Below are 40,703 nucleotides of genomic sequence, written 5' to 3'. Positions count from 1 at the left end.
AAGCTGTAAACCAAACCGTAGAATGTGATGGTAATGGTAACATTGCCGATCTTAATGCGTGGTTAGTAGCTAATGGTGGTGCTTCCTCTTCAGATGATTGTTCGTCTGTGACTTGGTCGAACGACTTTACTACGCTTTCAGATCTATGTGGTGCTACTGGTTCAGCTACTGTAACCTTTACCGCTACGGATGATTGTGGTAACGCTAGCTCAACTACAGCTACATTCACCATTCAAGATACTACTGCGCCAACTTTAATTACACAAGCTGTAAACCAAACCGTAGAATGTGATGGTAATGGTAACATTGCCGATCTTAATGCGTGGTTAGTAGCTAATGGTGGTGCTTCCTCTTCAGATGATTGTTCGGCTGTGACTTGGTCTAACGACTTTACTACGCTTTCAGATCTATGTGGTGCTACAGGTTCGGCTACTGTAACCTTTACCGCTACTGATGATTGTGGAAACAGCTCGACTACTTCGGCTACTTTCACTATTCAAGATACTACTAACCCAGTTATCGACACGATGGCAACGGATTTAACCGTAGAATGTGACGGTGCTGGTAACTCAGCTCAATTAAACAATTGGTTAACTTCTAACGGTGGTGCTATTGCTTCTGATGTGTGTGGTGGAGTAACTTGGTCTAATGACTTCTCTAATCTTTCAGGAGACTGTGGAGCTAGTGGAAATGTTACAGTGACTTTCACCGCTACCGATGACTGTGGTAATTTTAGTGTGACTACTGCAACATTATCAATAAATGATAATACACCTCCAACAATCGATACAGCGGCTGTGGATTTAGTAGTAGAATGTAATGGCGCTGGAAACACAGCGGAATTAAATGCTTGGTTAGCAGCTAATGGTAATGCTCTAGCTTCTGATTCCTGTTCGAATGTAACTTGGTCTAACGATTTTACTACACTTTCGGATCTATGTGGTGCTACAGGTTCCGCAACTGTAACCTTTACGGCTACGGATGATTGTGGAAACAGCTCGACTACTTCAGCAACCTTCACTATTCAAGATACAACTAACCCAGTTATCGACACGATGGCTGCGGATTTAACAGTAGAATGTGACGGTGCTGGTAACTCAGCTCAATTAAACAATTGGTTAACTTCTAACGGTGGTGCTATTGCTTCTGATGTTTGTGGTGGAGTAACTTGGTCAAATGACTTTACTACGCTTTCGGATCTATGTGGTGCTACAGGTTCCGCAACTGTAACCTTTACGGCTACGGATGATTGTGGTAATACTAGCTCAACAACGGCTACTTTTACTATTCAAGATACTACTGCGCCAACTATTGATACTTTGGCAACAGATTTAGTAGTAGAATGTGATGGCGCTGGAAACACAGCGGAATTAAATGCTTGGTTGGCGACTAATGGAGGTGCTGTTGCATCGGATATGTGCGGTGGGGTGACATGGACAAATGATTTTACTATGCTTTCTGATGATTGTGGCTCAACTGGTTCAGCTATAGTAACCTTTACGGCTACCGATAATTGTGGTAATATCCGAACAGTACCGGCAACCGTCACCATTCAAGATACTACTCCACCAGCTATTGATACTTTGGCAACAAATTTAGTAGTAGAATGTGATGGGGCTGGAAACACTGCTGAATTAAATGCTTGGTTGGCGGCTAATGGTAACGCTCTAGCTTCTGATACTTGTTCGAACGTAACGTGGTCTAACGATTTTACTGCACTTTCGGATCTATGTGGTGCTACTGGTTCGGCTACTGTAACCTTTACGGCTACTGATGATTGTGGTAATACTAGCTTAACTACGGCTACTTTTACTATTCAAGATACTACTAACCCAGTTGTCGACACGGTGGCTGCAGATCTAACAGTAGAATGTGACGGTGCTGGAAATACAATAGAATTAAATGCTTGGTTGACGGCTAATGGTAATGCTCTAGCTTCTGATACCTGTTCGAATGTAACATGGTCAAATGACTTCACTGCACTTTCGGATCTATGTGGTGCTACTGGTTCGGCAACCGTAACCTTTACGGCGACTGATGATTGTGGTAACACTAGCTCAACTACGGCTACTTTTACTATTCAAGATACTACTCCACCAACTATTGATACTTTGGCAACAAATTTAGTAGTAGAATGTGATGGCGCTGGAAACACAGCGGAATTAAATGCTTGGTTGATGGCTAATGGTAATGCTCTAGCTTCTGATACCTGTTCGAATGTAACATGGTCAAATGACTTTACTATGCTTTCTGATGATTGTGGTCAGACAGGTTCAGCTACTGTAACGTTTACCGCTACTGATGATTGTGGTAATATCCGAACAGTACCGGCAACCTTCACCATTCAAGATACCACTCCACCAACTATTGATACCTTGGCAACAGATTTAGTAGTAGAATGTGATGGCGCTGGAAACACAGCGGAATTAAATGCTTGGTTGGCGACTAATGGTAATGCTCTAGCTTCTGATACCTGTTCGAATGTAACATGGTCAAATGACTTTACTGTGCTTTCTGATGATTGCGGTCTGACAGGTTCAGCTACAGTAACCTTTACGGCTACGGATGATTGTGGCAACACTAGTTCAACTACAGCTACATTCACTATTCAAGATACAACAAGTCCAGTATTTACTTCTATACTTCCTGATAACGAATCAGCTTCTTGTGATGCAATTCCTGCTGCTGCAACACTTACAGGTAGTGACGATTGCTCTACTTCTGTTAGTATTGATATGACAGAAGATATCATTACAACTGGATCAAGCTGTCCTGGTGAATATGAAATTGTTAGAATTTGGACTGTGACTGACGAGTGTGGTAATTTTGATACACATACTCAAATAATAAGTGTTTACGATGATACACCTCCAACATTAGTAACTCCTTTGGATACAGAAATTACTACTGTTTGTTCTGCAATTCCAGAAATACCTGAATTGGTATTCGAAGATAACTGTTCGGGTATAAATGAAGTCGTATATGAAGATGATACTACATTTATATCAATGTACAATTACATTATAACACGCAAATGGACTGTTGATGACAATTGTGGTAATGTTTCAGAATTTACACAAACCATAAATGTTAATGTTGTATCTCCTTTTCAAGCTGCAACATATAGTGCTTGTAAAACAGAAAGTAGAAGTATCAACTTACTAGACATATTAAGAGAGTTAATTGGTGAATTTATTGAAGCAAACGGTGAATGGATTGATGTCAACGGTACAGGAGCTTTATTAGGTGATAACTTTACCATTGCAGATTTAATTAACGGATACTATACTTTACAATATATCATTAACACCGAAAATAATCCATGCCCTAAGAAATATGAAGTCTATGTAAATGTTAATGAACAATGTTTGGTTTTACCAGCATGTTCTGTAGAAGTATATAATGCTGTTTCGCCAAATAACGATGGAGCAAATGATTATTTCTTTATTGACGGTATTGAATGTTATCCAGACAATACTGTTGAAATTTACAATAGATGGGGAATATTAGTATATGAAGCAACCGGTTATGACAACAATGCAATTTCTTTCAAAGGTTATTCTGAAGGAAGAACTACATTGAGTCAAAATGAAACTTTACCGGATGGAACCTATTTTTACGTCTTAAAATATAAAGATGACGAAAATGTGATGCATGATAAATCAGGTTATTTATATTTGGATAAATAATATGATACTGAAACTAATATGATACATTTATAAATTAAAAGAAATAGTCATGAAAAAAATATATATCCTTTTTACATTAATTTTAGCCCATGCACTTTGTATCGCGCAACAAGACTCGCAGTATACCAACTACATGTACAACACTATAAGTGTAAACCCTGCTTATGCAGGTTCTAGAGACGCTTTTAGTATATTTCTATTACACCGTACACAATGGGTGGGCCTAGATGGAGCTCCAGTAACCAATAATGCTTCTTTGAATACTCCTATTGGTGATTCCAACTTCGGTATTGGTTTATCTTTCGTAAATGACAGAATTGGTCCAAGTACAGAAAATACAATTTCTGCAGATTTGGCTTATTTTATTCAAATATCACCAAGTTATAAACTTTCATTAGGTTTAAAAGGAACTGCAAACATTTTCAATCTTGATGTAAACAAATTGAACATTTACAACACGAATGATCCACAATTCCAAAATTTTGATTCAGAATTTAATCCAAATATTGGAGCAGGTGCCTATTTATTCTCTGATAACACTTATGTAGGATTGTCAGTACCGAATATGTTTGAAAGTAAACATTATAATGATAATGATGTTGCAATTACAAAGGAAAAAATGCACTTTTATTTGATAGCTGGTCATGTATTTGAGTTTAGTCCGAACTTCAAATTTAAACCTGCATTTCTAGCTAAAGGTGTTGAAGGCTCTCCCCTACAACTTGATCTTACGGCGAACTTTTTGTTGTATGAAAAGTTAACTTTGGGTGCTGCTTACCGTTGGGATTCAGCAGTGAGTGGTCTTATAGGATTCCAAATTAGCAATTCCATTTTTGCAGGTTATGGATACGATATGGAAACAACCAAGTTATCAAATTATAACTCGGGTTCACACGAAATATTTTTACGATTTGAGATATTTAATAATAACAGAATCAGTACTCCTCGATTCTTTTAAACCGACAGATTATGAAAGCAATATATTCAATTTTATTAACAATAGGTATTTCATGCGTAAGCTTTTCACAATCTTCGAAATTAGCTTCTGCAGATCGCAAATATGACAAATACTCTTATATAGATGCTATTGAAATTTATGAAAAAGTAGCTGAAAAAGGACATAAGTCATCTGAATTATTCAAGAAGCTTGGTAATTCCTATTATTTCAATGGCGAACTTGATAAAGCTGCAAAATGGTATGGCGATTTATTTGCTTTAAATGAAGAAGTTGAGCCAGAATACTATTTTCGATATTCTCAAGCATTAAAAGCTAATAATGTGTATGATAAAGCCAATGAATATCTAGAATTATTTTATAAAAAGTCAAATGATTCTCGTGGTAAAGCTTATGAAGCGAATAAAGATTATCTGAATGATATCGAAGCCCTTTCTTGGAAATATTCTATGGATAAAACAAGTATCAATTCAGAATATTCGGATTATGGTCCTTCGTATTTTGGCAATCAATTGCTGTTTACATCAGCTCGAAAAGAAGGCGCTTTACACAACAAGGTTCATAAGTGGACCATGCAAAACTTTACCGATTTGTATGTTGTAACAATTAATGAAGATAAAACCCTTGGAACACCAACTAATTTTTCGGAAACGATTAATTCAAAGTTTAACGAATCGTCACCTGTTTTTACTAACGATGGTAAAACCATGTACTTCACCAGAAACAATTATCTAGACGGTAAAAAAGGTAAAGATGGAGATAAGAGTACTTTGGTAAAAATTTACAAAGCGAGCTTAGTGGATAACAAATGGGATAATATTGAAGAAGTACCATTTAATAGTGATAATTACAGTACCGCTCACCCTAGTTTGAGCGCTGATAATAAATACATGTATTTTGCATCTGATATGCCAGGTGGATTTGGAAAATCCGATATCTACAAAGTAAGTATCAATAGTGATGGTAGCTTTGGTAGTCCTGAAAATTTAGGAAATACTGTCAATACTGAAGGGCGTGAAACATTTCCATTCATTGCGTATGACAGTACACTTTATTTTGCTTCAGACGGACATTTGGGTTTAGGCGGACTTGATATTTTCGAATCAAAATCAGCATCCAATTCGTTTCAAGAACCTTTGAATTTGGGCAAACCTATTAATAGTTCAATGGATGATTTCGCATTTATAGTACGAAAAGACAAAACAGGATTTTTTACTTCAAACAGAGATGGTGGAAGTGGTTATGACGATATCTATAGCTTGAAAGTTTGTACCCAAAAACTTTTTGGAGTTGTAACCGATATCGATACAAATGAAATTCTTCCATATGCAAGTTTAAAATTATTGGATGAAAACCAAAAAGAACTTGCAGCAGCTACTGCTGATGAATTTGGTAAATATTCATTTGATATCGAATGTAATACTAAATATTACTTAAGAGCTTCTAAAGAAGAATATGAAACCAATGAAAAATCAATTACTTCAAATAAAGAAAGCGGCGAAACAGAACTTAATATGGAGTTAAAACGCAATGTCTTCCCTGTAAGTGAAGGTACTGACCTAGCCAAAATATTTGATATCAGTATTATCTATTTTGACTTAGACAAATGGAACATTAGACCCGATGCGGCAAAAGATTTACAAAAAATTGTTGAAGTCATGAAACAATATCCTAAAATGCAAGTGGATATTCGTTCACATACTGATAGTCGTCAGACACATGCTTATAACGAACGTTTATCGGAAAGAAGAGCAAAATCAACTTTAGAATTCATGGTTAAAAATGGTATTGAAAGAGAACGTTTGACAGCAAAAGGTTATGGTGAAACACAGTTGGTTAACGGCTGTTCGGATGGTGTTTCATGTTCAGAGGCGGAACATCAAAAAAACAGACGTAGTGAGTTTATAGTAATTAAAATGGATTAGTTCTACCTCTACTCTCTAATTCATTTAATGGCCCCTACAAATTGTATTTGTAGGGGTTTTTAAATAAAAAAAGACATCCATTACGATGTCTTTCCTTTCTATATGTACTATCACAACTTGTTTATTTACGAATAAACATATTGGTATAATACTTTCTACCCTCTAAGTCTTTTTTAATAGATACTCCAAAATGAGTATAATCACCATCTAAATTGGCTTTATGCCCTTCACTTTCAGTCCAAGCAGTTAGAGCTGCTTCAGGAGACGAATACCCAAATGCAATGTTTTCTCCAACGCGTACTGCTCCTAAAACTTGTTCTAGATTGTGTCTTCTTTCTTCAAAACCTACATGATTGACCGTATTCGTTTCAATCATAAAATTGTTGTGCTCATTAGCTTTATAGGAAATATGCTCAATTATACTAAGCGTATTCAATCCATGTTCAACCCTGTAGGAATTAATTAAATCCAAAAGTTCGAGCTCCATCGCTGTGTGCACATAGTGTTGTTGGATTTCAGTCAATGTAGGTTCTTCAAACCTCTCGGTTTCAGAAGTACATGAAGTAGCAATAATAGCAATCGAGGCTAAAAATACTATTAAACATTTCTTCATAATTAATGTAATTAATGTTAATTTTTTTACTCAAAAAAAATCGTTAATCAACTTAAAACGTCGATTAAATGGTTAATAGTATATACAAATATACAATTCTATCGATAATACGCAAATATTTTCGATAAAATGTAATTCAAAATTAACATTAAGTTACATTATTTAACGCTATGGAGACAATCGATCAATTGTCCATTCAAAGTTTTCGGAAAGAGTATAACGAAGGCGATCATGTAAGCGATTTGGACGGCCTTGCCAAAATTCAACGGCTACAGGTCGTACTAAGAAACCGCCCCAAAAATCAGGTCTAGCAACCTCTTTACCTTCATATTGCAATTCTAATTCTTTAAGTTTTGATTCTAAGTATTCACGATTTGGAATTACATCACTTTGTGCAGAAACTAAAGCTCCTAATTGGCTTCCTTTTGGACGAGAAGCGAAATAATTATCTGAGTCTATTGTGGAAGTTTTTTCGGCTATTCCTTTAATAATTACTTGACGTTCCATAGAATGCCAAAAAAAGGATAAGCAAATATTCGGGTTTTCAAGTATTGCTTTTCCTTTCTCAGATTGATAATTGGTATAAAAAATAAAACCTTCTTCGTTATACTTTTTTAGAAGCACTACTCTACTCTTAGGAAAGCCATCCAACCCTATTGAAGCAACTGTCATTGCGTTTACTTCATCTACTCCACCAAAATCTTCTACTTCGTGAAACCATCTGTGAAATAGGTTTATGGGATCTTCTGGAACATTGGTTTCTAAAAGTTCGCTTTTCTCGTATGATTTTCTGTAATTACTTAAATCTGACATACTTTAATAGTTTTAAAAAGGTAAAGTTACAAAGTTGAAGTAAAATACGATTTGTTTGGGTACTAAAAAAGACAAGCCTAAAGGTATAAATAAAAAAAGTTCAACTTTTAAAAGTTAAACTCTTTTCCATCATCGGCCAACAGTATATTGGGGAATATTGTTTGACCTTCAGTTTTAAAGTGTTCTATAGAAGCATATCGCGTTGAGTAATGCCCCATAAGTAATTTTTTTACATTCGCTTTAAGTGCAATTGTTGCTGCTTGTTTTGCAGTTGTATGCATGGTTTTTTCAGCTAAATGTTCTTCAGAATCAAGAAAAGTAGTTTCGTGATATAAAACGTCAACACCTTCAATTAAAGGAATAATATTTTCATTATAAACTGTATCACTACAAAAGGCATAGGTTTTCTCTGGTTCTGGATCAAAAGTTAATTCAGCATTTGAAACTACAGTACCATCTTCTAAAGTGATATCTCCACCGTATTTAATTTTTTGGAAATAACACGTTTCAATATTATGACGCTCGACAGCTTCAATGTTTAATTTTCGCTGTTGGTTTTTTTCTTGAAATAAAAAACCGTTGGTATAAATGCGATGTTGTAAAGGAATAGTTTTTACAATTACCTTTTCATCTTCATAAATAGTTTCACTCTCCTTAGCAGTCAATTCATGAAAATATAAATTGTACCCTGTATAAGAACCCGAAGCGCGTAGTTGTAGTAAAATAAGCTCCTTGATTCCTTTAGGACCGTAAACATGTAAATCGTTAACACGATTTAACAACATAAAGGTGGAAATTAAACCGATAAGTCCGTAGAAATGATCCCCGTGTAAATGCGAAATAAAAATATGGTTGATACGCGAAAACTTAATTTTATGCTTACGCAATTGTACTTGCGTCCCTTCACCACAATCTATTAAGAACATGTGGTTCTTAATTTCTAAAACTTGGGAAGTAGGATTCGTTATAGTACGCGGTGTTGCGGCATAACAGCCTAATATTTTTACTTTCATCTTTAGGTATTCTACCTTCTTTCAATCTTTTTTAAAAACCTAAATCACGTTGGATTTCATCCATTTCTATAATATCTTGTGCTTCTAAGACAGAAGGGACAACAATTAAATAATCTGGAGTCTCATTGAAATCAATGTTCTCGGCAACTATAACTAATGATTTTTTTGATTTTTGATGTTGCTTGACCAAATTTTTAAAATTTACCAAATCATTCATACCTACTTTTTCATCATTCGAAACATCCAAAATCAAATTTTGCTTTTCAAAGGTTTTATATTCAGTCGCTATGTTCTCAATAAAAGCTTTTATATCTCCTCTTGTTTCTTTTATTATCGTCGTATGTCCTTTTTTATCTACTTTCATAAAATCATTTTTTAAATTGAACCTTACTCTATTGCTTAATTTTACTCGCTAATAAATAAATTACCGCCATTCTTACTGCTACTCCATTTTCCACTTGATCTAAAATTACAGATTGTTGCGAATCGGCAACATCAGAAGTAATTTCAACTCCCCTGTTGATTGGGCCTGGGTGCATAATTACAACCTCTTTGTCTAATGAATCTAATAATTCTTTAGTAACGCCGTATTGTTGTGCATATTCTCTTGTTGATGGAAAATAATTTACATCCAAACGTTCGTTTTGTACTCGCAACATGTTTGCTACATCTGCCCATTCCAATGCTTTACGTAAATTTGGTTCAACTTTTACTCCAAGAGACTCTACGTATTTTGGCAATAATGTTTTTGGTCCACAAACACGAACTTCAGCCCCTTGTTTCTGAAGAGCAAATATATTTGACAAGGCTACTCGTGAATGCAAGATATCTCCAACGATAACAATTTTCTTTCCTCCTACATCCCCTAATTTTTCTTTTATCGTAAAACTATCCAATAAAGCCTGTGTAGGATGTTCGTGTGCACCATCTCCTGCATTAACAATACTGGCGTTTACATTTTGTGATAAAAAATGAGCCGCTCCAGGAGCACTATGACGCATTACAACCATGTCAACTTTCATGGCTAATATATTGTTGACCGTATCAATTAAAGTCTCTCCTTTTTTAACAGAAGACTGCGCTGCTGAAAAACTCATTACATCTGCTGATAACCTTTTTTGAGCCAGTTCAAACGATAATTTGGTACGCGTACTATTTTCGAAGAAAATATTTGCAATGGTTACATCACGTAATGAAGGAACTTTTTTAATTGGTCTATTGATTACTTCTTTAAAATGATCGGCCGTTTCGAAAATTAAATCGATATCCTGCTTTGTTATATATTTTATTCCAATTAAATGATTTACAGATAACTCTTTCATTTATATCTTATGTTGCGCGTTGTTTATTTCTCGTTTGTTACTAAGTATACAGCATCTTCTTGATCTTGCTCCATCCACTTCACCACTACTTTTTCATTATTAATGGCATCTACTTGACGTCCTCTATAATCAGGCTGTATTGGCAAATGACGACTAAAACGTCTATCAATAAGTGTCAATAATTCTATTTCTGAAGGGCGACCGAAAGACTGAATTGCCGTTAAGGCTGCTCTGATACTTCTACCTGTATACAATACATCATCCACAAAAACTATTTTTTTATCTTCAAGTACTTCATTAATTTCTGTTTTATTGGCTTCTAAAGTTTTTTCCCCTCTTCTAAAATCATCTCTAAAAAAAGTAATATCTAAAAAGCCAAGTTTTACTTCATTGATATTGTATTCTTCTTTTAAAATAGTGATTAAACGCTGTGCTAGGTACTTTCCCCTTGGCTGTATACCAATCAAAACAGTATTGGAAAAATCGAGATGATTTTCAATTAATTGACATGCCAAACGATGCAGAATGATATTAACTTCTTTAGCCGTGAGTAGAACTTTTTGACCCATAAAGTAGTGTATTGTGTTTGGTGGGTAAATTTACAATATTTTTTAAAAAAAGTGACAAGAAAGAAGATAAACTATTTCATAGTAACTTAAACATTTTAACAAAAAAAGTTCCCAATTTAATAGTCCTTTATTACAATTCATCGACTAAATCAAACACCATAACGAAAAAAGTATTACATAATCGACAAATAGTTGCTTAATATATATTTTTAACACATCTATTAACAAATATTTAACCGATTATGAAAAAAATTACACATTTCAAAGAATCAATATTACCTTTAGTAGGTATGTTATTGTTTGTTTTCATTTATTCTTGTGAAACTGAAGATGGTTTTACTGCAAAATCAGCCCCAAATGCAAATGTATCCCCTATAATTATAACTAATGGAGATTATCAAACAGATTGTATTTCTACTGATACTCCATTTTATGTAACTACTCATGAATTTGTTGTCAATTATGGCAATAATACAAAAACGATTAACCTTGAATATTATAATACATTAACCGATTTTGTATTAAGAGTTAAAAGTACTAATTCTTGGAGTAATTTATTGATTGATGGAGTATCAGTGATAAATGGTGGTAATGTACCAGCTGATGAATGGCGTACTCATACTATGCCTTTAGCTTCACAATGGACTGCTGGTGACATGATTAGTTTTTCGTTAGCTATTGCAGGGGGTGGACAACAAGCTACTACAAGTATATCCTATAATTTATTTGGAGCATGTGACGAAAGTTGCTCTACTACATTTGAAGGAGAAGCTCTTGCCTGTGGCACTGATCGTCAAGCAGTGTATACTTTTATTGCTGAGGAAGACACAGAATACATTAAAATTCAAGGGGGTCTAACAAATTTTACTGGTGCAGATGCAGTAGTAACGATTGATGGAGGAGCATTAACACATACACAATGGACGCCAGGAGGCAGTTCGAATAGAGTCATAAAAGTAGAGGGTAGTGTAGCAGCTTGCGAAGTAATTACCATAACTATAGATTGGGATTCAACCAATTCTGGAGGTATTATTACTGGAGATTGGTCTGTGAAAGATGCTAACGGAAACGATTTAGCACCATCAGTACCAGGATTAAGTTGCGAATAAATTACCGCTAATTAACCAAGAAAGGCTATTCAAATTGAATAGCCTTTTTCGTTTAAAACATTTGGTTTATCTTTGGGTAAAACACTTTGTAACACCTTATGCCATTAACACAATTCAAAAAGTATCTAACAGAAAAAGCAGAATTATCAGAATCAACATATCAGGAATTATTACCGCTAGTTGAAACAAAAACAATTGATAAAGGTGACATGTTGCTAACAGCAGGACAAATCTGTAATTATTCTTTTTTTGTTGAATCTGGTTTACTTCGGTCCTATACAATCGATCAGCAAGGTAAATACCATATAATTCAATTTGCTTCTGAAAACTGGATCATTAGTGATAGAAGTAGCATTTATTTTGACGAACCTTCTGATTTTTATATAGATGCTATTGAACCGACAACTGTGGTATTCTTGAACCAAAACTTTATTTCTAAAGCATGTGAATTAAGTGAAAGTTATCGCGTTTTCAATGATAAAGCACTCCAAAACCATATACGACATTTACAAAAGCGCATTAACTTATTATTAGGCGCCAATGCAGAAACACGTTATTTGGATTTCATACAACTTTACCCTGATATGCTATTACGAGTTCCACAATGGATGATTGCTTCTTATTTGGGTATTATGCCCGAAAGTTTGAGTCGGGTACGAAAAGAATTAGCCAAACGTAACTTCAAACCTTAAAATACGTTCCTAACATACATCAATGAAATTGGAATAATTCAATAGTAACTTTGTACTACAATCTTAAAAGATATAATTATGGCAACTAAAAATATTGAATTAATTATCGCTCCTCCAACACCGCATTTTGTTGGAGATGGTTTTAGAGTTCACAACTTTATTCCAAGTGCCTATCATTTGGACATGGAACGTATGAATCCATTCCTAATGTTGGATTACAACTCTAAACATTTTTTTGCCCCATCTGACACTCCTAGAGGTGTTGGCGTTCATCCTCATAGAGGATTTGAAACTATAACCATTGCCTACAAAGGTAAAGTAGCGCATCATGATAGTGCTGGAAATAGTGGTGTCATCGGAGAGGGAGATGTACAATGGATGACAGCAGCTTCGGGTATATTACATAAAGAATATCACGAGAAGGAGTTTAGCAAAAATGGTGGAGATTTTCAAATGGTACAACTTTGGGTTAACTTGCCTGCAAAAGACAAAATGTCACCACCAAAATACCAAGGCATTCGCAATGAAGAAATTAACAAAGTAATTTTACCTAATAATGCCGGAATTGTTGAAGTAATTGCGGGTGAATTTGAGAATACAAAAGGAACTGCTAATACCTTTACCCCTGTACATTTGCAAAATGCCAAATTAAACAAAGGCGGAAAAGTAAACTTTCATTTTCCTGCACACTTTAATACCGGTCTAGTAGTTATAGAAGGCTCTATAAAAATTAATGACGCGGAAATCGCTCCTACAGACCATTTTGTACTTTTTGAAAACAAAGGTGAAGATTTTACAATTGAAGCATTAGAAAATGCTATTGTTTTGATTTTGAGTGGCGCACCTATACTAGAGCCAATAGTAGCACATGGTCCTTTTGTCATGAACACCAGAGAAGAGATTATTCAAGCATTTAACGATGTTAATATGGGAAAATTTGGTTATTTAGAAGATTAAATTATGAAACGTGCTACTTTTATTCAGTCACTTGTATCAATAGGCTTTTTAAGTCCCCTGCTCCCTTTTCTCTCCAATTCAAACAAAATTAAATCCCAATCTAATACCACAAACAATATGAAATCCATTTTACATAAAGCCAATTCACGTGGAAATGCGAATCACGGATGGCTACAATCGTATCATACTTTCAGCTTTGCAAATTATCATAATCCTGACCGAATGAATTTTGGCGTTTTACGTGTATTAAACGATGATACCGTAGCTGCAGGTATGGGTTTTGGAACCCATCCACATAACAACATGGAAATTATTTCCTTACCTTTAAGTGGTGCTTTAAAACACCAAGACAGTATGGGTAATGTTGCTGTCATAAAGGAAGGTGAAATTCAAGTTATGAGTGCAGGAACTGGAGTTTTCCATAGTGAACACAATAACAGTGAACAAAATGAAGTAAAATTTTTACAAATTTGGGTTTTCCCAAACAAACAAAATGTAACACCTCGTTATGACCAAATTTCGTTGAAGGAATTGGAAAAACAGAATGCCTTTTACCAGGTTTTATCACCAAATGCAGATGACGCGGGTGTATGGGTGCATCAAGATGCCTGGTTTAATTTAGGCAAATTCGAAACCGGTAAAACAGACACCTACACCCTACACAACAGCAATAACGGTGTGTATGCCTTTATTTTAGAAGGAGATGTCGAAATTAACGGTCAAAGATTAGAAAAAAGAGACGGATTTGGAGTTTGGGATGTAAAGGAAATTAACCTTACTGCATTAAGTCCGAGTTATGTACTATTAATGGAAGTTCCAATGAACATTTAAAGAATTGTATTATGTCAAATATTGCAGTAATTATAGCAGAACGAGCGGCTAATATTGGAAATTTCCTTGTTGGACGACTACTACCCTTTCGCGAAAAAAGAACTGTCGGTCCTTTTGCTTTTATTGACCATATGGGGCCTGTCGCTTTAAAACAGCATCAAAATTTGGATGTACCACCACACCCACATATCGGCTTGTCTACACTTACTTATTTATTTGAAGGAAGCATGATGCATCGCGATAGTTTGGGTACAGAAATTGAAATTCAGCCAGGTGCGGTAAATTGGATGACGGCTGGAAAAGGTATTGTGCATTCCGAACGTACTCCTGATTACTTGCGAAAAAGCGATAAAACATTGCATGGATTACAAATTTGGGTTGCACTTCCAAAACATTTAGAAGATTGTGAGCCTTCGTTTTCTCATATTGAAAAAAATGACTTACCTGTTTGGAATACGCAAAATGTACATTTCAAACTTATTGCCGGAAGCGCTTTTGGTAAAACTTCACCAGTGCCTGTTCACTCACCATTGTATTTCATAGAAATTAAAAACAAAGAGGCTTGTACACTTAATATTGGAGCTAATTTATATGGAGAAAGTGCCTTGTATATCTTAAATGGAGCTATTAGAAGTAATGGTCATGAATATGGTGAAAAACAAATTTTAATAGCCAAAGACACCAAACTCTGTAGTTTTGAGATGACTGAAAATTCAACGGTTTATATTTTTGGTGGAGAACCCTTTCCAGAGGAACGCTATATTGAATGGAATTTTGTTTCTTCTAATAAAAGTAAGATTGAAAAAGCAAAAGAAGACTGGACCAACCAATTGTTTCCAAAAGTTCCCAACGAAACGGACTTTGTCCCTTTGCCTTCACCTCCAAAAGGTTTTAAATAAAAAATCCCGATTTAAATCGGGATTTTTTTATGATTATGCGTACATTTTTTTACGCAATTCTTTAATCTTATCGTCTTCCAAATATTCATCAAACGTCATATAACGATCGATAACCCCATTCGGGGTAATTTCTAAAATTCTATTGGCAACAGTTTGCGCAAACTCGTGGTCATGCGTTGTAAACAATACAGAACCTTTAAAGTTTTTTAACGAGTTGTTGAATGCAGTAATCGATTCAAGATCCAAGTGGTTTGTTGGCTCATCTAGCATTAAAACATTGGCTCTGATCATCATCATACGCGACAACATACAACGTACTTTTTCTCCTCCAGATAAAACATTACATTTTTTCAAAGCTTCTTCTCCAGAAAAAATCATTTTCCCTAAGAAACCACGAACGTATACTTCATCACGTTCTTCCTCAGTTTTAGCCCATTGACGTAACCAATCCACTAAGTTTAAATCCGATTTAAAGAAATCATGATTATCTGCTGGTAAATACGATTGTGTAGTAGTAACTCCCCAGTCAAATTTACCTGAATCTGGCTCTACGTTTCCATTTAAAATTTCATAAAAAGCAGTAGTCGCACGAGAATCTCTAGAGAATACCACTACTTTATCACCTTTGGCCATGTTTAAATCCACATCCTTAAACAAAACTTCACCATCAATTGAAGCGCTTAAATTCTGTACATTTAAAATTTGATCTCCTGCTTCTCTTTCAGTTTCAAAAATAATCGCTGGGTATCTACGGCTAGAAGGTTTAATTTCATCTAAATTTAATTTGTCAATCATTTTTTTACGCGATGTTGCTTGTTTTGATTTCGCAACGTTGGCACTAAAACGACGGATAAACTCTTCTAATTCAGCTTTTTTCTCTTCTGCTTTTTTGTTTTGTTGTGCACGTTGTTTAGCTGCTAATTGACTTGATTCGTACCAAAATGTATAGTTACCCGAAAAATGATTAATTTTTCCAAAATCAATATCCGAAACGTGAGTACAAACCGCATCTAAGAAGTGACGGTCATGCGATACAACTAATACTGTATTTTCATAATTTGCCAAAAAGTTTTCCAACCACCCGATAGTTTCAAAATCCAAGTCGTTGGTAGGCTCATCCATGATTAATACATCTGGATTACCAAATAAAGCTTGTGCTAATAACACACGTACTTTAAGTTTTCCTTCTAATTCACTCATTAAGGTATAATGATACTCTGAAGAAATCCCTAAGTTTGACAACATTGCTCCTGCATCAGAATCCGCATTCCAACCATTCATTTCATCAAATTGCAATTGCAATTCTCCAATTCTATCCGCATTTTCATCACTATAGTCGGCATATAATGCATCCATTTCCGATTTGACAGCATGCAATACTTTATTTCCCATTAAAACGGTTTCCAAAACGGTATATTCATCAAACATATTATGGTTCTGGTTTAAAACCGACATACGTTTTCCTGGCTCAAGAATAACACGCCCTGAAGTTGGATCGATTTCTCCTGCTAATATTTTTAAGAAAGTAGATTTTCCAGCACCATTAGCTCCAATGATTCCGTAGCAGTTTCCTTGTGTAAAGGTTACATTAACTTCGTCGAATAAAACACGTTTGCCAAATTGTACTGATAAATTTGAAACTGTTAACATTGTTGTATTTTTTTATAAAATTGTTGCAAAAGTAATCATTACTATTCAGTTATTGGTAGTCTAAAATTAGTTTTTTAATTGATTTTCTTTATTCACATTATAAATTGTTTGATTTTTTTGTATTCCGCATAATTATCTTGACTGATTCGGTGTTTTTAAAAGTCAAATTACCTTTAATAGAAGGCTTTATTTTTATAACATATATCCATTTTTTAGTATTACAAAATATCCGTTTATTTGTTTCGACAAAAGTCAGGTTACAGTATGGATTAGGTTTAAAAACTGTTTTATTAAATTTATTTTCTATATATTACGATTTCATTAGTTAAGAATTTAATTAATAAAAAATCAAAATTATATTTTAAAAAACAACACTTTTAAAACTTAACTATCTCATATTAAAAAACTTGTATAATTTACATTTCCTATAAGTTTAATTTAACTGTCTATTAACAAGGTCTTTAATATTTTACTGATATTTTTGTTTATGAAATTAGAATTAAATGATGTTTAAAAATTACCTACTATACTTATTACCCCTATCCATCGCTTCACTATTTTCACTGAATTCCTGTGAAAAAGTTTTTGAACCCGATAATTATGTGGCATATTTTGGAGGAGAGATTATAAATCCACAAGAAAATTATGTGTTGTTTTTAAAAGATGATACCATAATTGACACTTTGTTTCTGGATGAAAATAATCGTTTTTTACACAAGTTTGATTCTTTAACCCCTGGTTTATATACTTTTCGTCACAATCCTGAATACCAGTATGTGTATTTCGACAAAAATGATAGTTTAATGATACGTTTAAATGCGTATGATTTTGATAACTCTTTAGCTTTTTGCGGTCGTGGCGATGAAAAAAACAACTTTTTAATTGACTTGTTTCTAAAAAATGAAGAAAGTAAAGCTCAACTTTACGACATTCTAGAAAAACCGCAAGATCAATTTATCACTTCAATTGATTCAAGTTTTAACAAAGCCAAATCCTTTTATTTAAAGCGAAAAGCGCAGATAGGTTGGTCTGAAGATTTTGATAATGTAGCACAGGCTAGTTTAAACTTTAATTATTACTATAAAAAAGAACTTTACCCTTATGCTCATAAGTACAAAACTGGAGAATGTATCTTAAAAAAATTGCCCGATAATTTTTATTCGTATCGTAACAATATCAATTATAACGATAATAATTTAGCCAACTTTTCTCCATTTGTAAAATATGTAACCGTAATGCTAAACAACATTACTTATAAAAACTGCAAAGGAGAACACTTCGATGAAATGTCATTGGACAATAATATTGCAAAACTGAACATTGTTGATACATTAATTGAAAATCAAAAAATTAAAAATATCGTTTTGAATAACGTTGCTTATATGTACTTATTAGAAGATCAAAATATGTACAACAACAAAAAATTCATAGACCGATATTTAGAACTTTCAACTGATAAAGAACAACAACAAGAAGTAAGTCAAATTTACAATTCGGTTCAAAACTTAAAAATAGGCAATCCATTACCTAAAATTTCACTAATTGACTCTTTATCCAATCCAATAGATATTGCGGATTTAACGCACAACAAACGTACAGTAGTGTTCTTTTGGACTTCACATGCCGATTCACATTTACGCATTTCACATAAAAAAATACAAGCTATTCAATTACAGCATCCCGAGTTAAATTTTGTTGCGGTTAATATTAACGATACAAAAGATACTTGGATGCACGAATTAAAAAAATACAATTTTAAAGGTGTAACTGAATTACACGCAAATGATTTTGAAGAAATTAAAAAACAATGGGTGATTACCAAAATACATCGTACCATTCTCTTAAATCCTGATGGAACAATTGAAAATGCCTTTGCTAATCTATTCGACATCCATTTTGAAAAAAGTTTAAATCAATAGTTTTTATTGGATTACAATAAATAAAAAAGGGAACGTTATTAGCGTTCCCTTTTTTAATATAATCTGGTATTATTTGTTTCCTTTCTCAAAATCGGCTATAAATTGCGCCAATCCACTATCTGTTAATGGATGTTTTAACAAACCTAGAATTGAAGATAAAGGACCTGTCATTACATCAGCACCAATTTTAGCACAATTGACAACGTGCATTGTATGACGCACTGATGCAGCTAAAATTTGTGTTTCAAAAGCATAGTTATCATAAATCAAACGGATTTCGTCAATTAAATTCAAACCATCTGTTGAAATATCATCAAGTCTTCCTAAAAATGGAGAACAATAAGTAGCTCCTGCTTTTGCAGCTAATAAAGCTTGCCCAGCAGAAAAAATTAACGTTACATTGGTTTTAATTCCTCTTTCAGAAAAGTATTTACACGCTTTAATTCCATCTTTTGTCATAGGAATTTTAACTACAATTTGCTCGTGTAATTCCGCTAACTCCTCACCTTCTTTAACCATTCCCTCAAAATCAGTAGCATTTACTTCAGCACTTACATCTCCATCTACCAAATTACAAATGTCTACATAATGCTTTAAAATGTTGTTTTTACCTGTAATACCCTCTTTAGCCATTAAAGAAGGATTTGTTGTCACACCATCTAAAACACCCAAAGCTTGTGCTTCTTTAATTTGCTCTAAATTAGCTGTATCGATAAAAAATTTCATATCGTTTTTATTTAAATATTAATGTGTTGTTTTGCCTTACAAAATTACAAATTTCAATTGCAATAAATGAATTCGTTAACGGTTTTATAACTTATAATGATTCATTAGCATTTTTTCATACATCGTATCAGGTAAAATACGTTTTAATACGATGGAAAACTTTTGCAAAAATGCCCCAACTTTATAATGCACTTTTGGTTTTGAAGATTGAATGATTTTATAAACCGCGTCAGCCATATCCATAGGATTGCTTCCACTGTCTACATGTTCATTCATCATGTCCAATGTCATTCCATACGTTTTCTTGTAAGCTGAATTTTCCAAAACAGGAGCATGATAACGACCCGCTGCAATATTGGTTGCAAAATCACCAGGAGCGACATTTGTAATTGTAATACCAAAAGGTTTAACCTCCATGCGAATAGCTTCTGTAATCAATTCTAAAGCCCCTTTTGAAGCCGAATAGATTCCTCGGAACGGTAATCCCATATAACCTGCAATCGAGGTCACATTTATAATTAAACCTGATTTTTGTTCACGCATATACGGCAATACCGCTTTCATTACCTCAATAGGACCGAAAACATTCGTTTCAAAATTATTTTTAATTTCTTCGGTAGGGATTTCTTCAATTGGACCTGTAATTCCTACTCCCGCATTGTTTAATACAACATCGATTTTACCTGCTTTTTTTATAACATCAGCTACCGCTGTGTGGATACTCTCTACATTGCGCACATCTAAAGCAACTAAAGGGATTTTTGAATTGGGATATCGTTCTGGATTACGACTTGTTCCGTAAACCTCAAAACCTTTGGCTAACAAAAATTCACCAATTGCTTTACCAATGCCTGATGAAGCACCAGTTATAAAAATAACTTTATCCATTAAAATGTAAAATTTAGTGTTGCGAAGGTAAGTAACTTTTGGGTATAAAAAAATCCCCAGAAATGGAGATTAAGAAAAAAATGGCAAGCGACCTACATCGCACCGCTACAACCGCTTACCCTTGCTGCGTTCCCACCCTGGGGGATTCTGCAGGAGCTGGTCGTGTAGGACTTGCCGATGCAAATATACAAACATTTTATATTTTTGCAAGACAATTGCACCTTTAAAAAATCGTTGTATATTGTACTTTCAAAAAAAAACAAGCATGACACAAATTAAGCTACTCGCTTTCATAACATTAGGATTTTTAATTAATGCCTGTGAAGGCGAAAAAAAAATTGAAAAAAATATTTTTTCTATCGATACAAGCAATCTAAAACAGGTTTATCACTTAAATGACACTGTTAATTTGCTATTAAAAAACGACAAAAACAAAACAATCGACTCCATTGTCTATTATGTAAATGATAAAAATGTTGGAACCGTAACCGGCAATTCTAAGTTGTCAGTTGTTTTGGATCAACAAAAATTAGGGTATCAAAAAATTAAAGCACTTGCTTTTTATAACGGAACATCATCTGAAGCGGAGACTAATTTTACTATCGCATCTAGTATTGAACCAAAGCTTTTAACATTCAAAATTGTAAACACTTACCCACATGATATTAAAGCCTACACTCAAGGATTCGAATTTTATCGCGATACTTTGTTTGAAGGAACTGGAAATGGTGCTGGAAACGGAACAGGTACAAGAGGAATGTCTAGTTTACGTAAGAACAATTATAAAACGGGGGAAGTTGCCAAAAAAATTGAATTGGCACCGATGTACTTTGGAGAAGGAATAACTATTCTTAACAATAAAGTCTATCAATTAACCTACAAACACAAAGAGGGTTATGTTTACGATGCCGATACTTTTGAAAAATTAAAAACCTTTAAATATTTTGATGGTATGCAAGAAGGTTGGGGAATGACAAACGATGGAACCAATCTATATGTAAGTGATGGAACTGAAAAAATTTATATTGTAAACCCTGAAACATTCGAACCTATTGATTACATCAATGTATATACACAACATGCTAAAATTGAATCGGTAAATGAATTGGAATGGATTGATGGTAAAATTTGGGCAAACATCTACACTAAAGATGCAATTGCTATTATCAATCCTAAAAACGGTGAAGTGGAAAGTGTATTAAATTGTGCTGCTTTACGCAAGGAAGTAACCAATCATCCCGATTTGGATTTTTTCAACGGTATAGCGTATAATCCAAAAACCAAAACTGTATTTGTTACCGGTAAAAACTGGGATAAAGTTTTTGAAATTACAGTTGAATAACAAAAAAAGCCGAGTTAACTCGGCTTTTTTTATGTATTTTATGCTATTGTAGGTGTACTTTATAAATTTTAGTTAACCACTTATCGGCCAGACTAACTTCGTTACCAATTATAAAATTTATAGCATCCTTTTGAAAAAAAGGAATCGATATTTCAGTGGTTCTCTCTTTTAAAGTAAAATCCAAAAATAAACATTCAATGGCATCACGATCTTGATGTTTTGAGTTTTTATGAAATTCTTTTCTTACTTTACAATTAGAGATATTTTGAATTTCTATGTTAACACTCTCGTTTTCCTTTTTATTCAAAAAAAGAACCTCATTAACTGTTAGAGCAATAATTGATGAATTTGAATTCCAAACTTCATATTCTAAGACTTTTGAACTGTTAGGAAACTCCATTTTTAATTCGTTAATCAAGTTCTCACTTGCTTTATTTGTACTTCTATTTATTAAATATATAGGTAATATGGTTAGCATTATAAATACCAAGCCCATTAAGGCACTAGATAAATCCATGTCTTTTATTATTAAGTTTTTTTATTAATTATTTTATTCGAAAAAACTAAAAAACCTACCAGAACTGGTGAAAAGGGAAGATTATTTTTAATAAATTGGATTCCCCTACTAAGATAAATGAACCCGAGATAATTGTTGATAGAATTTTTAACAACGAATAACTATCAAGATTATTCTGAAAAGAATGAAATGTAAATTTAGAATTATATTTTCCGGAATTCTTTTGAAAAATTAAAGAATCGATAAAACTAAAATGATTTTCAACAGTAAGCAGTATAGCTTTATCGTTCTGTTTTAAACAACTTTTTTGTAAAGTATATACAGACGAATCTTCAACTTTATTTACTGTACTGCTATTACTGTATGAAGTAAGAATTAATACTGCAAAAAAGCCGATTAAAAACGTAAAAAAAGTATTCCTATTTTTTCTAAAGTCTGACATTTCGAAACAAAAGTAAAAAACTGATCGTTTGTTTCTGTTAATTTTATAATAATCTTGAAAAATTACTTTTTCACTATTTTTTCTGTATGTAATGCTCTTTCGAACTGATGTAAAGCACTTTATCCAATTCTGAAAAGACAACATTTTCATTATTGTTTATAAAAAGTTTTTTGGTGTGATTCACTTCATTCTCTACCGCTACCTTATGTTTAATTTCCTCTATTTCTTCGGCAGAGAATTCAAAAACAGCAAAGGCATTTTTATACGCTGGTCTTTTAAATTTGATTTCTGTGGCTTTATCCCAAACTACATAATCTTTGCCTAAAATTTGCATCAACTAAATCATGTAAATAGGGTCTATAGCGGAAAACAAGCTGCCTCCAAACATAGATCCTACATAATTGCGATTTTTATCTGTTAATGGAATTTTAATTTTTACAATATGTATGTCTTCTGAGACAAACGTAATTCTTCCACAACTCCTTCTATACATAGGTAAAAGATTAAACATTACTCTAAACAACGTTGCCTTTGAAATATAGCGACTCCAAAAAGTAAAAAGCCTATCGTACATTTTTTAGTTAATAAATTTTGCCACGATATCTTTAACTGGTAAAATAGCATTTGTATCTTCAATACTTGGTCCCGCTACCCATACTGTTTTATAGGTAACTTGTGTTGCTGCTTTTTCCGTGGCTTTCATTCCAATGTAAAAACGCACCATTTTCACCCACTTTTTAAGCGATTTATTTTTATTTAGTATACGTTCTAGCCATGATTGTCTTGTTCCTACTTTTTGAACATAGGGTGTATTGATTACCGTACATGGTGTTCCTGAAATTCTTTCGGTCATTACAATATCTTTGGCTCCATACTGCACACAAGCTTGCTTGTATTCGTCTGAAACACCTGATTCTATTGATGCAATAAATGGGCTACCTACTGAAACTCCTACAGCTCCATAACCTAACATTTTATCTAAATCTTGCTTATTCCCTACTCCACCCGCTGAAATAACTGGTAAAGATGTTTTCTCGTTTAATTCTTCAATTAATTCTTTAGGGCTTATGTTTCCTCTGTGCCCTCCAGCTTGATTGTTTACAGCAACTAAAGCATCTGCACCAAGACTTTCTACTTTTTTAGCAAAAGACAAATCGGTTACATCACAAAATACCTTAATACCTACTTTATGGGCTTCTTGTATTGTTTCTGCTGGACTTCCTAATGAGGTTAAAATAAAATCTACTTTTTCCTCACATAAAATGCGCAATTGCTCTTTATACTTAACGTTTGATTTGTTTACAATTAAATTGAACCCAAAACTCCCCCCTTCTACTTTCGCCGCTTTTAATTCCTGAATAGCTGCCTTTAATTCTTCTAGAGTTCTATAATTTAATGCTGGTATACAACCCGCAATACCGCATTTCATCCCTTCAATAACCATTTTAGTATTGGAAACCAAAAACATGGGTGCCATGATAATCGGATGTTTTATATATAATAATGATGTAAGACTTTCTTTGCTCATTTTTGTGTGTTTGATTTATTCAAATATATAAAAAAAATAGTATGCATGCATATTAATTTAAACCTAAATGAAATCTAAAATACAAAAAAAGAGGTTGACCAAAGGCCAACCTCTCCAAGTGTTATTGAATATCAAAAATTATTTCACTTCTTCAAAATCTACATCTTGTGTTTGATCACCTGATGCGTCTGCTTGTGGTTGTGCTTCTTGTGCACCACCTTCAGCTTGTGCTTTGTACATTTCTTCTGAAGCATTTTTCCAAGCTTCATTGATTTTGTCTAAAGCTGGTTGAATTGTATCTACATCTCTAGTTTCGTAAGCTGCTTTTAATTCATTTAATGCACCTTCAATAGCTGATTTGTTTCCTTCCGATAATTTTTCACCAAACTCACCTAATTGTTTCTCAGTTTGGAAAATCATAGAATCTGCTTCGTTTAATTTATCCGCAACTTCTTTCGCTTTTTTATCCGCTTCAGCATTCATTTCAGCATCTTTCTTCATTCTTTCGATTTCTTCTGGAGTTAAACCTGAAGAAGCCTCGATACGAATATCATGAGATTTACCGGTTCCTTTATCTGTAGCTGATACTTTGATGATACCATTAGCATCGATGTCGAAAGTTACTTCAATTTGAGGAACTCCTCTTGGTGCTGGTGGAATACCATCTAAGTGGAAACGTCCAATTGTTTTATTATCGCTAGCCATTGGTCTTTCTCCTTGTAATACATGGATTTCTACCGATGGTTGGTTATCTGCTGCTGTAGAGAATACTTGCGATTTTTTAGTTGGGATTGTTGTATTTGCTTCAATCAATTTTGTCATTACACTTCCCATAGTTTCAATACCTAATGAAAGAGGCGTAACGTCTAACAACAATACATCTTTAACATCTCCTGATAATACACCTCCTTGAATAGCTGCTCCGATTGCTACTACTTCATCAGGGTTTACACCTTTTGATGGTTTTTTACCGAAGAATTTCTCTACTTGTTCTTGGATAACTGGGATACGAGTTGAACCTCCTACTAAGATTACTTCATCAATATCAGATGTTGATAATCCAGCATCTTTTAATGCTTTAGCAACTGGCTCCATTGAACGTTTAACTAAACTTTCTGCTAATTGTTCGAATTTAGAACGCGTTAATGTTTGTACCAAGTGTTTTGGTCCTGTAGCCGTAGCGGTTACATATGGTAAGTTAATTTCTGTTTGAGCAGATGCCGACAATTCAATTTTAGCTTTTTCAGCTGCTTCTTTCAAACGTTGTAACGCCATAGGGTCTTTACGTAAGTCAATACCTTCAGCACTGTTGAATTCGTTTGCCAACCAGTCGATGATTACTTGGTCAAAATCGTCACCTCCTAAGTGTGTATCTCCGTTAGTAGACAATACTTCAAAAACGCCATCCCCTAATTCAAGGATAGAAATATCAAATGTACCTCCACCTAAATCGTAAACTGCGATTTTTTGATCTTTACCTTGTTTGTCTAATCCGTAAGCCAAAGCTGCTGCTGTAGGCTCGTTGATGATACGCATAACTTCTAATCCAGCAATTTGACCTGCTTCTTTAGTTGCTTGACGTTGCGCATCGTTAAAATATGCAGGAACTGTAATAACCGCTTGTGTTACAGTTGTTCCTAAATAATCTTCAGCCGTTTTCTTCATTTTTTGAAGTGTCATTGCTGATAATTCTTGTGGCGTATACAAACGACCATCAATATCTACACGAGGAGTATCGTTATCCCCTTTTACTACTTTATATGCTACGTTACCCGCTTCTTTTGCACTTTCAGAGAATTTATTTCCCATGAATCGTTTGATAGAAGCAATCGTTTTTGTAGGGTTTGTTACTGCTTGTCTTTTTGCAGGGTCTCCTACTTTAATTTCACCACCTTCAACAAATGCAATTACTGACGGTGTAGTTCTTTTCCCTTCTGCATTCGCGATTACAACAGGTTCTCCACCTTCCATAACCGAAACACAAGAATTGGTTGTACCTAAATCGATTCCAATAATTTTACTCATAATACTAATCTTAATTTATTTTGTGTTTTTTATTTCGTTTTATCAACTTGCTAACGTTTAAGTCAAGTATTGTGCCAATAGAAAAAAAGATACGAAATGACATAAATCTGTCAATTCCTTACCAAAATCAACTGACAAGATGACATTTTACTTCATTAGTAGTTTGCGTTTCATAACTAACATTAGGTTTCAAATTTGTGAGTTCAATTGAATAATTCTTAAAAATTTTAGTTGATGAAATAAATTTCAATTTCTACCCCTATCTTTGTAACATTAATTTACTTTTTATGGAATGTATTTCTGTTTTTGATATGTTAAAAATTGGTGTTGGACCTTCCAGTTCTCACACTTTGGGGCCTTGGCGTGCCGCAGAAAAGTTTTTAATTGAATTACGTGAACAAAACCTTATTGATTCTATTAACCGTGTTCAAATAGACTTATATGGTTCACTTTCGTTAACTGGAAAAGGGCATGCAACCGATTTAGCCGTTATGTTAGGTTTGAGCGGTGCCGATCCAGAGTACATCCCTGTTGAGAGTATTGATGTTATTATTTCTGCTATCAAAAACAAAAAAGAAATCTTTTTGGGTAACGAAATCATCATTCCATTTAATATTGACACTGATATTGTTTTCAATCGCGAATTTTTACCGTTTCACTCTAATGGTATAAAATTTACTGCCATAACATCAACTAAAACTTATGAATCTGTATTCTATTCCATAGGTGGTGGTTTTGTAGTAAAAGAAAACACAGTAGAAAATACTGAAAATGAAGACATCAAATGTGCTTTTCCCTTTCCTGTTGATAAGGCTGCAGAATTGTTAGCGTATTGTCAGAAAGAAAACAAAAAAGTATGGGAGATTGTGTATGAAAATGAAAAGTCAATGCGCAGTGAAGAAGAAATCCACAATGAATTGCTACGCATTTGGGATACTATGCTCGAATGTATGTATATTGGATGTCATACTGAAGGTACGTTGCCGGGAGGATTAAATGTCCGCAGAAGAGCCTATGACATGCACAAAAACTTAATCGGTGTATTGCCATATGATAATCCTTATTCCTGGATGCAAATTATCCGTCAGACCGAAGTAAAGTTCCGTCAAATATTGAAATGGGTAAGCTGTTTTGCTTTGGCTGTAAATGAGGTCAACGCCTCTTTGGGACGTGTTGTTACTGCACCTACCAATGGAAGTGCTGGTGTAATCCCTGCGGTTTTAATGTACTATTTGGTCATTGAGAACCACGAAGCCAACGAAGAACAAATCAAGCAATTCTTAATGACAGCTGGCGAAATAGGCAGTATCTTCAAAAAAGGTGCTACAATTAGTGCAGCTATGGGCGGTTGTCAGGCTGAAATTGGTGTATCAAGTGCAATGGCAGCAGCGGCTTTATGTGAAGTTATGGGGGGTACTCCAGAACAAGTTATGGTAGCTGCAGAAATTGCAATGGAACACCATTTAGGTTTAACATGTGACCCAATTGGAGGATTGGTGCAAGTGCCATGTATTGAACGTAATACTATGGGAGCTATTAAAGCGATTAATGCAGCTGAATTGGCTTTAGAAACTGATGCTAAAAACGCAAAAGTACCCTTGGATAAAGTAGTCAATACGATGTGGGAAACGGCTAAAGATATGAATACTAAATATAAAGAAACTTCGGAAGGTGGTTTGGCCATTGCTGTTAACCTAGCCGATTGTTAAGATGATTACAAAACAGCGAATTGCTTATTTGACAATTACTTTTGGAGTCATGTTGCTGGGGTTACTTTCCCGTAAAGTTGCAATAGTTCCTTTAGCAGTTGGCGATTTACTTTATGCTGTTTTTATCTATTTTGGTTTCCGATTTTTATTTTACAAACACTATAACACTACCCAAACAGCTTGTTTGGGTTTGTTGTTTTGTTACTTGATTGAATACTCGCAATTATTGGATTTTCCTTTATTACAACAATTGCGTCAGTATGCTATTGTTAGAACTATTATTGGGCAGGGCTTTTTATGGACCGATATCCTTGCTTATACTTTGGGAACGCTTTTGGCTTATTATGCTGACAAGAAGTTAAACTAGTGTACTACTTTTTATTACGCGTATCAATAATATTAATGATTCTCCATCCTTTATCATCTTTAAATAAAGTAAAAGAATTTACACCAGTGTGGCTTAATTTATCATTTACGTAAAACTCATAGGGTGTCCAAACGTGAGCTAATGCTTCATCTACTTGTACATTATAACTAAGAAGTCGTTCTTCGAATTTAACGGTATCTGGTATCGTTGCGATTGCTTTTAAAAAACCTCTATATTCTTCATTTACCAGTTTATCCACTCCTCCCTTTAACTTCATAATAGATTGTAGTGTAATATCTGGGTGACAAATTGTTTTTAAAGCGATAGTATCTTGTTTGTGAAAAGCTTTGAAAAATGTTTCTACTACTGCTTTAGGTTTATCATTTTGGGCAAACACTACAGTTGAACTCATTAAAATGATGCTAAAAAGTAAATTCTTCATGTTTTGTGTTTTTTAATAAGTAGATAAAAACTAATTTTGTTACATAAAATTGAAATCGACATGTCAGTAGCTAAAAAAGATTACAAACGCATTACCACTAAAACGTTAATTGAAATGAAGGAAAATGGAGAGAAGATCTCCATGTTAACAGCTTACGATTATACGATGGCTAAAATTGTTGATGCTTCAGGAGTTGATGTCATTTTAGTGGGCGATTCTGCAAGTAATGTAATGGCTGGACATGAAACTACTTTACCCATCACACTAGACCAAATGATTTACCATGCTTCGTCGGTAGTTCGTGCTGCGCAACGTGCTTTGGTTGTGGTAGATTTACCATTTGGTAGTTATCAATCCGATCCAAAAGAGGCATTACGTTCTTCAATTCGGATTATGAAAGAAAGTGGTGGTCACGCGGTAAAATTAGAAGGTGGTAAAGAAATTAAAGAAAGTATTAAACGCATTTTAAATGCTGGTATACCTGTAATGGGGCATTTGGGTTTAACCCCGCAATCTATTTATAAATTTGGTACTTATACTGTTCGTGCTAAAGAAGATGCTGAGGCGGAAAAATTAATTGAAGATGCTAAAATGTTGGAACGTATAGGGTGTTTTGCCTTAGTATTAGAAAAAATACCTGCTGCGTTAGCCAAAAAGGTAGCAGAGAGCATTTCTATTCCAGTTATTGGCATTGGTGCAGGTAGCGGTGTTGACGGACAAGTATTGGTTTTACACGATATGATAGGAATGACGCATGAGTTTAGTCCGCGTTTTTTACGTCGTTACATGAACTTATACGAAGACATGACGGCAGCTATCGGTCAGTATGTTGATGATGTTAAAACCGTTGATTTTCCAAATGCTGAAGAACAATATTAATTCAAATTTGAAAATTACCTAATTTGAAAATTTGATAATGAAAATACTGTCAAATAAAGAAAATCTACAAGTACTACACGAGGACAACCATATCATTGTGGTGAACAAACGCGTAGGCGATATTGTTCAAGGCGATAAAACAGGTGACGCTCCACTTAGTGATATTGTAAAAGATTATATCAAAGAAAAATATAACAAACCAGGAGCCGTTTTTTTGGGAGTGGTGCACCGTTTGGACCGTCCTACAACGGGTATCGTTGTTTTTGCCAAAACATCTAAAGCACTTACTCGGCTGAACGATTCGTTTAAAAATAGAGAAACTCAAAAAACCTATTGGGCTGTTGTAAAAAATGCACCGCCCAAAACCCACGATGTTTTGGTTCATTTTTTGAAACGCAATTCTAAAAATAATACTTCAAAAGCGCATTTGAAAGAAGTTCCGGATAGTAAAAAAGCGAGTTTGGATTATACCGTAATTAAAAAACTCGATCATTATTTTGCTTTGGAAATCAACCTGCATACCGGTAGACACCATCAAATAAGAGCACAATTGGCTGCGATTGGTTGCCCAATCAAAGGGGATTTGAAATACGGTTTCAATAGAAGCAATCCAGATGGTGGCATTCATTTACATGCCCGAAAATTAGTTTTGGAACACCCTGTAACCAAAGAAATGTTAACCATAGTAGCTCCTACTCCATCTGATGTTATTTGGGATTTAGTATAATTCGAAGTTTTGTTTAAAGCATCCCAACTTCCTTTTTTACTCTAAGTAGTAATTCTTAAATAATAGCGCATTTTACAACAATAGTGTTAAAATAAAATTAGTATATGTAAAGTTGCACGGGATTTTTAAATTCAATATATTAAGCCCATACAAAATTCAAAACAACTAAAATTACTAAAACCATGAAAAACACGCTGTTAACACTATGCTGTTTGGCTACAATATACAGTTTTGGACAAGAACATTTCTCCGGTATTAACATTTCAAAGCGAAACGGACTATTAAATGCAACCGTTAATCCAGCGGAATTAACCAATATGACATCTAAATATGAGATTAATGCTTTTGCATTTAGTGCCAATGTTTCCAATAATAAAATTAGTATAGGCGATGTTTTAAATGGCGATAATGTAGAAGATAAAATCTTTACAGGTTCAGAGCCCGTAAATTTACGCTTGGATGCTATTGTTCAAGGTCCTGGTTTTGGAATGCGCTATAAAAAATGGGGATTTGCAGTAACCTCTGCTGGAAATATCAAAAGTAATGCTATCGATGTTGATGTTAACTTTGGTAATGCATTAACCAATTCCCTAATCAGTTCTTCTCAAATAAATTCCAATTACAACCAACGTATGAATGCCATGACATGGGGCGAAATTGGTTTATCAGCTGCACGCGACATTTTTGAAAACGAGATGCATAAATTCAGTGCAGGGGCTACTTTTAAAATGTTATTTCCAGGTTCGTATATGAACTTAGGGGTTGATCGTTTGAATGGTACCGTTACTAATGTTTTAGGTGATGTGTATTTATCAAATGCGTATGCAAGTGTAAACATTGCTTATTCTGGAAACTTAGCTAATGATTATAGTGATAGTTCTAACTATAGTAAATTATTTGCTGGTGGTTTAAATGGTTATGCCGTAGACTTTGGTGTTAATTATCAATGGAAAGGTGACAGCAATGATGATACTGATTATGCTGCAAACTATAAATTAAATGCTGGTGCTTCGGTACGTAACTTAGGGTCTATGAAGTTTAAAGACGACAATAACAACGATACCGATTATACTTTAGAAATTCAAGGTTTGGAAAGTTTGAACTTGAACCAATTTGAAGATACGAATAGTATTACCGATATAGAACAAACCTTATTGGATAGTGGTTATTTGACTAAAAACACTTCAAATAACGATTTTAAGGTAACATTACCAACTGTTTTGAATGCGTATGTTGATTACAACTTGTACAATAAATGGTATATCTCTGGGTATTTGCAACAAAAAATTTCAGATGATACACAAAATGATTTTTCTACAATTCAAAATATAGTAACCTTAACCCCTCGTTTTGCGGGTAAAAATTATGAAATTTATGTACCCTTCTCGCAAAATGAAGTTTCTGATTTTACTACTGGATTTGGTTTTCGATTAGCAGGTTTCTTCATGGGATCTGGTTCTGCCATAACTGCTTTACTTAACGATTCCAAACAAGCCGACTTTTACATGGGCTACCGTGTTGGCTTCTAAAATTTAAAGTTTGTAGTAATTCAATACCCTAAAGTTTATACAAAGGATACCTCAAAACAGTATCCATTTTTTATTATATTTGGGTAATTCAAAAATCATAAAATATGAAATGGCAAGGAAGAAGACAAAGTGATAACGTAGAAGACCGCAGGGGAAAATCATCTGGTAGTAAGGTAATTGCTGGTGGTGGATTAATTGCTATAGTGTTTTTCTTGGTTAAAATGTTTATTCCCGAAAGTGCTCCTATAGTGGATACTATTCAATCGCAAGTGAATCAAAGTCAAACTACTGAACAAGTAGAAGAAAGACCCTTAACTGCTGAAGAAATTGAATTGGGTGAATTTGCTGCAACTGTTTTGGCAGACACCGAAGACAATTGGCAAAAAATATTTACTGAAAACGGCTTGGGGACTTATAAAAAACCTACAATGGTTTTGTTTACCGATGCAGTGGAAACCGCTTGTGGTGGAGCCAGTTCCGCTTCTGGACCCTTTTACTGTCCGGCTGATCAAAAAGTGTATATGGATTTGACCTTTTTTGAAGAACTGCGTACTCGTTTTGGTGCACAAGGCGGCGACTTTGCTATTGCCTATGTAATTGCTCACGAGGTAGGTCATCACGTGCAAACCCTATTGGGAACTTCTGCTAAAGTGCGCCAAGCCCAGCAAGGGAGAAGTAAGGCCGAAGCCAATCGTTTGTCGGTATGCTTGGAATTACAAGCTGATTTTTATGCCGGTTTATGGGCCCATTACAATCAAAAATACTTAGAAGTTGGCGATATTGAAGAAGCATTGGATGCTGCACATGCTGTAGGTGACGATGCCATACAATCGAAAATGCAAGGTCATGTAGTACCTGACTCTTTCACACATGGTACATCGGCACAGCGCATGAAATGGTTTAAAAGAGGTTATGAAACCGGTGATATGCAATTGCATGACACTTTTGCCGAAGAGTTGTAATATTTAAAATTTTCACTTTTCGATACTACATTTTTCATTGGATATGTACGAGGAATTTGTGTTGAGTATGACGTTCAATTGCATTGTTTTTCCATTCCTTTATTAGCCTTAGTTTTGCGCTTATTTTTACTGTTTTAATTTCATGCACTATCTATGCTTTATCTATGCACCATCCATGACTCTAAAAACTAGGCTGAATTTTAAATTCGTTTTTATAATCATTTCATAACTTTTACATCTTTAAATCAATTACTTTTATTATTACATCCCTTTAAAATTTATACTATGCATTCTGAAAATACAACCTTTACCATGGAGCAAATTTATACGGCTTTTGGGCGTGTAAAAAGTGGCGCAGACTTTCCACAATTTGTTCAAGATTTGAAAACTATTGGGGTGACCTACTATGATACCTATGTTGCAGATGGTCGTACAAGTTATTATGGAAGTGGTACTTTTAAACTTGATAGCGCTGCCAAATATCCTGCTCTTCCCATTACTGCTATTGCGTCTTCTGAACAATTGCGTCACGCTATTACCATCCACCAGCAAGGCCAAACGGATTATCCTACTTTTTGCCTTCAAGCCGCTCAAGCGGGAGTTGTTAAATGGCGTACTCATATGCAAGAAATGACAGTAACCTATTTTGACCAACAGGATAACCCGTTACTTGTTGAACCCATACCACAACCGTAATACCGTTGACAATAGCTGCAAATGGAATTGGATCCAAAACAATTACAATTTATAATAATCAGGAAACGCAACAAAAACACAATCTTCTCATTTAAAGTTACTTATTGTAAATAATCAGAATTTTTCATAACTTTAGGCTTCTATTAAACGCCAAACATTATGACTATTCGCCTTGAGAAAATATGGCATCGCAATGCTTACCATATTGGATTGTATTTTGATTATAAAAAAGACACCGTTAAAGCTGTAAAGACTTTTGGAGCGGTGTATAGTGCAACCTTGAATTGTTGGTATTTTCCTTATGACAAAGGATGGTATCAAAAATTTCGGACTGCTTTTCAAAACGAAACAATAGTCATTGCTCCTTCAAAAGCACAGGTGGCCGACCGTAACCGTCGTGCACTTCCACCCATAGTTGGCAACAACGCCCTTCAGTTGACACCAGAATTGGTTCAACCTGAACATAAGCCTGAACATCATTGGGCTGCAACACTTCGCTTTACCGTATTGGACCCTGTGGGTCGCTACTGGGTTTTTAAAATGCATTATCATCATGAAATCTCGAGGCAATTATTGCGTATAAAAGGCGTATTTTGGCACAAAACCCAAAAGGTATATTTTGCCAAGAGAATCCCTTTGGTCCAACAAAAAATAGAAGCTTTGTTGGAACAAAAAGGTTTGTTACCCGATACTTATTACTTTAAGGACACCATGCCTTTGAAAGGTTGGATTGTCTTAAAAGCTCATGCTGAAGATGTGCGCTGGATGCAAGTGTATTTGCCTGAGCATTTTGCTTTGCGCGAACAGATCAAACGCTTTTCAATGGTGCGCTATAGCAAGACTTTGGGTTGTTTTTTATTGCCTGCAGCCCCTCAAATTTTGGAAACTTTGGTACTTCATTTTGAAAGTTATGGTGTGCAACTCGATAATCAGTTGCCTGAACACTATTTGAAAAAGCAACATTTACCCAATAGAAAACGCTTTTTTCTGGAAAAAGCCAAACAACAGGTATTGGCTATTATTCCGGACAAAGCAACACCACTGGTTTCCGAATATGTAGATATGCTTTTGGCGATGAATTACAGCGAGTCGACTTTAAGAACCTATACACAGTCTTTTATTACTTTTTTGCGCCATTTTGATTTTGAACGACCGGAACAGTTGGAACACCGTGAAATTGTAAAATATTTGGGCGATTTGATGTTACGAGGTTTATCGGCTACAAGTGGTCATTCCTTAGTTAACGCCTTACATTTTTATTACAGAAACATCTTAAAACGTAGTGATGTAGCTTTTGTACTACCGCGACCGAAAAAGGAGAAAAAGTTACCGATTGTATTTACGATGGACGAATGCTTGCAAATTTTCAGGGTGGTTGACAATCCAAAACACAAACTATTGCTGCTAGTGGGCTATGGTTCTGGCTTGCGCGTGAGTGAAATTGTACATTTAAAATGGGAAGATATTTATTTTGAAGAGCAAAAAATACACATAAAAAATGCCAAGGGTAAAAAAGATCGCATGGTGATGCTACCCTACTCTATTTCGCAATTTTTGACTAATTATTCCAAATTGTATCAAAAAGGGACTTATGTTTTTGAAGGGCAATTTGCAGGAGAACCTTATAGTACCAACAGTGTGCAAGCTGTGATGCGCAATGCTATGAAAAAAGCGGGATTGAGCAAAAAAGGAACGGTACACAGTTTACGTCATAGTTTTGCTACCCATTTGCTTGAGGGAGGCACTGATATCCGCTACATTCAATTGTTATTGGGGCATACCAATATTAAAACGACGATGGTATATACCCATGTGAGAAATGAGGCGCGGGATAAGATTATGAGTCCACTGGATAAAATTATTGATATGAATAAAAAGATCGATTCTTAAAATAGCAAAAAGTTATATATATTTGAAGATATTTACTAGTTAACGGAAAGCGTAAAAAACGAGACGTGAAAACATAATGAAACTATGGAATCTAGGCTTATTTATGAATCTGATAAAACTTATTTAAACAAAATTCAATGGATAATTGCTAAAAATAATACTGAAAGCGAATGGTGTTATTTGAATCCGAAAACTTTAAATGAAAACCATATTGAAGCGATAATTATTTCAAAACTTCCTGGGAAAAAATTTTACTTTGTAACTAATAGAAAGGAATCGTTAGAACTCAATAAAGCTCAACTTGTTTCAAAAATTAAAAGTTTATATGGAAAAACTGAATTTAAAATTTGGGACGAAAACTTCCGAAATGTCATTGAATTTAAATTGGAAATTTATCGAGAAGGAACAAACGCCAGCCGTTAACAGCAATTATAAGTAATGGCGAGTTATGGCAACCTTCCGAATTTTCTCCGAAAATTCAAAAGTTTGCGGTATATTTGAATTGGCTTGGTTTTGGCTTGTCGCCACTACTTATAGCCGCGGACCGTTAGCTGTCACCCTAGGAACGACCCGAAACAAACAACATTCACACATTGAATAGACAAAGAAAAATAGTAAGACGAGTAATTTGGACATTGACAATTGGATTTATACTAATGAATACTGTTGCGTTTTTTCATGCTTACAAATTCACACATTTTGTAACAGAAAAAGTGGCAAAGACAAAAAGTCCTGAAAAATTGAATTCGTTTGACAAATTTAAAACGTTGCTATTTGGAGTAAATAATCCAAGACCGACAAACAAAGAAAAACCAGATAGATATAAGACTGTTAAATTACAAAGTAATAAAAAAATTGACTGTTGGTATTTAGAAGGAACAGACAGTTCAAAAGGAACAGTTATTTTATTTCACGGTTACAGTGGAGAAAAATCTTCAATGTTAGACAAAGCCGAAGAATTTGAGAAACTGAATTACAACGTTTTACTTGTAGATTTTATGGGAAGTGGTGGTTCGGAGGGTAATCAAACTACATTAGGTTATAAAGAAGCAGAGGAAGTGAAAACCACGTTTGACTATTTGACCCATAAAGGAGAAAAGAATATATACTTATTCGGAACTTCAATGGGTTCAGTAGCTATTATGAAAGCAATTTCCGACTACGACTTAAAACCAAAGGGAATTATCATTGAATGTCCATTTGGTTCTATGTATCAGACGACTTGTGCAAGATTCAAAATAATGAATGCACCAACCTTTCCGATGGCAGGACTTTTAGTTTTTTGGGGTGGTTTTCAGAATAACTTTTGGGCATTAGGACACAATCCAACAGAATACGCAAAGAAAATAAATTGTCCGACACTTTTACTTTATGGAGAAAAGGATAAAAATGTCAGTCGACAAGAAATAGACGAAATTTATAAAAACTTAAACGGAACAAAAGAACTGAAAACTTACGAACTTGCAGGACATGAAAACTACTTACTGAAATATAAAGAGCAATGGACAAAAGACATAAACGAATTTCTAACACCAAAATAAAAAGGGCGAACAGCTAACAAGGGTTTTGCGTCAGGCGGGCTGAAGTGCAAAATTCAACAGTAGTTTTTCAATTAAACTTTAGTAATAATATCAGCTTTTGTGCTTCGATTTTCCGCCCGAACGCAAAGCCCAGAAACGTTGGCGGTCATTGTATGGAGTATAAACCAAAAGTTTAGAGGTTAAATAAAACAGTTTAGAATATCAAAATAAAAATAGACGATAACGGAATAAATGAAGAATATAATTTTAGACTTAGCTGTAACTTTAGATGGTTTTATTGAAGGTCCAGACGGAGAAATTGATTGGTGCATTATGGATGATGAGATGGATTTTGACGGTTTCTTATCTACCATTGATACCATTTTTTATGGCAGAGTAAGCTATGACAGTTGGGGAAACTTCCAACCTAATGAGGATGTAAGTGAGACGGAAAAAAAACTATGGAAAGGAGTACATTCTAAGAAAAAATATGTGTTCTCACGTCAAAATATACAAGACGGCAGAGCAACCTTCTTAAATTCAGACATAGAAGACAAAGTAGGTGAAATAAAAAAAGAAGGGGGTAAAGACATTTGGCTTTATGGAGGTGCAAGTCTAATTAAAGCATTTATTAAACTTGGACTTGTAGACACGTATCGTATTTCAGTTCATCCAATAGCATTGGGGAGTGGAAAACCATTGTTTGAAGACTTAAAGAATAGATTAAATTTAAAATTGATAAAAACTAATACCTTCAAATCAGGGGTTGTGCAATTAATTTACAAACCGATAAAATAAACGAACCGCCAACACTGCATATAGCTTATGGCGGGTGAACTTCTACCAGCAAGGTTTTTGCTCCGTAGCAAGCATTGGTTATGGGGGACATGAAGGTACTTCGAAACCGCCACAAGCCATATACTTAACGTTGTGCGTCATAGTTTTGAAAATCGTTTTTTATTAAGAAATCTTATGATTAAAATTCATGCATTATTGATTTTATTTCTTTTTACTTTTTCAAGTTGTAAAAAACGAAATTTTATTGTGCTTAAACCCGAAAATGATACAATCGATATAAAACGCTTTGTTCTAAATCGTCATAAAAATCCAAATGGATATGTTGAAAATTATTATATCGAACTTGACGATTATACCAAAATTAAAAAACAATTTGTTCCAGAATTTGAGATAATAATCGAAGATAGTATCTACAGTGCTAAAGGAGTTAAACTTCACTTTTCAAGAGACATAATTTCAAAAGATTTTTTCTTTGCATATCATAATAAAACGAAACTTATATGTTTAGATACAATTGACAAAAAGGAAATGATTAATATTAGTCAACGATATTCTAAAAATGATAGGCTTCATTGGATTAAAAAAGAAATAATTTTGGATTAGTATTTTTTGAAATTAGTCTACTTTAAAAGTTTATGTTGTCTCTTTGACTTAAACTTATGTAAATTTCTTCCATGTCAACCTAAATTAAAATACTACAACGCACAACAGCAGTTATAAGTCATGGCTCGTTAAGGCAATCTTCTGAATTTTTCCCAAAAATTCAAAAGTTTGCGGTATATTTGAAATGGCTTGGTTTTGGCTCGGCGCCACTACTTATAGCCGCGGACCGTTGTAGGGCATTTAAAGAAAACAAACATTGAGCAAGAAACTTAAATATGGAATTTTGACGATTGGACTGTTAATTCTAATCGGATTTGCTCTCAAAGGAAAAGTTACACACGAAAAGTTTGACTCTGAAAAATGGAAAAATTGGACGGAATCAGAAACTGAATGGTCGTTAAGATGGGATATGATGAATAGTTTGAGAAATAACTATGACCTGAAAAGAATGTCCAAGAACGAGATTTTAAAATTACTCGGAGAACCAGAATCAAAAGCCGAAAATGAATTTGGTTATTATCTTGGCTCTTCAAAGCGTGGAATTAATACTGGACGACTGACAATTAAATTTGATAATAATAAAGTAACCGACTTTTCAGTTTGGGACGGATAAAATGAAAAGATATTTGACCATAAAAAACATTTTAATCGCAGTTGGAATAGTTATTCTGGACTTGGCAATATACTTTATTCTTGCTCTATTGCTAATGGATTATGACGATTTCTATGATGAGAGCAAAGGCGAATATTGGAGTTTAGAAAGTATGACCTTTTGGCAAAAAGTGAATTACATTGGTTTTAATATTTGGCAAATTATTAACCTAATCGCGATTGTCTACATTATTTATCGAATCGTAAAAGAAATAAAAAAACGCCCTACAACAACGGCTATAAACAATTGGGGCGAAAGTGATAAAACGAAACAATAAATATAAAACAAAGGTCAGTGCTAAACTGAAAATTAAGGCGTAAAACCCCCAACTGTTCATAGCCGAGACCGTTGTGTGCAATTAGAAAAACAAGAACTTAATGAGTAAATATCATCTAAAATGTAATTTTAAAGAAAAACTAATTGAAATAGATATTAGCCGATTTTTCGGCGGTTTTTTAGATAAATCATTTACACCATATTTTTTACAAGATAGTAATGAACCTTTAACAGGTGCTGATTTAGAAAGTAATTTTGATGTTCTACCAGTTTATATGCAAGTTAAAGTTTCTGAAGGATTGAAAACTATAACTAAACAACCTGGATCCAAAAGAAAGAATAGAAGTAAATTAGAAGATATTAGAGAATTCCGAGACACATTGAATTTAGATTATGCAGATGACTATTTTTTGTTTTTCTCATTAAGAAAAATGGCTAAAAATGCTATTGATTTTCAGCATAATATTCTAATGTCTTATACGAATACCGGTTTTTCACACGCATTCTATGTTGCACCACTGTCTATAGACAAAAAGGAATATGAAAAAAGTTTATTCAATAGAAATAATTACATTCATACAAGTCCTTTTTATTTTCATCGCTATGAACTGAGAGATATAAATTGGACATCTCATTTTGGGTTTATTCCATTTCTAAGAAATCATATTTCCATAATTCCACATACTAAAGTTAATACACACGAACATTCATACGCTTACTCAAAGAGCGGAATAGATGTTACTTGGCACTCACCTGAATATATCAGCAACGAACCTTCAAGGTTATCAGACACAATGGGATATATTTTTCAAAATTTTGAACAGAGAAAAGAAAATATAAACATCAAACAATTGGCTAATAGATTAAGAGAAATGCCAATAATGCAAAAAACTGATTTTAACTCTGATAACCCTTGGGAAATTGTAAGAACGCACGGAAACATTCTTGCAAAAGATTATAATATTAAACAACTAATATTTTTAAAACAGAAAAAATAACTGCACACAACAATGGCTATAAGTAATTGCTCGTTCTCGCCTACTTCTGAAAATCCTCGCGGATTTTCAGCTTGGTGTGTACTTGCAAAGTTATGTGCTAAACCACGCAACTACTCATAGCCAAGACCGTTGTAACTAATTTTAAAACAAACCTCTTACTTAAAATGAGAACAGTCGAAGAAATCAGAGCAAATTATAAAAAATTTACTGATTCAAAAATTGAAGATTTAG

At 34.2% G+C, this 40,703-nt stretch carries 40 protein-coding genes and 1 other RNA gene; 25 read left to right on the top strand and 16 right to left on the bottom strand.

Features of this window, described 5'->3' with window-relative positions; translation table 11 throughout:
- The 3 genes from ACFS5J_RS00235 to ACFS5J_RS00225 form a co-directional block, all read left to right on the top strand.
- Nucleotides 1-3,689 (top strand): T9SS type B sorting domain-containing protein (locus ACFS5J_RS00235; RefSeq protein ID WP_379809880.1); only part of this gene is annotated, 3,689 nt, incomplete at its 5' end.
- 49 nt (nt 3,690-3,738) lie between these two features.
- The gene (locus ACFS5J_RS00230; RefSeq protein ID WP_379809879.1) at nt 3,739-4,647 is read left to right on the top strand and encodes a PorP/SprF family type IX secretion system membrane protein; all 909 of its coding nucleotides are present in this window, start codon (nt 3,739-3,741) and stop codon (nt 4,645-4,647) included.
- Between the two features lie 11 nt (nt 4,648-4,658).
- Nucleotides 4,659-6,569, top strand: a complete 1,911-nt coding sequence (locus tag ACFS5J_RS00225; RefSeq protein ID WP_379809877.1) for an OmpA family protein — start codon at nt 4,659-4,661, stop codon at nt 6,567-6,569.
- 121 nt (nt 6,570-6,690) lie between these two features.
- On the opposite strand, the gene ACFS5J_RS00220 is transcribed toward ACFS5J_RS00225, so the two are convergent.
- The 6 genes from ACFS5J_RS00220 to pyrR all read right to left on the bottom strand — a co-directional run bounded on the left by ACFS5J_RS00220 (nt 6,691) and on the right by pyrR (nt 10,899).
- Nucleotides 6,691-7,182 carry a CAP domain-containing protein gene (locus ACFS5J_RS00220; RefSeq protein WP_379809876.1) on the bottom strand — a complete coding sequence of 164 codons (492 nt, stop codon included), beginning with the start codon at nt 7,180-7,182 and terminating at the stop codon, nt 6,691-6,693.
- A gap of 168 nt (nt 7,183-7,350) precedes the next feature.
- Nucleotides 7,351-7,995 (bottom strand): pyridoxamine 5'-phosphate oxidase, encoded by a 645-nt coding sequence (gene pdxH, locus ACFS5J_RS00215; RefSeq protein WP_379809875.1) that lies wholly within the window; start codon nt 7,993-7,995, stop codon nt 7,351-7,353.
- Nucleotides 7,996-8,102: 107 nt separating this feature from the next.
- Nucleotides 8,103-9,008: a ribonuclease Z gene (locus ACFS5J_RS00210; protein ID WP_379809874.1), complete on the bottom strand. Its 906-nt coding sequence runs from the start codon at nt 9,006-9,008 to the stop codon at nt 8,103-8,105.
- 31 nt (nt 9,009-9,039) lie between these two features.
- Complete coding sequence (locus ACFS5J_RS00205; RefSeq protein ID WP_379809872.1) at nt 9,040-9,372, bottom strand: ribonuclease Z; 333 nt, start codon at nt 9,370-9,372, stop codon at nt 9,040-9,042.
- 28 nt (nt 9,373-9,400) lie between these two features.
- Nucleotides 9,401-10,330 (bottom strand): aspartate carbamoyltransferase catalytic subunit, encoded by a 930-nt coding sequence (locus ACFS5J_RS00200; protein WP_379809871.1) that lies wholly within the window; start codon nt 10,328-10,330, stop codon nt 9,401-9,403.
- A gap of 23 nt (nt 10,331-10,353) precedes the next feature.
- Nucleotides 10,354-10,899 carry a bifunctional pyr operon transcriptional regulator/uracil phosphoribosyltransferase PyrR gene (gene pyrR / locus ACFS5J_RS00195; protein WP_379809870.1) on the bottom strand — a complete coding sequence of 182 codons (546 nt, stop codon included), beginning with the start codon at nt 10,897-10,899 and terminating at the stop codon, nt 10,354-10,356.
- Nucleotides 10,900-11,141: 242 nt separating this feature from the next.
- On the opposite strand from pyrR, the gene ACFS5J_RS00190 reads away from it, so the two are divergent.
- The 5 genes from ACFS5J_RS00190 to ACFS5J_RS00170 all read left to right on the top strand — a co-directional run bounded on the left by ACFS5J_RS00190 (nt 11,142) and on the right by ACFS5J_RS00170 (nt 15,387).
- Nucleotides 11,142-12,008: a hypothetical protein gene (locus ACFS5J_RS00190; protein WP_379809869.1), complete on the top strand. Its 867-nt coding sequence runs from the start codon at nt 11,142-11,144 to the stop codon at nt 12,006-12,008.
- A 98-nt stretch (nt 12,009-12,106) separates the two neighbouring features.
- Nucleotides 12,107-12,700 carry a Crp/Fnr family transcriptional regulator gene (locus ACFS5J_RS00185; RefSeq protein WP_379809868.1) on the top strand — a complete coding sequence of 198 codons (594 nt, stop codon included), beginning with the start codon at nt 12,107-12,109 and terminating at the stop codon, nt 12,698-12,700.
- Nucleotides 12,701-12,778: 78 nt separating this feature from the next.
- Complete coding sequence (locus tag ACFS5J_RS00180; RefSeq protein WP_379809867.1) at nt 12,779-13,657, top strand: pirin family protein; 879 nt, start codon at nt 12,779-12,781, stop codon at nt 13,655-13,657.
- A 117-nt stretch (nt 13,658-13,774) separates the two neighbouring features.
- Nucleotides 13,775-14,488, top strand: a complete 714-nt coding sequence (locus ACFS5J_RS00175) for a pirin family protein (protein ID WP_379809866.1) — start codon at nt 13,775-13,777, stop codon at nt 14,486-14,488.
- Nucleotides 14,489-14,499: 11 nt separating this feature from the next.
- Nucleotides 14,500-15,387: a pirin family protein gene (locus ACFS5J_RS00170; RefSeq protein ID WP_379809865.1), complete on the top strand. Its 888-nt coding sequence runs from the start codon at nt 14,500-14,502 to the stop codon at nt 15,385-15,387.
- A gap of 33 nt (nt 15,388-15,420) precedes the next feature.
- On the opposite strand, the gene ACFS5J_RS00165 is transcribed toward ACFS5J_RS00170, so the two are convergent.
- Nucleotides 15,421-17,037, bottom strand: coding sequence for an ABC-F family ATP-binding cassette domain-containing protein (locus ACFS5J_RS00165; protein WP_379809864.1), 1,617 nt, complete (start codon nt 17,035-17,037; stop codon nt 15,421-15,423).
- 503 nt (nt 17,038-17,540) lie between these two features.
- On the opposite strand from ACFS5J_RS00165, the gene ACFS5J_RS00160 reads away from it, so the two are divergent.
- A complete protein-coding gene (locus tag ACFS5J_RS00160) occupies nt 17,541-18,956 on the top strand; it encodes a TlpA family protein disulfide reductase (protein WP_379809863.1) in 1,416 nt (471 codons plus the stop codon).
- 69 nt (nt 18,957-19,025) lie between these two features.
- On the opposite strand, the gene fsa is transcribed toward ACFS5J_RS00160, so the two are convergent.
- The 3 genes from fsa to ffs form a co-directional block, all read right to left on the bottom strand.
- Entirely contained in the window at nt 19,026-19,682 is a 657-nt protein-coding gene (fsa, locus tag ACFS5J_RS00155) for a fructose-6-phosphate aldolase (protein ID WP_379809862.1), read from the bottom strand.
- 84 nt (nt 19,683-19,766) lie between these two features.
- Nucleotides 19,767-20,570 (bottom strand): SDR family oxidoreductase, encoded by an 804-nt coding sequence (locus ACFS5J_RS00150; RefSeq protein ID WP_379809861.1) that lies wholly within the window; start codon nt 20,568-20,570, stop codon nt 19,767-19,769.
- 78 nt (nt 20,571-20,648) lie between these two features.
- Nucleotides 20,649-20,747: signal recognition particle sRNA small type (gene ffs / locus ACFS5J_RS00145), an RNA gene on the bottom strand.
- Between the two features lie 88 nt (nt 20,748-20,835).
- On the opposite strand from ffs, the gene ACFS5J_RS00140 reads away from it, so the two are divergent.
- A complete protein-coding gene (locus ACFS5J_RS00140; protein ID WP_379809860.1) occupies nt 20,836-21,912 on the top strand; it encodes a glutaminyl-peptide cyclotransferase in 1,077 nt (358 codons plus the stop codon).
- Nucleotides 21,913-21,955: 43 nt separating this feature from the next.
- On the opposite strand, the gene ACFS5J_RS00135 is transcribed toward ACFS5J_RS00140, so the two are convergent.
- The 5 genes from ACFS5J_RS00135 to dnaK all read right to left on the bottom strand — a co-directional run bounded on the left by ACFS5J_RS00135 (nt 21,956) and on the right by dnaK (nt 26,424).
- Nucleotides 21,956-22,429 carry a hypothetical protein gene (locus tag ACFS5J_RS00135; RefSeq protein ID WP_379809859.1) on the bottom strand — a complete coding sequence of 158 codons (474 nt, stop codon included), beginning with the start codon at nt 22,427-22,429 and terminating at the stop codon, nt 21,956-21,958.
- A 515-nt stretch (nt 22,430-22,944) separates the two neighbouring features.
- Nucleotides 22,945-23,205 carry a hypothetical protein gene (locus ACFS5J_RS00130; protein WP_379809858.1) on the bottom strand — a complete coding sequence of 87 codons (261 nt, stop codon included), beginning with the start codon at nt 23,203-23,205 and terminating at the stop codon, nt 22,945-22,947.
- Between the two features lie 3 nt (nt 23,206-23,208).
- A complete protein-coding gene (locus ACFS5J_RS00125) occupies nt 23,209-23,445 on the bottom strand; it encodes a hypothetical protein (protein WP_379809857.1) in 237 nt (78 codons plus the stop codon).
- A 3-nt stretch (nt 23,446-23,448) separates the two neighbouring features.
- Nucleotides 23,449-24,399, bottom strand: a complete 951-nt coding sequence (locus ACFS5J_RS00120; protein WP_379809856.1) for an NAD(P)H-dependent flavin oxidoreductase — start codon at nt 24,397-24,399, stop codon at nt 23,449-23,451.
- Nucleotides 24,400-24,537: 138 nt separating this feature from the next.
- The gene (gene dnaK, locus ACFS5J_RS00115; protein WP_379809855.1) at nt 24,538-26,424 is read right to left on the bottom strand and encodes a molecular chaperone DnaK; all 1,887 of its coding nucleotides are present in this window, start codon (nt 26,422-26,424) and stop codon (nt 24,538-24,540) included.
- A gap of 287 nt (nt 26,425-26,711) precedes the next feature.
- Here dnaK and ACFS5J_RS00110 point away from each other — a divergent pair, with 287 nt between their 5' ends.
- Both ACFS5J_RS00110 and ACFS5J_RS00105 read left to right on the top strand, forming a co-directional pair.
- Nucleotides 26,712-28,133 (top strand): L-serine ammonia-lyase, encoded by a 1,422-nt coding sequence (locus ACFS5J_RS00110; RefSeq protein ID WP_379809854.1) that lies wholly within the window; start codon nt 26,712-26,714, stop codon nt 28,131-28,133.
- 1 nt (nt 28,134) lies between these two features.
- Complete coding sequence (locus ACFS5J_RS00105; RefSeq protein WP_379809853.1) at nt 28,135-28,500, top strand: ribosomal maturation YjgA family protein; 366 nt, start codon at nt 28,135-28,137, stop codon at nt 28,498-28,500.
- Nucleotides 28,501-28,504: 4 nt separating this feature from the next.
- Here ACFS5J_RS00105 and ACFS5J_RS00100 read toward each other — a convergent pair whose 3' ends face one another.
- Nucleotides 28,505-28,942: a nuclear transport factor 2 family protein gene (locus ACFS5J_RS00100; protein ID WP_379809852.1), complete on the bottom strand. Its 438-nt coding sequence runs from the start codon at nt 28,940-28,942 to the stop codon at nt 28,505-28,507.
- Nucleotides 28,943-29,002: 60 nt separating this feature from the next.
- On the opposite strand from ACFS5J_RS00100, the gene panB reads away from it, so the two are divergent.
- The 13 genes from panB to ACFS5J_RS00035 all read left to right on the top strand — a co-directional run bounded on the left by panB (nt 29,003) and on the right by ACFS5J_RS00035 (nt 40,472).
- Nucleotides 29,003-29,821, top strand: a complete 819-nt coding sequence (gene panB / locus ACFS5J_RS00095) for a 3-methyl-2-oxobutanoate hydroxymethyltransferase (protein ID WP_379809851.1) — start codon at nt 29,003-29,005, stop codon at nt 29,819-29,821.
- 37 nt (nt 29,822-29,858) lie between these two features.
- Nucleotides 29,859-30,548, top strand: a complete 690-nt coding sequence (locus ACFS5J_RS00090; protein WP_379809850.1) for an RluA family pseudouridine synthase — start codon at nt 29,859-29,861, stop codon at nt 30,546-30,548.
- A 182-nt stretch (nt 30,549-30,730) separates the two neighbouring features.
- Entirely contained in the window at nt 30,731-32,077 is a 1,347-nt protein-coding gene (locus tag ACFS5J_RS00085; protein WP_379809849.1) for a DUF5723 family protein, read from the top strand.
- Between the two features lie 104 nt (nt 32,078-32,181).
- A complete protein-coding gene (ypfJ, locus tag ACFS5J_RS00080) occupies nt 32,182-33,039 on the top strand; it encodes a KPN_02809 family neutral zinc metallopeptidase (protein WP_379809848.1) in 858 nt (285 codons plus the stop codon).
- Nucleotides 33,040-33,324: 285 nt separating this feature from the next.
- Nucleotides 33,325-33,735 carry a DUF1398 domain-containing protein gene (locus tag ACFS5J_RS00075; RefSeq protein WP_379809847.1) on the top strand — a complete coding sequence of 137 codons (411 nt, stop codon included), beginning with the start codon at nt 33,325-33,327 and terminating at the stop codon, nt 33,733-33,735.
- A 159-nt stretch (nt 33,736-33,894) separates the two neighbouring features.
- Nucleotides 33,895-35,625 carry a tyrosine-type recombinase/integrase gene (locus ACFS5J_RS00070; protein ID WP_379809846.1) on the top strand — a complete coding sequence of 577 codons (1,731 nt, stop codon included), beginning with the start codon at nt 33,895-33,897 and terminating at the stop codon, nt 35,623-35,625.
- An 84-nt stretch (nt 35,626-35,709) separates the two neighbouring features.
- A complete protein-coding gene (locus tag ACFS5J_RS00065; RefSeq protein ID WP_379809845.1) occupies nt 35,710-36,048 on the top strand; it encodes a hypothetical protein in 339 nt (112 codons plus the stop codon).
- 170 nt (nt 36,049-36,218) lie between these two features.
- Nucleotides 36,219-37,166, top strand: a complete 948-nt coding sequence (locus tag ACFS5J_RS00060) for an alpha/beta hydrolase (RefSeq protein WP_379809844.1) — start codon at nt 36,219-36,221, stop codon at nt 37,164-37,166.
- Between the two features lie 231 nt (nt 37,167-37,397).
- Nucleotides 37,398-37,943: a dihydrofolate reductase family protein gene (locus tag ACFS5J_RS00055; RefSeq protein WP_379809842.1), complete on the top strand. Its 546-nt coding sequence runs from the start codon at nt 37,398-37,400 to the stop codon at nt 37,941-37,943.
- Between the two features lie 174 nt (nt 37,944-38,117).
- Entirely contained in the window at nt 38,118-38,546 is a 429-nt protein-coding gene (locus tag ACFS5J_RS00050; protein ID WP_379809841.1) for a hypothetical protein, read from the top strand.
- 283 nt (nt 38,547-38,829) lie between these two features.
- Nucleotides 38,830-39,159 carry a hypothetical protein gene (locus ACFS5J_RS00045; protein WP_379809840.1) on the top strand — a complete coding sequence of 110 codons (330 nt, stop codon included), beginning with the start codon at nt 38,830-38,832 and terminating at the stop codon, nt 39,157-39,159.
- A gap of 1 nt (nt 39,160) precedes the next feature.
- The gene (locus ACFS5J_RS00040) at nt 39,161-39,475 is read left to right on the top strand and encodes a hypothetical protein (RefSeq protein ID WP_379809839.1); all 315 of its coding nucleotides are present in this window, start codon (nt 39,161-39,163) and stop codon (nt 39,473-39,475) included.
- Nucleotides 39,476-39,575: 100 nt separating this feature from the next.
- Complete coding sequence (locus ACFS5J_RS00035) at nt 39,576-40,472, top strand: hypothetical protein (protein ID WP_379809838.1); 897 nt, start codon at nt 39,576-39,578, stop codon at nt 40,470-40,472.
- The last annotated feature ends 231 nt before the right edge of the window (nt 40,473-40,703 follow it).

The sequence above is a fragment of the Flavobacterium chuncheonense genome, from assembly GCF_042686145.1.
GTDB lineage: Bacteria > Bacteroidota > Bacteroidia > Flavobacteriales > Flavobacteriaceae > Flavobacterium > Flavobacterium chuncheonense.
The sequence above is the reverse complement of the archived record's forward strand: the minus strand, read 5'-3'. Positions and strand labels throughout refer to the sequence as shown.

What these genes read in the sequence shown, in the direction of transcription:
- ACFS5J_RS00230 (WP_379809879.1), top strand. Translation starts at nt 3,739, where the DNA reads ATGAAAAAAATATATATCCTTTTTACATTAATTTTAGCCCATGCACTT.
- ACFS5J_RS00225 (WP_379809877.1), top strand. Translation starts at nt 4,659, where the DNA reads ATGAAAGCAATATATTCAATTTTATTAACAATAGGTATTTCATGCGTA.
- ACFS5J_RS00220 (WP_379809876.1), bottom strand. Translation starts at nt 7,182, where the DNA reads ATGAAGAAATGTTTAATAGTATTTTTAGCCTCGATTGCTATTATTGCT.
- pdxH (WP_379809875.1), bottom strand. Translation starts at nt 7,995, where the DNA reads ATGTCAGATTTAAGTAATTACAGAAAATCATACGAGAAAAGCGAACTT.
- ACFS5J_RS00210 (WP_379809874.1), bottom strand. Translation starts at nt 9,008, where the DNA reads ATGAAAGTAAAAATATTAGGCTGTTATGCCGCAACACCGCGTACTATA.
- ACFS5J_RS00205 (WP_379809872.1), bottom strand. Translation starts at nt 9,372, where the DNA reads ATGAAAGTAGATAAAAAAGGACATACGACGATAATAAAAGAAACAAGA.
- ACFS5J_RS00200 (WP_379809871.1), bottom strand. Translation starts at nt 10,330, where the DNA reads ATGAAAGAGTTATCTGTAAATCATTTAATTGGAATAAAATATATAACA.
- pyrR (WP_379809870.1), bottom strand. Translation starts at nt 10,899, where the DNA reads ATGGGTCAAAAAGTTCTACTCACGGCTAAAGAAGTTAATATCATTCTG.
- ACFS5J_RS00190 (WP_379809869.1), top strand. Translation starts at nt 11,142, where the DNA reads ATGAAAAAAATTACACATTTCAAAGAATCAATATTACCTTTAGTAGGT.
- ACFS5J_RS00185 (WP_379809868.1), top strand. Translation starts at nt 12,107, where the DNA reads ATGCCATTAACACAATTCAAAAAGTATCTAACAGAAAAAGCAGAATTA.
- ACFS5J_RS00180 (WP_379809867.1), top strand. Translation starts at nt 12,779, where the DNA reads ATGGCAACTAAAAATATTGAATTAATTATCGCTCCTCCAACACCGCAT.
- ACFS5J_RS00175 (WP_379809866.1), top strand. Translation starts at nt 13,775, where the DNA reads ATGAAATCCATTTTACATAAAGCCAATTCACGTGGAAATGCGAATCAC.
- ACFS5J_RS00170 (WP_379809865.1), top strand. Translation starts at nt 14,500, where the DNA reads ATGTCAAATATTGCAGTAATTATAGCAGAACGAGCGGCTAATATTGGA.
- ACFS5J_RS00165 (WP_379809864.1), bottom strand. Translation starts at nt 17,037, where the DNA reads ATGTTAACAGTTTCAAATTTATCAGTACAATTTGGCAAACGTGTTTTA.
- ACFS5J_RS00160 (WP_379809863.1), top strand. Translation starts at nt 17,541, where the DNA reads ATGATGTTTAAAAATTACCTACTATACTTATTACCCCTATCCATCGCT.
- fsa (WP_379809862.1), bottom strand. Translation starts at nt 19,682, where the DNA reads ATGAAATTTTTTATCGATACAGCTAATTTAGAGCAAATTAAAGAAGCA.
- ACFS5J_RS00150 (WP_379809861.1), bottom strand. Translation starts at nt 20,570, where the DNA reads ATGGATAAAGTTATTTTTATAACTGGTGCTTCATCAGGCATTGGTAAA.
- ACFS5J_RS00140 (WP_379809860.1), top strand. Translation starts at nt 20,836, where the DNA reads ATGACACAAATTAAGCTACTCGCTTTCATAACATTAGGATTTTTAATT.
- ACFS5J_RS00135 (WP_379809859.1), bottom strand. Translation starts at nt 22,429, where the DNA reads ATGGATTTATCTAGTGCCTTAATGGGCTTGGTATTTATAATGCTAACC.
- ACFS5J_RS00130 (WP_379809858.1), bottom strand. Translation starts at nt 23,205, where the DNA reads ATGCAAATTTTAGGCAAAGATTATGTAGTTTGGGATAAAGCCACAGAA.
- ACFS5J_RS00125 (WP_379809857.1), bottom strand. Translation starts at nt 23,445, where the DNA reads ATGTACGATAGGCTTTTTACTTTTTGGAGTCGCTATATTTCAAAGGCA.
- ACFS5J_RS00120 (WP_379809856.1), bottom strand. Translation starts at nt 24,399, where the DNA reads ATGAGCAAAGAAAGTCTTACATCATTATTATATATAAAACATCCGATT.
- dnaK (WP_379809855.1), bottom strand. Translation starts at nt 26,424, where the DNA reads ATGAGTAAAATTATTGGAATCGATTTAGGTACAACCAATTCTTGTGTT.
- ACFS5J_RS00110 (WP_379809854.1), top strand. Translation starts at nt 26,712, where the DNA reads ATGGAATGTATTTCTGTTTTTGATATGTTAAAAATTGGTGTTGGACCT.
- ACFS5J_RS00105 (WP_379809853.1), top strand. Translation starts at nt 28,135, where the DNA reads ATGATTACAAAACAGCGAATTGCTTATTTGACAATTACTTTTGGAGTC.
- ACFS5J_RS00100 (WP_379809852.1), bottom strand. Translation starts at nt 28,942, where the DNA reads ATGAAGAATTTACTTTTTAGCATCATTTTAATGAGTTCAACTGTAGTG.
- panB (WP_379809851.1), top strand. Translation starts at nt 29,003, where the DNA reads ATGTCAGTAGCTAAAAAAGATTACAAACGCATTACCACTAAAACGTTA.
- ACFS5J_RS00090 (WP_379809850.1), top strand. Translation starts at nt 29,859, where the DNA reads ATGAAAATACTGTCAAATAAAGAAAATCTACAAGTACTACACGAGGAC.
- ACFS5J_RS00085 (WP_379809849.1), top strand. Translation starts at nt 30,731, where the DNA reads ATGAAAAACACGCTGTTAACACTATGCTGTTTGGCTACAATATACAGT.
- ypfJ (WP_379809848.1), top strand. Translation starts at nt 32,182, where the DNA reads ATGAAATGGCAAGGAAGAAGACAAAGTGATAACGTAGAAGACCGCAGG.
- ACFS5J_RS00075 (WP_379809847.1), top strand. Translation starts at nt 33,325, where the DNA reads ATGCATTCTGAAAATACAACCTTTACCATGGAGCAAATTTATACGGCT.
- ACFS5J_RS00070 (WP_379809846.1), top strand. Translation starts at nt 33,895, where the DNA reads ATGACTATTCGCCTTGAGAAAATATGGCATCGCAATGCTTACCATATT.
- ACFS5J_RS00065 (WP_379809845.1), top strand. Translation starts at nt 35,710, where the DNA reads ATGGAATCTAGGCTTATTTATGAATCTGATAAAACTTATTTAAACAAA.
- ACFS5J_RS00055 (WP_379809842.1), top strand. Translation starts at nt 37,398, where the DNA reads ATGAAGAATATAATTTTAGACTTAGCTGTAACTTTAGATGGTTTTATT.
- ACFS5J_RS00050 (WP_379809841.1), top strand. Translation starts at nt 38,118, where the DNA reads ATGATTAAAATTCATGCATTATTGATTTTATTTCTTTTTACTTTTTCA.
- ACFS5J_RS00040 (WP_379809839.1), top strand. Translation starts at nt 39,161, where the DNA reads ATGAAAAGATATTTGACCATAAAAAACATTTTAATCGCAGTTGGAATA.
- ACFS5J_RS00035 (WP_379809838.1), top strand. Translation starts at nt 39,576, where the DNA reads ATGAGTAAATATCATCTAAAATGTAATTTTAAAGAAAAACTAATTGAA.